The sequence below is a fragment of the Dyella psychrodurans genome (assembly GCF_003363265.1).
Lineage (GTDB): Bacteria > Pseudomonadota > Gammaproteobacteria > Xanthomonadales > Rhodanobacteraceae > Dyella_B > Dyella_B psychrodurans.
Genome location: NZ_QRBF01000002.1, coordinates 566,508 through 623,115, shown reverse-complemented (window position 1 = coordinate 623,115; position 56,608 = coordinate 566,508). Strand labels below are relative to the sequence as shown.

The following is a 56,608-nucleotide window of genomic DNA, read 5'->3' as shown; positions in this document are numbered from 1 at the left end:
TGAAGGGCCGCATCCTGCCCACGTCCAGCGCGTGCACATCCGGCAGCCAGGCCATTGGTTTCGGCTACGAGACGATCCAGCAAGGCAAGCAGAAACTGATGCTGTGCGGTGGTGCGGAAGAACTCTCCGGTCCCGGCGTGGCGGTGTTTGATACGTTGTTTGCGACGAGCACGCGCAACGACGAAGCCCATCTCACGCCTCGCCCCTTCGATCGCAGCCGTGACGGCCTGGTTGTCGGCGAAGGCGCCGCGACGCTGGTGCTGGAGGAATACGAGCATGCCCGCGCACGCGGTGCGCGCATCTATGCGGAAATCGTCGGCTTCGGTTGCAATTCCGATGGCAATCACATCACGCAACCGACGAGCGAAACCATGGCGACGGCGATGCAGCTCGCGTTGCAGGACGCGCGGATTTCGCCAGGCGTCATCGACTACGTAAGCGCGCACGGCACGGCGACCGATCGTGGCGATATCGCCGAAAGCCACGCCACCGCGAACGTGCTCGGCTCGCGTGTGCCGATCAGCTCCATGAAAAGCTACGTCGGCCATACGCTGGGCGCATGCGGCGCATTGGAAGCGTGGTGGGCGGTGCAGATGATGCGCGACGGCTGGTTCGCGCCTACCGTCAATCTCACTGATCCCGATCCGGCGTGCGCGGAACTGGATTACATCATCGGGCCCGGCCGGACCCTCCGTGCCGGCCATGTGATGAACAACAACTTCGCGTTCGGCGGCATCAACACGTCGCTGATCTTCAAGGCGTGCGATTGATGCGCAAATACCAACCCCATGCTGCATCCGGCCCGCTCCCCTGCTTGCAGGGGAGGGTTGGGGTGGGGTCACGCACGCTTGCGGAAGAGCTTTACCCCCTCCCAGCCTCCCCCTGCTTGCAGGGGGAGGAGCACGGTGCGCGGGGTGTCGCGTGATGGAATTTCGCATCGAGCAGTGGCGCGCGTGGGCCCCGGGCCTCGATAGCGATGAAGCCTGGCAAGCATGGGCACGCGAACCCGTGAGCGTAGAGGACGGCGATGCGCAACCATCCTGCGATTTCCTGCCTGCAATGCAACGCCGCCGGCTCAGTCGGCTTGCCCGTATGACCATGCACGTGGCCTGGCCGCTTTGCGGCGACGACGAACAGCTGCCACTGGTGTTCGCATCGCGCCACGGCGAAACACCCCGCACCTTCGCGCTGCTCAGCGACGTGGCGGACGAGCAGCCCCTTTCGCCCACGCAGTTCGGCTTGTCCGTACACAACGCGATCGCGGGCCAATGGTCGATCCTGCGCGGCCAGCGCGGCGAGTCGACGTCGATTGCCGGCGAAGCCGATACGTTCGAGCACGCCATGGTGGAAGCGGCGACGCTGCTCGCGGACGGTGCGCGGTCCGTGCTTGTCGTGATGGCGGAAGAGCGTCCGCCCGCCGCCTACGACGAGTGGATCGACGACGTGCCGTTTTCGTATGCTCTGGCACTGAGGGTGGGGGGAATCGATACGGGCAACGATGCGCAGGCCGGCGTGCGCTGGCAGCTGCGCCTGGAATCGGGTCGTGGCGATTCCGCTACCGCCACATGGCCGCACGCACTCGACTGGATCCGCGCACAGCACACCCAAGGCGACACCCTGGTACATACATGGAAGACACGTCGATGGATCTGGCAGCGAATCCCGTAGCGCGCTCCGGCGCGAGCAACTGCGCCTGGCGCTTGTTCGCCACGGGCGCGAGTTTCGTGGTGTTCGGATTGGGCGGCCTGATACTGCGGCTGATCGTGCTGCCCGTGCTCGGCCTGTTGCCGGGCGACGCGGAAACGCGCCGCCGTCGCGCACGCGTCGCGATCAGCCAGGCGTTCTATCTGCACGTGCAGTTCATGTATCGCAGCGGCGTGCTGGAGTATGAATTCGACGGTGCGGAGCGTCTTGGCCGTCCCGGCCAGATGATCATCGCCAACCATCCGTCGTTGATCGACGTGGTGTTTCTGATTGCGCATATCCGCAACGCCAATTGCATCGTCAAGGAAAGCCTGTGGCGCAATCCGTGCACGCGCGGCCCGGTATGCCGCGCGCAGTACATCAGCAACAACGGCAGTCCCGACATGCTGGAAAAGGCGGCCGATGCGCTGCGCGACAACCAGACACTGATCGTCTTTCCCGAAGGCACGCGCACCAAGCCGGGCCAACCGCCCGTGTTTCATCGCGGCGCGGCGGCCATTGCGCTGCGCGGCGCCGGCGTGATCACGCCGGTGTTCATTACCGTAGAACCCACCACGCTGACCAAGGCCGAGCCTTGGTACCGCATTCCGGAACGCCGCGTGCGCGTGACGCTGCGCGTGGGACAGGACATCGCACCGGAATCCTTCAACGCCGATGCGCCGTTGCCGATCGCCTCGCGTCGGCTCAACGAGCATCTGCATCGTCTCTTCCTCAAGGAGCTTGGGTCATCGTGAACGCCTTGCAGCAGGAAATCGCCCAACTGATCATCGACACCCTCAACCTGGAAGACGTGACGGTCGAGGACATTCCGCCGACGTTGCCGCTTTTCGGCGAAGGGCTCGGGCTGGATTCGGTGGATGCGCTGGAACTGGCGCTGGCGCTGCAGAAGCGCTACGACATTCGCATCGCCTCCGATTCCAAGGATGCGCGCCAGCACTTCACCACGGTCGCCAACCTCGCCGCCTTCGTGCAGGCCCAGCGGAACGCATGAGCAAAATAACGGCCATCCTTCTGCCACTGGCGGGGGTGCTCTACCCCTTCGTGGTGTATTTCGGCATGAATCGCGTGCCGCCGCCGATGTTCGCGCTGGTGCTGGGCGCGATATGGCTGATTCGCGCGCCCAGCCTGATGAAGCAGCCCGGCGGCAAGCTGATGCTGGGCGCCGCGCTCGCCTATTGCGCACTGCTCGCGTTCAGTGGCAACGATATGCTGGAACGCTGGTATCCCACGCTGATCAGCGCGCTGTTGCTGTGCGCGTTCGGCCTGAGCCTGATCTACGGGCCGCCGCTGGTGGAACGCATCGCACGCGTGCGCGAACCGGACCTGCCCGATGCCGCGATTCCCTATACGCGCAAGGTCACCTGGGTCTGGGTGTGGTTCTTTGTGTTCAACGGCGTGGTATCCGCCGTGCTGACATTGTGGGCACCACTGGCATGGTGGACGCTTTACAACGGCCTGATCGTCTACTTCATCATGGGCACGCTGTTCGTCGGCGAGTGGTTGCTTCGCCGGCGGTTGAGGGCTGCGGCGTGAACATGGACCTGGCGCACATCGCTACCTGGCTTCGCAACCATCCGTGGGTGGACGATGCACAGTGCGGGTATGCCACCGGTACGCCGGGCGCGTTGCTTGCGTTCACGCCCGAAGGGATCGACGCGCTTTGCCGTCAAGGCCGGCAGCGTGTTGTCGATGCCTTGCAGGAGCATGTCGACACATCAGGTTACGCAGATGCGAGGTTGATCTATCGCCTGTTCGATACGATGCCCATCCTGACCTCGGCACAGCAGATCGATGCGTTGCTGCAGGCGCCGCTTCCGCGCGATGTGTTGCCGGATGAAGAGCACGAACACGACGGCGAGTGGACGCTGTCGCTTCGCATCCCGCTCGATCTGGTTTATTTCCCCGGCCATTTCCCGCAAGCCCCGGTGTTGCCCGGTGCCGTACAGGTGGCATGGGCGTTATCGCTCGCTTCCACGCGCCTCGGTACACCGCTTCGATGCGATGTCATGGAAGCGCTGAAGTTCCAGCAATTATTGCGTCCCGGCGACCGGGTGGATCTGAACCTCCACCACGATCCGGCACGTCACACATTGCATTTCGCCTATCGCTACGGTGAGAAGGCATATTCCTCAGGTCGGTTGGCATGGAGCGCCGCGCCATGAACGAGCACGTGATGCATGAACGCCACTGGTCCACGCACAAGGAGCGCGGCAGTCTTTTCCTGATGCGGCTTACCGCCTTCTGCGTGCGCATCTTCGGACGCCGGCTGCTGGCGCCGGTGCTCTACCTGATCGTGCTGTATTTCTTTGTGTCGGCGCGCAGCGCGCGGCGCAATATCCGGCAATACCAGACGTATCTGGCCGATTGGAGCGGCCGCGATGCATTGCGGCCGACGCTTGGCAGGGTCTTTGGCCAATTCATCGCGTTTGCCGACAATCTGCTGGATCGTCTGGATGTGTGGCGCGGCCGGTTGCGCTTCGAACAGGTGCAGTTGATCGATCCTTCGGGCGTGCGCCCGCGTCTGCTGCGCAGCCAACAGGGCGGACGCGGTGAAATTCTGGTCGTCACGCACCTGGGCAACCCGGATGTCTGTCGCGCAATGGCGGAACTGGGCGAACAAGTGCCGCTCAATGTGCTGGTACACAATCGCCATGTAGCGCAGTTCAACCGTCTGCTGGGCGAAGCGGGCGACCGCAGCATGCGCTTGATCCAGGTCAGCGAGCTGGATACGGCGATGATGATGGATTTGTCGCAACGCCTTGAACGCGGCGAGTGGCTGGCGATCGCCGGCGATCGCGTGCCGCTGCACGATGGCCGGCGCGTCACCGTGGATTTTCTCGGTCACCCCGCCGCGTTCCCGCAAGGCCCGTGGCTGCTGGCAGGTCTGTTGCGCTGCCCGGTGAACCTGTTGTGCTGCCTGAAGGTGGAAGGCCGCTATCGCATTTATCTCGATCACTTTCTCGACGCGGCACACTGGGAACGAGGCCAGCGCGATGCCACGATCCATGCCTGGGTGCAACGCTATGCCGATCATCTCGCACGGCAGTGCCTGATCGCACCGCAGCAGTGGTTCAATTTCTACGCTTACTGGCAACCCGCCCCATTGGAGGAGGTCCGCGATGCGAACTAGCGGCGTTCTTCATACGACCGTGGATATCGTCGTACCGTTTTTCGATGTCGACTCGATGGACGTCGTATGGCACGGTCACTACGTGAAGTATCTGGAAGTGGCGCGCTGCGCCTTGCTCGACGATATCGGCCATAACTACACGCAGATGAAAGCCTCCGGCTATGCATGGCCGGTCATCGATTTGCAGCTGCGCTATGTGCAGGCCGCGCGTTTCGGTCAACGCCTGACGGTGCGTGCGGATCTGATCGAATGGCAGAACCGGTTGCTTATCCACTACTTGATCCAGGACGCCGAATCCGGCCAGCGCATCACCCGCGCCAGCACGGTGCAGGTGGCTGTGAAACTCGCCAACGGTGACATGCAGCTGGTATCTCCCGACGTGTTCACCGATGCGGTCGAACGCAGACTCCGCGATGTTCCACCCCACTCTTCTTCCGCCGCGCCATGACCTACGCCAGCCCCACTTACGTCGAAGAAACCCGTATCGGTTTCCGCTTCCTGGCCACCCACACCTGGCAGCACCATGTGTTGCGCGTGGCGATCAACGACCTCAAGCGGCTGATCGGCGAACCGCTGCCGCAAGGGGGCAGCCTGCTCGATGTAGGTTGCGGGCAAGGCAAGTCGTTCCGGCTGCTGCGCGATGCGTTCCAGCCGACGCGTCTGCTGGGGCTGGATGCCGATCCGCATAGCGTTACCCTCTCCGAGGCGGAGGCCGATCGCGAAGGCATGCCGGTGGAGTTGTTGACCGCCGACTGCGCAAACATTCCCTTGCCCGATGCCAGCCTCGACATCGTGTTCTGCCACCAGACCTTTCATCATCTGGTGGAACAGGAGCGCGCACTGACGGAGTTCTGGCGTGTGCTGAAACCGGGAGGCCTGCTGTTGTTTGCCGAGTCCACCAAGGCGTATATCGACACGTGGGTAATCCGCTGGTTCTTCCGGCATCCGATGGAAGTGCAGAAAAGCGCGGAGGAATACCTCCAGATGCTGCGCAAGCAGGGCTTCGTATTCGACGCGAAAAATGTCTCCTTCCCTTATTTGTGGTGGAGCCGCTCGAAAGACTTCGGCCTGATGGAACGCTGGGGCTTGCGTGCGCCGCCACCGCCCGGACAGCGCGATGAAACGCTGGTAAACGCCGCCGTGCGCAAGCCGCGGATCGCATGAACGCCTATTTGAACTCCCTGGGCGTGGTGTGCAGCCTTGGCGCGGGCAAGGCCGCCGTGGCGGAAGCGTTGTTCGCCGGCAACCGCGACGGTATTCGCGCGCAGCAAGGCTGGATACCTCGTCATGCGCCGCCATTGGGTGGTGTGGACGTCGCGTTGCCGCCCATTCCCGCGACGCTGGCCGGTTCGCGCGACAACCGCAACAATCGATTGCTGCTTGCCGCCGCGCAGGAAATCGAATCGGACATTCGCGCCGCGATCGAACGTTTCGGCCATGCACGCATAGGCGCCGTGCTTGGCACCAGCACCACGGGCATCGAAGAAGCGACCACAGGCATCGGCACTTATCGTCGCGATGGCGCCTGGCCTGCGGACTATCGTTATTCGCACCAGGAATTGGGCGCACCCGCCGCGTTTCTCGCCGAGTGGCTGGCGCTGGGCGGCCCGTGCTACAGCATTTCCACCGCATGCACCTCGGGCGCGCGTGCGTTGCTCAGCGCACAACGCCTGCTGAAGCTTGGCCTCTGCGACGCCGTGCTGTGCGGCGGCGTGGACACGCTGTGCCGTCTGGCCATCAACGGCTTCTACGCGCTCGAAGCGGTCGACATGCAGCCTTGCGATCCGTTTTCCAGGCATCGCCGCGGCATCAATATCGGCGAAGCGGCCGCGCTGTTTTTGATGACACGCGACGCAGGGCCGGTGCAGTTATTGGGTGGCGGCGCGAGTTCCGATGCGTACCACATGTCCTCGCCCGATCCGCAAGGAACCGGCGCACAAAAAGCCATGCAGGATGCGCTGCGCAACGCCGGCCTCGATGCCTCGCAGATCGACTACATCAACCTGCACGGCACGGCGACCGAACACAACGACAGCATGGAAAGCCTGGCCGTCACGTCGATATTCGACACCGATGTGCCCTGCTCTTCCACCAAATCGCTGACGGGCCACACGCTTGCGGCGGCCGGCGCGTTGGAAGCAGCCTTCTGCTGGTTGAGCCTTGTCGACGACCGCGCCGAGCGCCGGCTTCCTCCGCATGTATGGGATGGCGAGGCCGATACCGCACTGCCCTCGCTCGCCTTCGTGCAGATCGGCGGTCATCTCCCGGCCGGCGGCAGACGTTGCCTGATGAGCAACTCGTTTGCCTTCGGCGGCAACAACAGCAGCCTGATCCTTGGAGATCCTGCATGAAACCGTGGCCCATCGCCGAGGTGGTGCCGCATGCCGGCGAGATGGTTCTGCTCGACGGCATCGAGGAGGTGGAAGCCGAACGCATCGTCTGCACGCGAACGGTGCAGCCAGGTGCCTTGTTCGTCGATGCCGACGGCAGCATGCCGGCATGGGTTGGCGTGGAACTGATGGCCCAGAGCATCGCCGCGTGGGCGGGCTGCCGTGCACGCGCCGATCAGCAACCGGTGCAACTGGGTTTTCTGCTCGGCACACGACACTACGCCTGCAACGTCGACGCGTTTCCTTCAGGCTGCCGCCTGCGCGTGGAGGCGGTTCGTACGTTTCATGACGAACACGGCATGGGTGTGTTTACTTGCCGCATCGATGCCCCCGATATTCATGCCGAAGCACGCCTGACCGTCTATCGGCCGCGTGATGCGGATGCTTTTTTCGAACAGCTTGCCGGAGAGCCGAAGCATGTCTGAAACGATCCTGGTGACCGGTTCCAGCCGCGGCATCGGCCGCGCCATCGCCTTGCGTCTGGCACACGCGGGCTACGACCTCGTCCTGCATTGCCGCAGCCGGCGCGACGAAGCCGAACAAGTACGTGCCTCGATTCAAGCACTCGGGCGTGCGGCGCGCATTCTGCAATTCGATATTTCCGATCGCGCCGCCTGCCTCGCCGCGCTGGAAGCGGATGTGGCCGCGCATGGCGCTTATTACGGTGTCGTTTGCAACGCCGGCCTTACACGCGATGGCGCCTTTCCTGCGCTCACCGACGAGGATTGGGATCAGGTACTGCGCACCAATCTCGACGGTTTCTACAACGTGCTGCATCCCTTGATCATGCCGATGATCCGCCGCCGCAGTGCGGGACGCATTGTCTGTATCACGTCGGTATCGGGCCTGATCGGCAATCGCGGCCAGGTGAACTACAGCGCGTCCAAGGCCGGCGTGATCGGCGCGGCGAAGGCTCTTGCCGTCGAACTGGCCAAGCGCAAGATCACCGTCAATTGTGTCGCGCCCGGTTTGATCGATACCGACATGACCAGCGAAGACGTGCCGCTGGAGGAAATCATCAAGGCGATACCCATGCAACGCGTCGGCACCGCCGACGATGTTGCGGCTGCCGTGCAGTTTTTGCTCAGCCCGGAAGCCGCCTACATTACGCGCCAGGTTTTGGCCGTGAATGGCGGCCTGTGCTGAGCGCGACACACGCAAGTCAGTTGTCCGTCCACGCTCACCGAGGAGACCGATCTGCATGAAAGCGAAGACCCTGGCTCTCTCTGCATTCCTGTTCGCGGTTCCCGGCCTTGTGCTGGCCGCGGACAAGATCGTGCATTATCCCTTTGCCAACGGCGTAACAGCCGCCACGCAAAGCGGCAAGCTGGATGGCACCGTCAAGTTCTATCTCGCCGGCAATCAACCGAACGGACAAGTCACCATCGTCAACGACGATATCGAGATCACGCGCCGGACCAACGCTTTCTGGAAAGCCGATCAGAAAACCTGCGACTGGGCGCTGCAGTCGGTGTTGATCAGTCTGCAGGACGAGGCCAAGAAAGCCGGGGCGAATGCGGTGGTCGATATCGTGAGCAACTTCGGCAACGAATATAGCGACCCCCAGAACTACGAATGCCACGTCGGCTTCCTGATGTCCGGCGTGGTTTTGAAGGCCAAGCTAGCCAAAGTGCAGTAACCCGGGCGCCAGGTATCGGCGCAAAGCTGAATCGCCAGCGAATACGCCCCCTGATGCGCTGCGTCAGGGGGCGAATCGGCGTCTGCGCTACAATCTACCGGCTGTCATTCCTCATCCCCGGAGTTTGCAATGCGCCCGTTCCCCCTCGGTGAAGAGATCGACCTGCTGCGCGAAAGCGTGCACGCCTTCGCGGAAAAGGAGATCGCGCCACGCGCCGATCACATCGATCGCGAGAACCAGTTTCCGCACGATCTGTGGCGCAAGATGGGCGACCTGGGACTGCTCGGCATGACCATTCCCGAGGAGTACGGCGGCACCGGCATGGGTTTTCTCGCGCACATGGTGGCGATGGAGGAAATCTCGCGCGCGTCGGGTTCGGTAGGCCTTTCCTACGGCGCACACTCCAACCTTTGCGTGCAGAACATTTTCCATAACGGCAACGAAGCGCAACGTCGCAAGTACATTCCCAAGTTGTGCTCCGGCGAATACGTCGGTGCCTTGGCGATGAGCGAACCGGGCGCGGGTTCGGACGTGGTCGGTTCGATGCAGTGCAAGGCCGAGCAACACGGCGACGTGTGGGTCGCCAACGGTTCGAAGATGTGGATCACCAACGGCCCCGACGCCGATGTGCTGCTGGTCTACATGCGCACCGCACCGCGCGTGGCGGGCAGCCGCTGCATGACCGCCTTCATCGTCGAAAAAGGCATGAAGGGTTTCAGCACCGCGCAGAAACTCGACAAGCTCGGCATGCGCGGCTCCAACACCTGCGAACTGGTGTTCGACAATTGCGAAATTCCTGCCGAGAACATCGTCGGCGAAGTGAACGAAGGCGTGCGCGTGCTGATGAGCGGCCTGGACACGGAACGCCTGGTGCTTTCCGGCGGCCCGATCGGCCTGATGCAGGCGGCGCTGGATCTCGCCCTGCCCTATGTGCGCGAACGCAAGCAGTTCAATGCGCCCATCGGCACGTTCGGCGTGATGCAGGCGAAGATCGCGGACATGTATACCGCGCTGCAAGGTTCGCGCGGCTTTGCGTACATGGTCGCGCGCGGGTTCGACGCCGGCGTGAAGTCGCGCATCGATCCGGCCGCATGCCTGCTCAACGCGTCGGAGAACGCCGTGAAGGTGGCGCTGGAGGCGATCCAGACGCTGGGCGGCAACGGCTACATCAACGAATTCCCGGCAGGACGCCTGTTGCGCGATGCCAAGCTTTACGAGATTGGCGCCGGCACTAACGAAATTCGCCGCATGCTGATCGGTCGCGAGCTGTTCCACGGCAAGTATTGACGCGAAGCTTCGTGCGTTGACGAAAAAAGGCCCGCCAATCGCGGGCCTTTTCTTTTGGCGACGCAACAAGATTAGAAACGCAGGCTGTAATCGAACGTCCCCATCGTCGCGTGTTCGCGCTGCGCATCGTATTCGTTGAGCCCGAAGGACAGGTTGGAACGCTTCGAGAATTCCCAATTCAGCGAAAGACCGGCGACGCTGCCGTAGCGCGACAAGCCGATACCGTCGACGGGTGTAAATTGCTGCAAGGCCGTGAAGCTGGCATTGGGCACCACACCGTGCATGGCGAGCGCGTCCTGCCAAAGCAGCCTGGCCTGCAAGCTCAACTTGCCGCCGTTCGCCATGAGCCACTCGCGCGAACCGCGCACACCCAGACCGGCCTGCCAGCGTTGAATGGATTGCGTGCCGGACATCAGGCCAAATCCATCACCGCCCAGCTCATTGAAGCCGTTGCGTTCGATGGAGGCATATTCAAGGCTGCTATACGGCGTGAGCTTCCAGTTGCCTACGTTGAAGCGAAAACCGCTTTCGCCGTACACCACGTCGTAACTGCCGTTGCTGAAACTCGAAACGCCCGCGGTCTGGCTACCGAGTATCAATTCGCGACGGGTGTCCTGCCAATCGCTGCCCACACCGAAGCGGCCCATCGCATACCAGTTACCCTGCACGACACCGCCGTAGACCATGCCTTCCAGTGCACGACTGAAGCCCTGGTCCGCCGTCTGCGCGAGATTGCCCAATCCACGACTCTGGCTGATCGCGTAACCGACGATGCCGCCGTTACCAAGGCTGCGATCGCCGCCGATCATGCTGCCGTTGAGCTGGAAGCCGAGGCTGTCGTAACCGCTGCGCGAAAAGCTTCCCTGGTATCCGAGATTCTGGGTCCAGCTTTGGAACTTGCCGGAAGCCATCAGCTGCGGATGATCGAGCAAGGCATCAAAACGATCGGAGAGCGCCTGCGTATCGGCATCGATCGCTTCGAACGTCATCGCGGCGCTGGCCGCATACATCTGGCCGGAAAGACTGTTCAACGACTGCTGCATGGCGGCGACATTCGGCGTCTGCTGAATGCTTCCCGCGCCGCTGACAAAGCTGCTGGGCAGCGCCTGCGCCGTAGCACCGCTTTGCATCGTGCTGTTGATGGTGTTGAAAGCGCTTTGCACGCGCGCGGCGGCGGCATAGGTGGCGGCCGAGTAAGATAAGCCCTGGATCTGCGTGAGATTGACAGAGACGACGTTGAGATAGGCGTCGTTCGCGCCGTAACCGAGCGATGCCTGCAATACCACGCTCGACGGCGAAGTGAGGCTCGAGAACGTTCCCGTCAGTCCGCCAGTCGCGGTGAGCACTTCGGTGTGCGAGTTGGTCTGGTAGCCGCTGTCGGCACCGTACACATACAGCCCGGCGCTGTTGGACAGCGTGGCTGCGCCTGTGACCGCCAAAGCGGAACCCAAGGGCACTGCCAGCCTGCCGCCCGATTGTGAGTATTGGCCTGTCATGGTGAGGTTGGTACTGCCAACCACCAAAGCACCCTGATTATTTGTCACCGAGCCGTTGATCAAGGGCTTCGAAGATCCCGTGGAACTTCCGGTGATCGCCAACGTTGCACCGGAAGCAATGTTGGCGCTCGAGTTAAGCGATACCGCATTCAAGGTACCGCCATTGACCGCGGTACCACCGGTATAGCTGGATGGTTGACTCAAGGTGAGCGTGCCCGGGCCATCCAGAATCAGGCCGCCCGCACCGGAAATCGTATTGTTCCAACTCGACGAGCCGCTGAAACCCACCTCGACATTGCCCCAGTTGAACTGCTCGGGACCATTCACGGCAGCGCCGACATTGAGCACCCCGTAACCAAACGTCGGATTGGGTTGCGACCCGCCCAGCGGCGTCGCCGTACCCAGCAAGGTCTGCTGCACCAGGTAATTGGAGAAATAGGGATACGCCTGCCAGACCAGCGCCGCGGCGCCCGATACCTGCGGCGCTGCGAACGACGTGCCTTCCACGATGTAGTACGTGGGATTGGTGGTGCTCGCGAGTGTGTCCTTGTCCAGCACGATGACGTCGCCCGGTGCCGCAAGGCAGTAATTCATCGCGATGCCGCACTTGTTCGAATAACTGTCGAGCTGCGTGGGATTGTTGCTGTTCAATGCCACGGCAACCAGCCAGCCTTTCTGCAAGTTCGCATCGCTTGCAACCGTGGGCAGCGAAGCAATGGTGCTTGGATTGGCGGCCGAATCGTTGCCCGCCGCAAAGACCACCATCCCGCCGTTGGTTTCGACGAAAGGCGCATAAGCCTGATCGAACGCCGCCGTCGTTGCGGTATCGGTGGAACTCCACGAGATACCGCCCCACGAATTGTTCATGACCCTCACGCCGGCGCTGATCAATTGCTGATTGACCTGCCCCAGCGGCACGGCATCGGAACCGGTTACCGGCGTCGGAGGGCTCGAACCGTTATCGTCCGGCGCGTTGTCGGCGATGATGCGGGCGGATACCAAGTTGGCACCCGGCGCGATGCCACCGGCAAACTGCGAGAAGGACGTACCCGCGGCGATCTCGGACACCCATGTGCCGTGCCCGACGACATCGGGAATGCTGGTGTTGTTGGTCGACGGATCGACGTCGATGAATTCCTGCAACACACGCCCGGCGACGGCAGGGTTATTCGGCATGATGCCGCTGTCGACCACGCCGATCGTGACGCCCGCACCGGTGTAACCCTGATTATGCGCAGCGTACGTATTGGTCAACGCCAACTGCGCATTGATGGGCGGCGTCGGAACCGGCGCGCTGGACGACGGCGACGGCGATGGTGTCGGCGTTGATGAAGGCGAGCCCGACTTGACGTTGCTGTTGCCCCCTCCGCCACCGCATGCACTCAGCCCTAAAGCCAACCCGATGAGTAAGGCGATATCTCGGCGTCGCCACGCCTGCATTCCCGCTGACATAAGAAGCTCACCCCAGCCCGCTATGTTTGTCCCCGGCACTCGCCGAATGAAACCAGGCGTATGGCGGCATTCGACGGTGCCCTTCCGGCCCAGTTTGTCACAACCGGAGTGCGCTGGAGTGCGGTGATTTCTCACAAAATTTTACGTTTGCTGCTTTGCATCGAGGCCTGCGATAATTCGCAAGTTATTTCCCCTGGCGCCAAGCGCCTCAAAGCTCCTTCGGAGACCCTTATGTCGGACGTTAGCGTTGTCATCGCAGGTGCCAAGCGCACTGCCATCGGCTCTTTCCTCGGCCAGTTCACCGGCGTGCCCTCCCCCAAGCTCGGCGCCACCGCCATTCGCGCGGCACTTGAACAAGCGGGCGTGGCAGCCGGCGATGTCAACGAGGTGATCATGGGCTGCGTGCTGCCCGCCAACCTTGGCCAGGCCCCCGCGCGCCAGGCCGCCCTGCATGCCGGACTCCCCCCGGCGACCGGCTGCACCACGATCAACAAGGTGTGCGGCTCGGGCATGAAGGCCATCATGTTTGGTCATGATTTGATCAAGGCCGGCTCGGCGGCCGTGGTCGTTGCCGGCGGCATGGAATCGATGACCAATGCGCCGCACATGGTCAACGCGCGCACGGGCATTCGTTATGGCGACGGCCAGCTGGTCGACCACATGGCATGGGACGGCCTGACCAACCCCTACGACGGCAAGGCGATGGGCGTGTTCGGCGAGCTGTGCGCCGACAAGTACCACTTCAGCCGCGAAGAACAGGACGCTTTCGCCATCGAATCGGTCAAGCGTTCCCTGGCAGCCCAGACGTCGGGCGCGTTCAAGGACGAGATCGTTCCGGTCACGGTGTCCGGCCGCAAGGGCGACGTGCAAGTCGATACCGACGAGCAGCCGGGCCGCTCCGACATCGGCAAGGTTCCGTCGCTCAAGCCCGCGTTCCGCAAGGAAAACGGCACGATTACCGCTGCCAGCTCGTCGAGCATTTCCGACGGTGCCGCCGCGGTCGTGCTGCTGTCGGCGGACGACGCAAAGGCCCGTGGGGTAAAACCGCTGGGCCGCATCGTCGCCCATGCCACGCACTCGCAAGAGCCGGAATGGTTTACGACCGCGCCGGTGTCGGCCATCAGCAAAGTGCTTGAAAAGGCTGGCTGGAAGGTCGCCGATGTCGACCTGTTCGAAGTCAACGAAGCCTTTGCCGTGGTCGCCATGGCGCCCATGCGCGAGCTGGGCATTGCGCATGACAAGCTCAACGTCAACGGCGGTGCCTGCGCGCTTGGCCATCCGATCGGCGCCAGCGGTGCGCGTCTGGTCGTTACGCTTCTCAACGCATTGAAAACCCGCGGCCTGCGTCGCGGTGTGGCATCCTTGTGCATCGGTGGCGGCGAAGCCACGGCGATTGCAGTAGAACGTCTGGACTAAGGCTTTACCGGTAGCAACCGGCCAGGGTTATCCGACCCTGGCCGGCGCTTTAATGCGGCATGAAGTTGTTCGTTGAAACATGTAGCGTTGTTAACACGAAAGCGCTATTAATAATCCGCCAATTGGCATTCCACGGCTAAGGAGATCCATCATGAAGTTCACGCGTACCCTTCTCGCCTCTGCGCTCGTCGCGCTGCTGGCGGCTTGCAGCAACGGCGCGCAGGATTCCGCGCAGGACGCGCAGAAGTCGGCTGACCAGGCCCAGCAGGCAGCTTCGCAGGCTGCTGACCAGGCTCAGAAGGCCGCTGCTGCTTCCACCGCTGCAACCCCGGCTGCCGCTCCGGCTTCGACCGCTGCCGCTCCGGCTGCTGCTCCGGCTTCGACCGCTGCTGCTCCGGCCGCCGCTCCGGCTTCGACCGCTCCCGCTGCTGCAAATGCGATGAAGGCCGCCGCCAGCGACGCTGCCAAGGACGCCAAGAAGGGTAACTAATCCTTCGCTACAGGCTTCCATGAAACCGGCCGCCTTGTGCGGCCGGTTTTTTTATGCCTGTCGAAAGCCCGTTTTTAGCGATGATCCGCGTACACCGTTATCATCCACGGTTTGCCAGACGGTCGCCGTACGAAGCCATGAGCATCCTCACCTCGCAGATCGATCCCCGGTCCCCGGAATTCCAGGCCAGCAGCACCCAGCTGCGTTCCCTTGTCGACGATCTGCATCGAGAGATGACGCGCAGCGCCGAAGGCGGTGGCGCCAAGGCGCGCGAAAAACACACCTCACGCGGCAAATTGCTGCCGCGCGAGCGCATCCGAGCCCTGCTCGATCCGGGCTCGCCCTTCCTCGAGCTTTCGCCGCTCGCCGCGTATGGCATGTACGACGATGCCGCGCCGGCCGCGGGCATCATCGCCGGCATTGGTCGCGTGTGCGGCCAGGAAGTGGTGGTGGTTGCCAACGATGCGACCGTCAAGGGCGGCACGTATTTCCCGATGACGGTCAAGAAGCATCTGCGTGCGCAGGAAGTCGCTCTGGAAAATCGCCTGCCATGCATCTACCTCGTCGACTCCGGCGGCGCGTTCCTGCCGATGCAGGACGAGGTTTTTCCGGACAAGGAACATTTCGGACGCATTTTCTACAACCAGGCGCGCATGTCGGGCTTAGGGATTCCGCAGATCGCCGTGGTGATGGGTTCGTGCACGGCCGGCGGCGCCTACGTACCGGCGATGAGCGATGAGACCATCATCGTGCGCGAACAGGGCACGATCTTCCTCGGCGGTCCGCCGCTGGTGAAAGCCGCCACGGGCGAAGTGGTGGATGCCGAAGCGCTGGGCGGTGCGGATGTGCACACGTCCATCTCCGGCGTGGCCGATCACTTCGCCGAAAACGACGCGCACGCGCTGTCGATTGCGCGCGATATCGTGGCAAGCCTCAATCGCAAGAAAGACATGCCGCTGGCGCTGCGCGCCTCCGTCGAACCGCGTTATGCCGCGGAAGAACTGTATGGCGTGATTCCGCAGGATACGCGCCGGCCGTTCGACATCCGCGAAGTGATCGCGCGCATCGTCGACGACTCCGAGCTCCACGAATTCAAGGCGCGCTACGGCAAGACGCTGGTCTGCGGCTTCGCGCACATCCACGGTTATCCGGTGGGCATCATTGCCAACAACGGCATCTTGTTCTCCGAATCCGCGCTCAAGGGCGCGCACTTCATCGAGCTGTGCAACCAGCGCAACGTGCCGCTGGTGTTCTTGCAAAACATCACCGGCTTCATGGTCGGCAAGAAGTACGAGAACGCGGGCATCGCCAAAGACGGCGCCAAGATGGTCACCGCGGTAGCGTGTTCGCATGTACCGAAATTCACCGTCGTCATCGGCGGCAGTTTCGGTGCCGGCAACTACGCCATGTGTGGCCGCGCCTACGGCGCACGCTTCCTGTGGATGTGGCCTAACGCGCGCATCAGCGTGATGGGTGGCGAACAAGCGGCCAGCGTGTTGGCCACCGTGAAACGCGACGGCATCGAAGCCTCCGGCAAAAGCTGGGCTGCTGACGAAGAAGAAGCATTCAAGGCGCCCATTCGCGAACAGTACGAACGGCAAGGCCATCCCTACTACGCAAGTGCGCGCTTGTGGGACGACGGCATCATCGATCCGGCCGATACACGACGCGTGCTTGGCCTGGCCATTTCCGCGTCGCTTAATGCGCCGATCGAACCGCAACGCTACGGCGTATTCCGCATGTAATGCGTCGGACGCGCGAGCGATGGTTTGAACAATAAGCCTTCGTTGGATATGAACAAGGCGCATGGGTGCAACACCCATGCGCCTTGTTTTTAGCCACATGAAGCAACGACGAATCAGTAGTCGTACGTCATGCCGAAACGAACATAGCGCGGCTGCTGAAGCAACATCGGCGTTGCATACAGCGGATTCGGCGCAGCCGGAACGGTACCGGTGTTGTATTCCGAATATTCGTTGAGCGGCGTCTGTCCGTTGAAGAGATTGACCACGTCCAGGCTGAAGCCCAGTTTGTGCTCTGCGAACGCCGGGCGATAGCGGATGCCGATGTCGACCTGCTTCATCCACGGCAGACGGCCCGCTGCACCCGGCGGTGCCGGCTGGCCATTACACCAGTTGTAGAGCGAGCCGTAGCCGTCTGGATCCGTCTGGTTCGGGCCGTACAGACCCAGACAGTTCTTGGGACCACCCGAGACCAGCGTGAGGTTTGCCGAAACCTGCCACTCGGGCGTCAGCTGATAGTAGCCGTAGGCCTTGATCTGGTGAGTGTGATCCTGGCCAAGCGGACCGCGGGCATATTCCATCAGTTGCGGGAAATTCCAGTACGTGTCCAAGTTGGCTGCAAGCGCCTGGATGTCTGTTTCGCCCAAGCTCTCGGTATTGCCATAGCTGCGCGAGAACAAGTAGTCGATCTTGCCGTACCAGTGCCCGTCGAACGGATGTTCCAGGAATGTTTCGAGACTGTAGTACTTGAGCGACAAGCCTGGCAGACCCAACTCTGAATTGGTCAGCGTCACGTTGTGGTAGGCGCCGCTGGGATCCTGCACGGCAAAGGTATTGGCCTGGCCCGGATTGAAGTAGTAGCAGGTGGCATTGCTGACGTCGTCAATGCCCATCGAGGCCGCTTTGTTGATAATGACCTGATTGTCGCAGTATTGCTCGACATCATGCCGCAGGCTGCGCTGCATGGCTTTGGCACCATAGATCCAGGATGAGCCAAGCGTCTTGGTAAAGCCCAGGATGAATTCGTCCTGATCCTCGGACTTCAGGTTTTGCGCCGTGACCGTATTCGGCGAAGGCGTCTGACCATAGAAGTTGTTCGCTGACACAGGGGCGGATACCTGAGTCAGCCCCGTCGGTGTGCCATTCGCAGCAATGCCACTGTAGGTGTAGTACTGCTGCGTTATCAGTACCGGATTGGCCTCCAGGCCGGTGACCAGCAATCCGCCGAGATAATAGCGACCGGCATTGCCGTACACCTTGAAGCTGCCATCGCCATTGACGTCCCAACTGAAGCCTACGCGCGGCGACCACTGCGGCTTGGTCTGCCGCATGTATGGCTGGCTCGATGCGTTGTAGTTGGTGAAACCATCGTCCCGCAAGCCCAACGACAACAGCCAGCGATCAGTGACCTGCCACTGGTCTTCGATGTACTCGGCATGCTGCACCGCGGTCAGATTGCCGCCTTGGGTGGAGATGTTCTGGCTTACGTAGTAACCCGACGCCCCATTCGGATAGTTGGCAATCGGCCCCACGCCCAAGGCCGGCACCAGCGCCTGCGTTGGATTTGGCGTATCGCCGTAGTTCCAGTAATAACCGGGACCGGAAACTTCCGTCAGCTGATCCAGGGCACGGGTTCGCAAGTTATCGATACCGGCCGTAATCGTGTGGTCGCCGAGCACATAACTCAGGCTGAGCCGCAGGTTGCTGGTGGTGTAGTACGGGTTGGTTATCGAGCTGACGATCTGACTGCCGTTGTTCGGCACCCCGTTATTGAGCGCGGGATTTTGGAAAGTGGCACCCGAAATGTATGTCTCGTCGGGGTTGTAGCCGACCGGGGTGCTGTAATTGAAAGTCTTCATCTGGCCGTACAAGGCCGTGAAGGTCAGGTCGTCAGTGACGTAGCTGGTGAACTTGGCCGACCAGAAATTGCCGCCGCTCTTGGTGTTGTTGGCATATCCCGCCAACGTGGTTTCCTGCAGGTTTTTGTAATCGTAGTCGTAGACCGTGCCGGACGTCTCTTGCTTGCTGGAGGCGGCCGTCAATTCGAGCAGGTTCTTGTCCGTGATGTTCCAATTGACCTTGGCATACCACTTCGGCAGGTGCTGCTTGTAATTCTCGGCAGTACCCGGTGCTGACGCGATACCGCCTGCGTTGATCGGACTGCCTTCGCTGGAGGCCACCGGACCGACCGCATGACCACCCACATTGCTCATTTCAGCGGAAAGGAAGAAGAACAGCTTGTCCTTGATGATCGGGCCGCCAACATAAGCGTCGTAGACAGAAGTCCACTGGCTGTTCTTGCTGTTGGGATCGAACAGGTTTCCTGCCACCGGCGAAGGAGGCAAACCGTTCGCGTAGTAAGTATTGGCCTGCGTACCAACGAGTCCGGACGGTGTGTACTCCAATTGCCCGCCAAAGTGCCATTCGTTGGTTCCGCTCTTGCCGATCAGGTTGAGCACACCGCCATCGGAACGGCCGTACTGGGCGCTATAGCCACCTGTGTAGACTTCTTCCTGCGAAATCGAACCGTAGGGCAGCGTGATGCCGCCTTGTCCAAGCCACGGATCGGTCGTGTTGAATCCATTGATGTAATACGCGTTCGTTTCGACCGACGAGCCGCCGAAGCTGGGCAACGCTGCACCGGTTGTACTTGAAAAGCCGCCGCCATCGAGTACGGCACCCGGGGCAAGCAACGCGGCCGCCTCGGCCGACCGTCCCAGCGGGAGTGCGGCCAACTGCTGCGCTGTAATCACCGTGCGCGAGTCCACCGAACTGACATCGATCGGCGGCGTGGTGTTGGCGGATACCGACACGCCTGACAATTCCTTAGCCTTTACCGGTTGCTCGGTAAACGACACGTTCACGCCAACGCCCACGTTCAACACGACATGCTCATGCGTCTGCACGGCAGTGCCGTTGTTCATCAGCGTGACGGTGTAGTTTCCGACTGGCAATTGCGCGGCGTTGTAACGACCGTTGCCGTCGACCTGAATCTCGCGCCTCAGCCCCGTATCACTGCGAATGACAACGCTCGCCCCCTTCTCAGGAGGCACCTGGCCATAGATGTTGCTGGTCGTCGACTGGCCATGCACGCCCGCCGACATCAACAAGGAACCGATCGCGACTCCCAGGCATTTCTGTTTCAACGAATATGTTCTTTTCATGTAGGCCATACCCTCCCGATTTCGAATGAAGACTTTCAACCACCCTGCAAAAAGTGCCTTGCCGTTCTCCCGCTCCGTGGCATGCAGAACACTTCCGCGACGTTGTCGCCAACGTCACGAGCGTCTTTCACGCGAATCCCTCGCCGCTCCCCTGCCACTTCCTGCCACCTGTCCAATCGTTGTCTCCACGCATCGTTCTGCATGCATGGATTGCGTCGGAAGCTAGGCCGTGGGTATTCCTGTGGCGATGCGTCGAACGCACCGCCATGCGTACATCGTTGCCATCGCCGCGCATCGCGTCGTCATGCGTGTCGCACTCCGCCATGGATCGCGAAGGTCTCCACCACGCGCGTCAACACGCCCTGCGCGGGCGCATCGGGCAGCTGGCCGAGCGCGAGACAGCGCGCCAACGCCAGCAACTGCCCCACTGTCACTTGCAACATCGCTTGCTGCGCTTCGTCCAGCCCCGACAGACCGGGAAGATCGATGGCCAGATCGTTGGTGCCGATCAGATCCGCCGGTATGCGTTCGCCCACCACGATGCGCATGCCGCCGAGCTGTTTTTGCGCCAGCTCGCGCAACAGATCCGTTTCGTAAGCGCGTATGTGCGGTTCGCAGGAAAGGAAGGCCACGACCGGCGACGGGCGCTTCAACCAGGACATCGGGCCGTGGCGCAATCCGAGATAGGTTTCGCACATGGCGGTGACGGCACCGCCGGACATTTCCAGCATCTTCAGCGCCGACTCGCGTGCCGCGCCGAACGATGCGCCGCTGCCCAGATACATCACGGCATCGACATCGGTGCTTCCCGCTTCGAGCAGGGCGTCGCCATAACGCTCGAACATCTGTGTTGCGATGTCCGCGGCCAGATCCGCCAATCCGGTGGAGGTGTCGTCCGTCGTCGCATGCAGCAGGCCGGTGCCCGCCAGCAGCAGATTGGTGAAGCTGCTGGTCATGACCAGACTGCGGTCATTGGTGCGCTCGTCCAGTTGCAGCACGCTCACGCGCGGTTCGTTGCGGTAGCCAGTGGCGAGCCGCCCCTGCGGATTGCAGGTGATGACCAGATGCCGGTAGTACGGCTCCGCCTGCAGAACCTGGTCCACCACGCTGGCGCTTTCCGGGCTGTCGCCGGAACGTGCGATGGACACCAGCAAACCCGATCCGCGCGGCAACGTGCCGCGCGGGTGGGTGAGCAAGGTGCCCGCCGGAATGGCCTGACTCGGCACGCCAAGGCCCGCCTGCAGCGCAGGCGCGAGGCACTCGCCGACGTACACGGAACTGCCCGAGCCGGTCAGCACGATATGCCCGGGCTGCCGCGCCACCAGGCTGCGCAACTGTCCGCTGACCTCAGCCCCGACGAGCCTTGCCGCCGTATCGCGCCAGCTCGCCGGCTGCTGCAGGATTTCCCGCAACGTGTCGGCGTAGCCCAGGCGAACCTGCTCGGCAGGCGACGCTGAGCTCAACGATTCGATGGTCGGGGTGACCCGGACGAGCTTGGCTGGCATAAGCTTCCGATAAAATTTGACGCAAATCGAAATATTGCGAAACGACAAACGCACGGTATTCGAAACCAAACACAACTTGCAAGTCCTGTCATATCCTTTCGTAATAGGAAAATGACAGCCGGCAGCCCTCAGCCTCGTCAGGGCCGGCTCTTCAGGCGCAGTGATCCGCCACGCGGAGGCATGGAATGGGTCTTGGCAGAAAGCCCAGGCGGCGTAAACGCAAGGATCCGCAAGTCGCGGCGATCCCGACTGCTCGGGGGCACGACCTACGGGGAGAAGGGATTGGAGGTGGACCTAGGGCCGGTCAGGCAACAGGGCGCAGCCCTGCCGGGGACTTACTTGGAGCGCGGACGAAATTCCAGAGGCCGCACATCGGAATGGGCCGCGGCGGGCGGCTTGGGACCGCAGGCACCACACGTGCTGCAGCCGTCGCTGCAGTTGCCGGTGGCCTGTTTGGGTTGCAGGCGACGCCCGACGCCGCGCAGCCATGCCGCATGTCCTGGCTGGCTGAAATGAATCGACGCCGCGGCCAGCCATCGATTGGTCAGCTGCGGCGCGAGCTTGCGGAACGCAACCAGCGCACTGGCGAACACCACCAGACCGATCACCACATACTGCACAAGCAGGTTCGTACTCACAGGAACAGCCTCGTCACCTGATAAGTGATCAGCGACGCCGCATAAGCGACCACAAACATGTAGCTGAAAGAGATGGCCACATTGCGCCACGAATTGGTTTCGCGGCGAATCACGGCCAGCGTGGACATGCACTGCGGCGCAAACGCAAACCACACCAGCAGCGACAGCGCGGACGCCAGCGAGAAATTCGCGGTCAGCGCGTGCGCCAGTCCGGCGGTCTGCGCATCGCCGCCCACCGCGTACACGGTCGCCAACGCGGCGACGGCGGTTTCGCGCGCCGCAAAGGCGGGAATCAACGACAGGCTGATCTGCCAATTGAAACCCAGTGGCGCAAAGACATACTGCAACCCGCGGCCGAGATAGCCGGCAATGCTGTAGTTGATCGCCGGACCGGCTGCGCCTGCCGGCGGCGACGGGAAGGTGGAAATGAACCACATCAGTACCGTCAGCGCGAGAATCACGCCGGTCAAACGCTTGAGAAAGATCGCGCCGCGCTCATACAAGCCAATCGCCACGTCGCGCGGCTGCGGCATGCGGTACGACGGCAGCTCCATCAGCAAGGCATGTTCGCTGCGGTCGCGACGTATGTGCTTGATCACCCAACCCACCAGCATGGCGCCGCAGATGCCCGCGACGTACAGCGCAAACAACACCAGGCCTTGCAGGTTGAAAATGCCGAACACGCGGTGCATCGGAATGAACGCGCCGATCAGCAGCGCATAGACCGGCAATCGCGCCGAGCACGTCATGAGCGGCGCCACCAGAATGGTAGCGAGACGATCGCGCGGGTCCTGGATGCTGCGCGTACCCATGATGCCGGGAATGGCGCAGGCAAAACTCGACAGCAGCGGAATGAAGGAGCGTCCTGTCAGTCCCACCGACAGCATCAAGCGATCCAGCAGGAACGCCGCGCGCGGCAGATAGCCGGACTCCTCCAGCGTGAGGATGAAGAAGAACAGCACGAGGATTTCCGGCAGGAAGCCAAGCACCGTGCCGAGACCCGTGCAGATACCGTCCTTCAGCAATCCGCGCAGCGGACCTTCCGGCAACCAGACGGCGAGATGCGCACCCAGCCAGTCGAAGCCGTCGCCGATCAGATCGCTCATCGGCTTGCCGAAGGAATACACCGCCTGGAACACCAGGAACATCACCACGGCGAGAATCATCAGGCCGAACACCGGATGCAGCGCCCAGCGGTCGAGCGCATCGTCCAGCACGTCCGTGGCGCGCGGCATGTGAACGGTCGCATCGAGCAATTCGCGCACCTGCGCATGCAGACCCGCGCGGCTGGCGGCATCGTCGGCTTGCGCGGGCGCGGCTTCCGGCACTTCGCCATCCACGCGTTCGATCAGCGCACGCGCACCACCGCGCTTCACCGCAATGGTTTCGACCACCGGCAAGCCGAGACGGCGCTGCAATTCGGGAACATCGATCTGGATGCCGCGACGACGCGCGGTGTCCATCATGTTCAACGCCATGACTACCGGACGGCCGAGTCGCTTCACTTCGAGCACGAAACGCAGATGCAGCCGCAGGTTGGTGGCGTCGGCCACGCAGACGATAAGATCCGGCGCCGCCTCGCCAGGGTAATTGCCTTCCAGCACATCGCGGGTGATCTGTTCGTCAGGACTGGCGGCATCGAAGCTGTACGTGCCGGGCAGATCCAGTATCTGCAACACGCGACCGGAAGGCGCGGTAAAGCGCCCTTCCTTGCGCTCCACCGTCACACCTGCGTAATTGGCCACCTTTTGGCGGCCGCCGGTGAGCTGGTTGAACAACGCGGTCTTTCCGCAGTTGGGATTGCCGACCAGGGCAATGCGCAGCGTATTGGCGCTCATGCAACCTCCTCCTGCGCCCGCACACTGACCCGCGCCGCTTCCGCGCGCCGAAGCGCGAAACGCGTCGAGCCGATCTGGATCAACAAGGGATCCGCTCCGATCGGTCCGCGCGCCACCAGCCGCACCCGCTCGCCTTCGACGAAACCCAGATCGCGCAGACGCTGCGCAATAGGGTCGTCGGGATGGGCATCTTCAACTCGTTCAACCACAGCAGAAGCACCTTTCGGCAGGTCGGACAGGCGCACGGTTGGCAGCTTTCTAAATAAGAATGGTTCGCATTGTAACCACTTTTCGCATTAAGTGCAGTGGAACGGTCATTCTTAACAACCTGTGGTTAAGATGCCCCCGTTTGATTCCAGGATTCTCCCCATGACCAGCGCCGTCCAAATCGCCGACCACAACGGCATCCGCGAGCTCCGCCTGAACCGCCCGGAAGTCCACAACGCCTTCGACGACCGCCTGATCGCCGATCTCACCGAAGCGCTGAAATCGGCGGGTAGCGACCCGGCCGTGCGCGCGGTGGTGGTCACCGGCGTGGGCGCGAGTTTTTCCGCCGGCGCGGATCTCAACTGGATGCGCGGCATGGCCAAGGCCAGCGAGGCCGAAAACCGCGACGACTCCCTGCGGCTGGCCGAACTGATGCGTACCCTGCAATTCCTGCCCAAGCCCACCATCGCCCGCGTCAACGGCGCGGCGTACGGCGGCGGCGTCGGCCTGGTGGCCTGCTGCGATATCGCCATCGGCGTGGATACCGCGAAATTCGGTTTGACCGAAGTGAAGCTCGGCTTGGTGCCTGCGGTGATTTCGCCTTACGTGATCGCCGCGATCGGTTTGCGCAACGCGCGCCGCCTGTTCCTTACGGGCGAAATCTTCGATGCCGACACGGCCGCGCAGATCGGGCTGTTGCATCAATCCGTGCCGGCCGAATATCTCGACGACACCGTGCACAACGTGCTCAAGCTGCTCGCCAAGGCCGGCCCGGTGGCGCAGCACGAAGCGAAACAGCTGGCGTTCGGCATGCACGGATTGACCGAAGAAGCGGCCGAACGTATGGACCGCGACAATGCCGCTCTAATCGCGCGGCTACGCATATCCGAAGAGGGGCAGGAAGGACTGGGCGCCTTTCTCGACAAACGCGCGCCCGCGTGGAGCGCCCATACCTGAGCGTCAGGAGTCGCCATGACCAAGCCCGTCCTCAACCTCGACGAAGTCGTCATCGAAACGCCTTCCGCCGATCACGCCCCCAAAGGCACGAACGCGCAGCAGTACGACATCCGCTGGGGCGAAATCGCCAGCCGGATCGGCGCGCGCAAGCTCGGCTACAACCTCACTGTGGTAGCACCCGGCAAACGCAACTGCCCGTTTCACAGCCATCGCGTCGAGGAGGAAATGTTCTTCATTCTCGAAGGTACGGGCGAACTGCGTTACGGCGATGCACGTCATCCGCTCCGCGCGGGCGACATCATCGCCTGTCCGACCGGCGGCCACGAGACAGCGCACCAGATCATCAACACCGGCGACGTCGAACTTCGCTACCTTGCCGTGAGCAATCAATCCGAAGCAGAAATTTGCGAATACCCCGATTCGGGCAAGTACCTCGCCTTCGCACCCGGCGATGCGTCCGGCAAGCCGCTTCCCCGGCAAGTGCGCGTGATCGGCCGCCCCGAGGATTCGCTGGACTATTGGGACGGCGAATAACTGCCAATACGTGCCGCATGCTGCGCCGCGCATCGGCTAATACATGCAAATCTGATAGTTTTGGCAGGTTTGCAGCCCCCGTATTCCCCGCAAGGATCTCGCATGTTTGAGCGCGTATTGATTGCCAACCGCGGCGAGATCGCCTGCCGCGTCATCCGCACCTGCCGGCGCTTGGGCATCCACACCATCGCGGTGTACTCGGAAGCGGACAAGGACGCGCAGCACGTGCGCCTGGCCGACGAAGCATGGCCGATCGGCGGCCCGCGGCCAGCCGATTCGTATCTGCGCGGCGATGCGATCCTGGACGTCGCCAAAAAATCCGGCGCGCAGGCGATTCACCCCGGCTACGGTTTTCTGTCGGAAAACACCGGCTTTGCGCGCGCCTGCACCGAAGCGGGCATCGCTTTCATCGGCCCACGGCCCGAAAGCATCGACGCCATGGGTTCGAAGGCGGCGGCGAAAGCGCTGATGGAGAAGCATCAGGTGCCGCTGGTGCCGGGCTATCACGGCGACAACCAGGATGCGGCGTTCCTCGCCGAACAAGCAGGCAAGACCAGCTTTCCCCTGATGATCAAGGCGGCGGCAGGCGGCGGCGGCAAAGGCATGCGGATTGTTCGCAGCGAAAAAGAGTTCGCTGACGCACTGGCGTCGGCGCAACGCGAAGCCGCCAGTTCGTTCGGCGATACGCGCGTGATCCTGGAACGCTACGTCGAACATCCGCGCCACATCGAATTCCAGGTGTTCGGTGACACGCACGGCAACATCATTCACCTCAACGAGCGCGAATGCTCCGCGCAACGCCGCTATCAGAAGGTGCTGGAAGAAACGCCCTCGCCTTTTCTTACGCCGGAGCGCCGCAAGGCGATGGGCGAAGCGGCCGTCGCCGCCGCCAAAGCGGTGAATTACGTCGGCGCGGGCACGGTGGAATTCATCGTCGGACAGGACGGCACGTTCTTCTTCATGGAGATGAACACACGTTTGCAGGTGGAGCATCCGGTCACGGAAGAAACGCTTGGCCTCGATCTCGTCGAATGGCAGCTTCGCGTTGCCGCGGGAGAAGCACTGCCGTTGCGGCAGGAGCAGGTCGAGGCGCACGGTCACGCGATCGAAGTGCGCCTGTATGCCGAAGATCCGGACCAGAACTTCCTGCCCGGCTCCGGCAAGCTGCGTGTGCTCAAGCTGCCGGCGCCGTCGCGGCATGTGCGCCTGGACGGCGGCGTGATCGAAGGCGACACCGTCACCATTTTCTACGATCCGATGATCGCCAAGCTTATCGTTTACGACGCCGATCGCACGCAAGCGTTGCAGCGTCTGCGCGAAGCGCTCGCCGAGTGCGAGATCGTCGGGCCGAAATCCAACATCGCATTTCTCGAACGTCTGTCGCGTCACCCGGTCGTGGTCGAAGGCCGGATCGACACGGGCTATCTGGATCGTCATCTTGACGAATTCCTAACCGGCGACGCCGTGGTACCCGATCAGGTGCTGTTCGCCGCCACGATCGCCGCGCTGCTTCACGACGAACGCGCGGTGGTCGCCGACGCCCTGTCCACCCATGACCCCTATTCGCCCTGGTCGCGCGCGGATGCATGGCGCATCGGCCACGCCGGCAAGCGCATCGTGGCGCTGTCGTTGCGCGATCAGCGTTACGAAATCGAAGCGCACGGCCACGACGGCAACTACCAGTTGCAGCACGGCGAAGCCCGCTGCGACGCGCTAGGTGCACGACTGAACGGCGGCGTGCTGAGCGCAAGATTCAACGGTGAAAGCATTCGGCTACCGGTTTACGCCGACGCACAGCGCGTATCGCTTCACGACACAAACGGTCAACGCTACGCACTCGCGCGTGCTGCCGCCTTCGCATGGGAATCGAAGGAAGGCAGCGGCGGCAACCAGATCATTGCACCCATGCCCGGCCGCATCGTTTTAGTAAAGGCCAAGGCGGGCGATAAGGTGGAAGAAGGCCAGGAAGTGCTGGTCATGGAGGCCATGAAAATGGAGCTTGCCTTGAAGGCGCCGCGCTCCGGCACCATTGAAAGTGTAAGCGCGACACAAGGCGAATTTGTCGAGGCAGACGCGGTTCTGGTGCGTTTTACAAATTAATTACCCGATAAATAGAAGACTTCGTCATCGGCTTCCTGGCGTGGGCGTGTATGTATGGCAATGCAAACGTGGATGTGCTGTGCAGTATTCATCGCGATGGCCATGTGCGCGATCGCGAGACGCATTCGCGACGAGCGCCTGACATCCACGTGTCCGTTCATCCGAACCGGCACCGATTCCGCGCCCTTGCAGCACTCCCGCTCAATCTCCCAGTCGTAACCGGACGCCCATGGACACTTCGAATTTCGTACGCATCGTCGAAGTCGGCGCCCGCGACGGGTTGCAGAACGAGAAAACGCTGCTGCCACCGGATGTGAAGATCGCGTTGATCGATCGTCTGTCGTCGACCGGACTCAAAACCATCGAAGCGACCAGCTTCGTCAGCGCTCGCTGGGTGCCTCAGCTGGCCGATGCGGAGGAAGTGTTTCGCAACATCCGCAAGGTTCCGGGCGTGAGCTATCCGGTACTGGTGCCCAACGAACAGGGCTATCGCGCCGCACGTGCGGCGGGTGCGGAGGAAGTGTCGGTGTTCACGGCGGCTTCCGAAGCCTTCAATCGCGCGAACATCAACGCGACGATTGCCGATTCGCTGGTCCGCTTCCAGCCGGTACTGGACAGCGCCAAGGCCGACGGCGTGAAGGTGCGCGGTTATGTGTCCACCGTGCTGGGCTGTCCGTATCAGGGCGACGTACCGGTGGCCGACGTGGTCAGTGTCGCGAAGCGGCTGCACGAGATGGGTTGCTACGAAATCTCCCTCGGCGACACCATCGGCGTCGGCACGCCGGCCAAGGCGCGCGCGATGCTGCATGCGGTCTCGCAGGAAGTCCCCATGCACGCCATTTCCGTGCACTTCCACGACACCTACGGCCAGGCGCTGGCCAATATCCTCGCCTGCCTGGAAGAAGGGGTGCGCGTGGTCGACAGCGCCGTCTCCGGCACGGGCGGATGCCCCTACGCGAAGGGTGCCACGGGCAACGTCGCCAGCGAGGACGTGGTCTACATGCTGCACGGCATGGGCATGCAGACCGGCGTGAACCTGGATCTCCTGGTGGCCACCGGCGCCTGGCTGGCCGCACAGCTCAACAAACCCACGGCAAGCCGCGTGACCAAAGCACGCACCGCGTCGGCCTGACCATCGGCACCTTGCACTGGCTCGCGGGGTCGTTACGCTGGTGACTCCCTCAGGGATGCTCTGATTCATTCTTCGCAGACGGCATGATGTCCAGAAGGCTCGCAGGCTGTGGTGCGTGGCGCCGGGAAGACTGGCCGTCTTGCCAAGCCGCGCGGCGCAGCCTGCGGGCCTTCTGGACATCACCCCATCATTCAATTTCAAATCGCGGGGCCAGCCCTGTCTGTCCGCATGCCTTCGGCCCGCCGTCTCGACAGACAGCCAGTCTGCCTTCGCCGACGGCCCTGTGGCCTGCGAACAGACAGGGCTGGTGACGCCTGCGAAGAATGAACCAGAGCATCCCTAGAGTCAGTGTCCATGTCCGATTTCATCATTCGCCCCATCGAGCCGCGCGACAACTCAGCCGTTGCCAACATCATCCGAACCGTCATGCCCGAATTCGGCGCCGACGGTCCGGGCTTCGCCATTCACGATACCGAGGTCGACGATATGCAGGCCTCGTATGCGCGGTCGCGCAGCGCGTATTTCGTGGTGGAACGCCATGGCGTGGTGCTCGGCGGCGGCGGCGTGGCGCAACTGGAAGGCGCTACCGACGATGTATGCGAGCTGCGCAAGATGTACTTTCTGCCTGAAGCGCGCGGCATCGGCGCCGGTGCGAGCATGATTCAGCGGTGCCTGGACGCGGCGCGCGGCTTCGGCTTCAAACGCTGCTATCTTGAAACGCTGACGGGCATGGACGCGGCGCAGTCGCTGTACCGGAAACACGGGTTCACGCCGCTGGATACACCGATGGGTGGCACCGGTCACTTCAGCTGCGATCGTTTCTTTATCCGCGATCTTTAGCGAGGGTGCGATGGCCAGCCACGATCCGCGTGTCGATGCCTACATCAGGAAATCCGCCGACTTCGCGCAGCCTATCCTCGAACACATCCGCACCGTCGTGCACGCCGCCTGTCCCGAGGTGGAGGAAACCATCAAGTGGGGCTTTCCGCACTTCGACTACAAAGGCTCGATGATGTGTTCGATGGCGGCGTTCAAGCAGCACTGCAGCTTCGGTTTCTGGCAGCGCAAGGACGTGGTGGGCGCACAAGCCGAGCAAGGCATGGGCCAGTTCGGCAAGATCACCACCCTCAAGGACCTTCCGGGCAAGCGCGAACTCACCGGCTACATTCGCAAGGCCATGGCACTCAACGATGCCGGCATCAAGAAACAACGACCGGTGGCAGCACACAAACCGCCGCCGAAGTTGCCGGACGATTTCGCCGCGCTCTTGAAGAAACATGCGGCCGCGCGCAAAACCTACGAAGACTTCAGCCCCAGCGCGCAACGCGAATACGTTGACTGGATCACCGAAGCTAAAACCGGCACCACCCGTCAAAAGCGCATGGATACGGCACTGGAATGGCTCGCCGAAGGCAAGCAACGCAACTGGAAATACATGAAATGATTCGTATCGCCCGTGCCGAGGACGCTGCCGCCGTCCACGCCATTTATGCGCCAGCCGTCACCGACAGTGCGATTACCTTCGAGACCGAACTTCCCGGCGCGGAAGCGATGCGCCAGCGCATCCTCACGCGATTGCATCACTATCCGTGGCTGGTGTGGGAAGAAGACGGCCAGGTGCTTGCGTATGCCTACGCCACGCGCTTTCGCGAACGCGCCGCTTACGACTGGATCGCGGAAACGTCGATTTACGTGCATGCCGATGCGCGGCGCCGTGGCATTGCCCGCCGCCTTTATGGCGTGCTGCTGGATGTGATGGCCTTGCAGGGCATCAACCAGGCCGTAGGCGTCATCACGATGCCCGGCGAAGTGAGCGTTGCGTTGCATGAGTCGATGGGCTTTACGCCGGCAGGCATCTGGCGCAAGGCTGGCTACAAGAGTGGTCGGTGGTGGGACGTGGGCGTGTGGCAGAAGGAGCTGCAAGCTCCGGAGAATCCGCCCGCACCGCTGGCTGCTTTTTCATCGCTGATCGAATCGCGCGAGCTGCGCGAATGTCTGCAGCGATCATTCGATCCATAAAGTGGTCCGGCCAGGTACGCGCCTGGGCGTACCTGGCCACTTCAATATTCCCTAAGCTCGACCGTCAGTGATTGGCGGCGATGATGCTGAGAATCGCGCCGGTGGTGATCGCTGCCAGCAGAAAATCGCCGTTGTCGCTGCGGATGTACTGGTAGCCGCGCGGCGGCGGCCTCAGGCGGTAGCGACGCCAGTCGTTGACCACGTAACGACCGCCGCGATAACTGGGCGGTATATGTCCGCCCCTGCGATACCAGCCCTCATGGCGCCCTTGGTCGTACATGCCGTGGTAACGCGACGGCGGGGATTGCGGCGGCGGCGGGCCCTGCCGGTAACCCTGAGCCAGCGCCATCTGCGACGACGCCAGCATCACGCCGCAAAGGGCGATCATTCCCAATTGTTTCTTCATGACTCACTCCTCGTCCGGGCGGCGGGCACGGGAATCGCATGGGGTCTACGTTCCTTGTGACCGACGCCGTAATCCATTGATTTACATGGCACCCGCCGCGAACCCATCGCGGTGGTGCGAGTGGCAAGTTTGCGTCAGCCTCCCGAATGTTTCGTGAATATTCCGTGCTACCAGTGTTTTGCGTTCAGGGACCGGAGGCCCAGGAGCGGCCCGGAAAGCCTCTGCGCTACCATTACGGTTTTTACATTCCACCGAGGCATCTCATGCAGCTCAATCAGGTCAAGGCAATCATCACCGGCGGTGCTTCCGGTCTCGGCTACGCGGTGGCGCAGCACCTGGTGGCGAACGGCGGTCACGTCGCCCTGTTCGACGTCAACGAAGAGAAGGGTCAGGAAGCGGCCAAGGCGCTTGGCGGCAACGCGCGCTTCTTCCGCACGGATGTCACCTCCGAAGACGGCGTGTCCGGCAATGTCGCCGCCGCCCGCGATGCACTCGGCGGCCTGAACGTGGTCGTCAACTGCGCCGGCATCCTCGGCGCCGGACGCATGCTGGGCAAGGAAGGCCCGATGCCGCTCGGCACCTTCGCATCGACCGTGATGGTGAACCTGGTCGGCAGCTTCAACGTGGCCAAGGCGGGCGCCTCGCTGATGCAACACAACGACGCGGGCGAAGACGGCGAGCGCGGCGTGATCATCAACACCGCCAGCGTGGCCGCGTTCGAAGGCCAGGTCGGCCAGGCCGCTTACTCGGCATCGAAAGGCGGCGTGGTCGGCATGACGCTGCCGATGGCCCGCGAACTGTCGCGCTTTGGCATTCGCGTGGCGACGATCGCACCAGGCATATTCTGGACGCCGATGGTGGACGGCATGCCGCCGCAAGTGCAGGAATCGCTGTCGGCATCCATTCCCTTCCCGTCGCGCCTGGGCAAGCCGGACGAATTCGCCTCGACCGTGGCGTTCATCCTCGGCAACCGCTACATCAATGGCGAGACGATTCGCCTGGATGGCGCGGTGCGACTGCAGCCGAAGTAAGGCCGTTATCCGACCCCCCTCGATCAGCCTCGACGTCATTCCGGCCTGCGTCGGAATGACGGAACCGAAACCATCACTTAATCCGGCTCACATTCATGAAAGCTTCCGACGTCAAGAAAGGCAACGTGGTCGAACACGAAGGCACCGTCTACCAGGTGCGCGACATCGAGCGCAGCTCGCCCACCGCGCGTGGCGGCAACGTCACCTTTCGCTTCACGCTGTATTCGATTCCCGGCGGTCGCAAATTCGATCTCAGCTTGCGCGCCGACGACGATCTCAAGGAAATGGACCTGGTTCGCCGCGCCGCCAACTTTTCGTACATGGATGGCGACGCCTACGTCTTCATGGACGCCGAGGACTACACCCAGTACATCCTGGATGCCGTGCTGATCGGCGACAACGCGGGTTACATCGTCGAAAGTGTCGAGGGTTATTACGTGCAAGTGATCGACGATGCACCCGTCGGCCTGCAAGTGCCTACCAGCGTGATGCTCACCGTGGTCGACACGGCGCCGGAATTGAAAGGCGCCAGCGCCACCAAGCGCACCAAGCCGGCCAAGCTCAACACCGGCATCGAGATCCAGGTGCCTGAATACATCACCAACGACGAGAAGGTGTGGGTGAACACGCTGACGGGCGAATTCGCCGGCCGCGCTTAAGCCGTTTCCGTCGCTTTGCACGAGCGGCGTCGCCATCCGGCGACGCCGTTTTCGTTTGCGGGCATAGGGACAGCAGCCACACCGATGATGCAGAATCGGCGCATCGTCGGCATCGTCCCCTGCCATGTCCACACGCGCTTACTCGCTACGCGCCAGCGTGCTGCAAAGTTTGACCTCGACCAAACGGCCGGACGTGCCGGTGTGGGTGGTCGTGCGCAACACCGCCGCTGTCGTGCTGCCGTTGGCGATCGGCATGCTGACGGGTCATCCGCAAGCGGGACTCGCCATCAGCGCAGGTGCGCTGGATACGATGTTCTCCGATCAGCCTGGCCCCTATCGCCAGCGACTGTGGCAGCTCGTACTCGCATCGTTGGCTGCCGGGCTTGCCTCGCTATGCGGATTCCTGATCGGCGGCGATCTCGTGCCGATCCTGCTGGCAACGACGGCGTTTGGTTTTCTCGGCGGCTTGCTGGTCGTATTCGGTGCCGACATCGCGCGCGTAGGCATGACCAGCATGATCCTGCTGGTGATCACGGCGGCCACGCCCACCACCATCGATCACGCATGGGCCGGTGCCGCCTTGATCTTTGCCGGCGGCCTGCTGCTTGCGCTGTTTTCCGTCGCTGCATGGCCGTTGAACCGATACCTGCCGGAGCGCCATGCGTTGGCGACGGTGTATCGCGGGCTCGCCTCGCTCGCCAAGGAGCACACGCAGGACCAGGAGGATGCGCCCGCGCTCACCGAGGCGATGACCACGCTGCAGCAAACGCTGCTTGGCCGCCACCATGCACGCGGACGCGCCATGGAAGCGTTCGCCGCCCTGCTGGAACTGGCCGAACGCATCCGTCTCGAACTGGTTGCGATGGCGGAGATGCACGGCGCTGCGGCCATCCATGCCATGTTCCGCAACGATGCCGAGCGCGTGCTGAGCGCGATCGCCGATGCGCTCGACAGCGGCGACTCCCCCGATCAGGCCGCCCGCGCACTGCAAACGCTGCAAGCCAGCGAGCGCGCCTTGCTTGACGACAGTGCGCGCATCGATGCGGCGGCATCGCATATTCACGCACTTTCCGGCCAGTTGGCCGCGGCCGTGCGCAATGCGAACTGGGCGGGCTCTCGCGGCGAGCAACGCGCGGCGGCCGCGGAAATGAGCCTGCCGAGGGCGCTGCGCGGCGGTTCGGCGCTGGCCACGCTGCGCGCGTCGCTCACCGTGCATTCCGTCGCTTTTCGCCATGCATTGCGTTGTGCCGTGTGCCTCAGCGCCGCCCTGCTCGTCTCGCGTATCTGGCAGATGCCGCACGGCTATTGGCTGCCGATGACAGCGGCGATCGTGTTGCGTCCCGATTTCGCCGCCACCTTCAACTTCGGCCTGCTGCGCGTCGTGGGGACGATTCTCGGATTGGTGCTGACCACGGCGCTGCTATACGTCACACCGCACGATCCCTGGGCGCACCTGGCGCTGATGGCGGTGCTGTGCATGACATTCCGTTACCTGGCCACCGCGCACTACGGCATCGCCGTCGCCGCGCTGACCGGCACGGTGGTGATCTTTCTTTCGTTCGAAGGCGTGAACTCCGGTACGGCGGTGATGGATCGCGTCATCAATACCGCGCTGGGTAGCGGCATGGCGCTGCTGGCTTACGTGTTGTGGCCGACCTGGGAGCGCGGACGCGCACGCGCTGCTTTCTCCGACATGCTCGATGCGTACGCGAATTACCTGCATGCGCTGGCCAGACCGGAGCGGCGCGACACGCACCGGGAAACGCGCACCGCCGTGCGCACCGCGCGCACCAATGCGCAGGCATCGCTGGACCGCATGCAAGCCGAACCCGCGACGCCGCTGCCACTGCTGGACCTGGCCAGCGCGCTGTTTCTCAACAGCAATCGCCTCGCGCGCACCGCCATGACGCTGGAAGCCCTGCTCCACAGCGGCGACGGCCTGCCGGAACAGGCCGAAGTGACGAACTTCATCGACCGCTCGGCGTCCCAGCTGCATACACTGGCGATCGCACTCCGCGGCAACCAGGTACCCGCGACGATCCCCGAGCTACGCCAGCTGCAACGCAGCCTGGCCACCCTGCTGGCCATGGCCGACGACCGCACACGCGCCGAACAGATCGTGCGCGTCAGCGACCGACTGGTCGACAACATCAATACCCTGACGCACGTGGTGAGCCGCGGCCCGGAGGAGTCGACGGCGGCGCACGGAGAAAGGCGGGTTCATCCCTGATTGGCGCTGATTCAGCGTCCCGATAGCCCCGCTTCGACCCGTCACGGTAGGTCGCACCCATACGCGATACACTGTGGAAATGCTGAAGATCGACACCCACGCGCACATTCTGCCCCGCGACTGGCCCAACCTTGCCGCCAAGTACGGCAACGAAGCCTTTCCGGTCATGATTCATAACGACGGACGGCATCGCATCTACAAGGACGGCAAGTTTTTCCGCGAGGTGTGGGAGTCGTCGTTCGATCCGCAGCACCGCATCGACGACTACGCCCGCTTCGGCGTGAACGTGCAGGTCATCTCCACCGTGCCGGTGCTTTTTTCCTACTGGGCACCGGGTTATCAGGCGCTGGATCTGCATCGACACCTCAACGATCACATGGGCGAGGTGTGTCGCGATTTCCCCAAGCACTACGCCGGCATCGGCACGGTGCCGCTGCAATCGCCGGAGCTTGCGATCCGCGAATTGGAACGCTGCATCGACGAACTGGGTCTGTGCGGCGTCCAGATCGGTTCGCACTGCAACGAGTGGAACCTGGACGCACCCGAACTGTTCCCGTTCTTCGAAGCCGCGGCGGATCTCGGTGCGGCCGTGATGGTGCATCCCTGGGACATGATGGGCGCCGCGACCATGCCCAAGTACTGGATGCCGTGGCTGGTGGGCATGCCGGCCGAGCAATCGCGCGCGGCATGCTGCCTGGCGTTCGGCGGCGTGCTGGAGCGCCTGCCGAAATTGCGCGTGATGCTGGCGCACGGCGGAGGAAGCTTCCCGTGGACGATCGGGCGCATCGAGCATGGTTTCCGCATGCGTCCGGACCTGGTCGCCACGGACAATCCGCGCAACCCGCGCGAATACCTCAAGCGCCTGTATTTCGACTCCTGCGTGCACGATCCCCAGGCCCTGCGCTACCTCCTGGATGTGACGGGCGTCGACCGCGTGATGCTGGGTACCGACTATCCTTTCCCGCTGGGGGAGCAGGAGCCAGGCAGCGGCATCGAATCGCTGAAACTGGATGAACCAGACCGCGCCCGCCTGTTCCACGGCACGGCGCTGGAATGGTTGGGACTGCCGCGCCGTCGTTTCATTTCCGATAGATCGACTCAGGAGCACGCATGAATTTTTGGCGCTACATGGTGGTGACTATCGTGCTGGGCGTAGCCGGCATTGCGGTGGCCCAGGCCGACGATGTGAGCATGGCGTCGGGCACCGTGCATTTCAGCACGCCGTCCACCTGGGTCGGCATCATGCAGATCGATGGCGATCCTGAAGTACGCGTGTTCCAGGTGCCCGATCCCTCGCCGAGCGCCGCCGATACGCTGGCGCGCATCACCGTCACCGTGAAGCAGATCGCCAACCTGCAGGACTTCAACGACTACGTCAGCAGCGCGGTCATGAAGGCGAAGGGCATGAAGAACTACCAGCCGGGCAGCAACGCTGCGGGCGACCAGAACAGCTTCGTCTATACCGCGAGCGAAAGCGGCACGCCCTACAGCTATGTCGAGCGATACTGGTTCCGCAACGGCCACGGCATCCAGTTGCGCTGCGTACGCCCCACGTCGAGCCAGGCGGGAGCGTCATGGGCAGCAGCGTTCGATAAAGGTTGCAGCTCGCTGGCCAGCACACTAAGCATCTGATCGGTAGCGCACCCGGGTTGCTCCGGGCGCGCAGTCACCCTGCCCTGGCTGAGCGGGCAGCGCACGAACCAAGCCGGAATACCCTCGATGTCCTCATCCTACGAAGCCACCGCCGCCTGGGCCCAAGCCCGCGACGCCGCCGACCCGCTGCGCGCGTTTCGCGACGAATTCCTGATCCCGCCGCACGAAAACGGCGAGAGCCACTATTTCTGCGGCAACTCGCTGGGTCTGCAACCGCGCGCGGTGCGCGATGCCGTGAATGCGGAACTGGACTACTGGGGCGAACTAGGCGTGGAAGGCCACTTCAAGGGCCGCCTGCCGTGGATGGATTACCACGAGTTCGTGCGCGATCACCTTGCCGAAGTGGTGGGCGCGCAGCCTGAAGAAGTCGTGGCCATGAACACGCTGGGCGTAAATCTTCACCTGATGATGGTGAGCTTCTATCGCCCAACGCCGGATCGCCATGCCATCCTGATCGAGGCGGGTTCCTTCCCCACCGACCGTTACGCCGTCGAATCGCAGATTCGCTATCACGGTTTCAGTCCCAAGCTGTCGCTGATCGAGCTGGAAGGCGACGAACCGAATGGCACGATTTCCATGGCCGCCATTGAACGCGTGCTGGCCGAACACGGTTCGCGCATCGCGCTGGTGATGCTGCCCGGCGTGCAATATCGCACCGGCCAGGCTTTCGATCTGAAAGCGATCGCCGAGCTTGCTCACAAGCATGGCTGCATGGTCGGTTTCGATCTGGCTCATGCCGTGGGCAACTTGCCGCTGCGATTGCACGACACCGGCGCCGACTTCGCCATCTGGTGCAGTTACAAATACCTCAACGGAGGCCCTGGTGCCGTGGGCGGCGCTTTCGTGCATGCGCGTCACGCACATTCGGCGCTGCCGCGTTTCGCCGGATGGTGGGGACACGACAAGAACACGCGCTTCCAGATGGGACCGGAATTCGTGCCCACGCCAGGTGCGGATGGATGGCAACTTTCCAATCCGCCGATTCTGGCCCTGGTGCCTTTGCGCATATCGCTGGAAATCTTCCATCGTGCGGGCATGGCGCGCCTGCGCGAAAAGTCGCTGCAACTTACCGGTTATCTCGAATGGCTGGTGCGCAGCCAGTTGCCGGATGTGCTGGAGATCGTCACGCCGGCAGAGACCGAACGACGCGGTTCGCAACTTTCCATTCGCGTGCTGGGCGGTCGTGCGCAAGGGCGCGCGCTGTTCGATTACCTCATCGAACACGGCATCATCGGCGACTGGCGTGAACCGGATGTGATCCGCATTTCTCCCGCGCCGCTCTACAACCGCTTTGCGGATTGCCTGGCGTTTGCCAACGCGACCCGGGCGTGGCGCAATAAATGACCTCAGGCAGTTGCTCTCTGCTTGGCTGACTGCCCTGCTCGCTCCGCAGCAGCTACTCGATTATCGAAATAGCGCTTTAGCCTGAGCGCCGGCCCCTCGACCAGGTGCCACGACAACACGGCGCAAAACAGCGTGCATACCACTGTAACCAGCAAGGTTGTGAGATAGGAGTGATGGATGCCCATGACCGACACCACCATCTGCTGAACCAGAAACGCATAAATATAGATGCCGTAGGAGAAGTCGCCGAAGCGACCCGCGTTCCTCACCATCGGGGTGGAATACTCTCCAAACCAGACCACCAAGAAGGGCAGCCATACGTACACGGCGGCATAGGCGTGCTTCATGGCCACGAACAGACCCGCAAGGATCAACAACACACCGGCCATCAACGGCAGATTTGCGCGCCACTCCCGTCGCATACAGTGAAGTAGCGCCCCATAGCAGAAGAACGAACCGTATTCACAGCCAAACTTCGGCGAAAGAAACTGGCTGAGAGGATTATGTTGCACATCAAATACAAAATAGATGTACCCGGCATAAAGCAAAACCAAAACCAACAGGATGTAGCGCAAACGCGGATTCAACAGCCCGCATATTCCGGCAACCAGCAAGACCCCATACCACTCGACTTCGACAGGAATGGTCCATAGCGAACCATTCACTACATGAAGGGGATTGGCCTGAAAAACACCAGGCAAATCAAGCTTTATGCGCAAGTAAAGCTGCGAGAAGTATGCCCATGTCGTACCGGAGCGGAAATAACTGGAAAACGAGTCATGGCTAAAGATTGGCCCCACACATAACGTTGCAATCGCTGTCACAACGGCAAGACCAGGCCAGATTCGCAAGAAACGTCTGACGGCAAAACGCCATGCATGCGGATCGCGCTCCCAGCTTTGCACGACAAGATAACCGCTAGTCGCAAAAAAGATCAGGACACCCAGGGTCCCCAATTTGAACAACCCAAACGGCATGGGCTCAGGTTGATCCATGACCGCATATTGATGCGAACACAGAACCATGGCGGCAGCCAAAAGCCGAATAAAATCAAAATTGTTTGACTCGTGCCGATACTGCATCCGCTCTATCTTCCCCAGCGTGTCAACATGGCCACTCGTCGTTTATGCAGAACTGACGACCAGCTAGTGTGTTTCAAACGTCTCGCGTACTACCAGGCTTGAGGGATGACGCACCTGTCCTTGCCCTTTAACCACGAAACGCTCCACCGTCAACGCTTCAGCCCCCATCGGGCCGTAGGCATGCAGGCGAGTGGTGGATATGCCGATTTCCGCGCCCAGACCAAGCTCCCCGCCATCGGAGAAGCGGGAGGAAGCGTTGACCATCACCACGGCGGAACGGATCGCCTGCACGAAGCGCCCTGCCGCAGCATCGTCGCGAGTAACGATCACCTCGGTGTGGTCGGACCCGAAACGCTGGATATGCCCGATCGCCGCGCCGAGATCGTCGACGACGCGCACAGCGAGAATAAGATCGAGAAATTCGGCAGCATAGTCGTCGTCGGTAGCGGCACGTATGCCCGGCACCAGCGCACGCGAGCGCTCGCATCCACGCAATTCGACACCTCTTTCCTCAAGCACCTGCGCCGCTTGCGGCAGAAATGATCCGGCGACATCCCGATGCACCAGTAGCGTCTCCAGTGCATTGCAGACGCCCGGCCGCGATGTCTTGCCATCGACCAGCAAATTCAGCGCGTGCGATGTATCAGCCGACGCGTCCACGTAGAGATGGCACACGCCTTTGTAATGCTTGATCACCGGCACACGTGCATGCTCGGCCACGAAACGAATCAAGCCTTCGCCGCCGCGCGGAATGGCGAGATCGACGAGATCGCTCAATTGCAGAAGCTCCACCATGGTCTCACGGCTCAGATCTTCCACCAGCGTCAACGCCGCGACCGGAATATCGTGTTTCTCCAGAACGCTGCGCAAAACGCCTGCAATGGCGACGTTCGAATGCAGGGCTTCGGAGCCGCCGCGCAGGATCACGGCATTCCCCGCCATAAGGCACAACGCCGCCGCGTCGGCCGTCACGTTGGGGCGTGCTTCGTAGATCATGGCGATGACGCCAAGCGGAATACGTATGCGTTCCACTTCGAGTCCGTTCGGACGTGTTTCCCTGCGCGTGATCAAGCCGACCGGATCGGGCAGCGCGGCAATGTCGCGCACTGCATTGGCGACGCCGGCCACGCGTGTCTCGTCGAGACGCAGACGATCCAGCATCGCTCCCTGGATGCCCTTGGCCGTCGCCTGCTGCACGTCGCGGGCATTGGCGGCGAGGATGGCGTCGCGTTCCGCCTCCAGCGCGTTGGCCATATCGCGCAGCAATCGCCGCTTGGCTTCGCTGTCCAGCGCGAACATGGCTTGCGCGGCGTCGCGGCACGCCAAAGCCAGGGTGCGGATCTCGCTCATGCTTCCATTCCTCCATGTGTCGTCTCGGGGTTGGCGAGCGTGGCCAAGTCGTCGCGGTGCACGATCTCGGCACCGTAGCTGTAACCCAGCACCGACGCGATGTCGCGGCTGTGTCGACCGACCAGACGGCGTACTTCCGATGCGCCGTATTGGCAAAGTCCGCGTGCGATCGCGTGCTCGTCCGCATCGACGATTTCGACCAGGTCGCCTCGATGAAACTCGCCAGCCACGTCTAGGATACCTCCAGGCAAGAGCGAAGCGCGGCCACCGAGGAGCGCTCGCGCCGCGCCGGCATCCACGCGGATATGCCCGCTCCCGCCGGGCGCATGACGCAACCAATATTTTCTCGCTTGCATGCGGTTGCCAGCGACATCGAGGAGCGTGCCGCGCAACCGGCCTTGTTCCAGCGCCTTCACTGTCTCCGCGTCGCGACCGCCAAACAGCGCCGTGGGAATACCTGCGGCGGCAGCTTTGGAGGCCGCTTCCAGCTTTGTACGCATGCCGCCGGTGCCCACGCCGGTGCCGCTGCCGCCGGCCATCGCCAGCACCTCGGGCGTCAGCTGCGGCACGTGGCCAATCGGCTCGGCGCCCGGGTCGCGACGCGGGTCGGCGCTATAAAGCGCATCCACATCGGAAGCGATCAGGAGAAGGTCCGCATCCACCAAGGCGGCGACAATGGCGGCGAGATTGTCGTTGTCGCCGAGCTTCAGTTCATCGACGGCAACCGTGTCGTTCTCATTCACAACAGGTAGCACGCCTAGCGTCAGCAGCTCGCGCAGCGTCGCGCGTGCATTGAGGTAGCGACGGCGATTGCGCAGGTCATCGTGAGTGAGCAGCACCTGCGCCACGGGACGTTCCGACAATCCCTGCCACAACGCAATCATTGGCGCTTGTCCAAGCGCTGCAAGCGCCTGCCGCGCCGCCAGATCGCCACCCATAGTGGCGCGCTCTCGCATCAGTGCACGACCGGCCGCCACCGCACCGGAAGACACCAATACGACTTCTCGCCCTACTGCGTGGCTGGCGGCCATGAATGTCGACAGCGCGTGGGCATAGCGCGTCGTCAATCCGCCGCCATCCGCGGCGAGCAGGTTGCTGCCCACTTTGAGCACCGCGCGGCGCCACGATGGCAATGCCCGCTCGGGCAATTCGCGCTTTGCGGCCGTCATGACTGCAAGACCTCCAGCGGTGCTGGAATCCGATCGCCATGGCTTTTCGGCGCGGAGACAACGACGAACCGAACGTCCACCAAACCTTCGTTGCGCATCTGGTGGGCACTACCCGGCGGTACGTGCAGACCTTCGCCTTGGTGCAGATGATGAGCGATGCCTTCCAGCTCGAGCACTGCCTCGCCTTCCAGCACATAGAAGAACTGCCTCGCACATGCATGGCGATGACGCTGCTCGAAACTGCCTGGTGGCATGCGCTCCTCGATGACGCTCAGGTCATCCGTGGCAAGCAGATGCCAACCGTCGCACGACTGGCCCCAGCAATAATGTTCCGCGTTGGCAGTGCTGACTGTGGCCATGTCCAATCCGTTACGACCGTGACAGTTCTGCGAGGCGTTGCTTGAGCACATCCAGCAACAATTCGCTGCCGGCCCCAGGCGAGGTGCGCGCGGCTAGACTGACCTCAGGCGTGCGCCCCTGCCCCGCCGCAGTCGCCGCCTGCGCGGCAGCGCGATAGGCATCGCGGAACGGCACGCCCGCAGCGGCCTGCTCGATCGCGACATCGGTCGCGTACATCGCCGGCTCGATCGCCGCGCGCATGGCGGACTCGTTCCATTGCATGCGGGCGAGCAGATCCGGCATCAGTTCGAGCGCGGCAAGCCCATGTGTCACGCCGTGGAACAACGATCCCTTGGAAAATTGCAGATCGCGCTGATAGCCGGACGGCAACGACAAAAGCTGCTCGATTTCGCAACGCGAAGCCGCTACCGTGGCATACGAAGCGCGCAGCAGTTCCACCACGTCGGGGTTGCGCTTGTTCGGCATGATCGAACTGCCCGTGGTGTACTCGGCAGGCAGCGATACGAAATTGAATTCCGCGGTAGTGAAAAGCGAGAGATCCCAGGCGAGGCGGCGTGCATCGAGCATCGCGCTGCTCAGCGCCTCCATCACCGCCATTTCGAATTTGCCGCGCGACAGCTGGGCGTAGATCGGCGAAATCTGCATGCGCGAAAAACCCAGCACCTGTGTCGTATGCGCACGGTCGAGAGGCAGATTTACGCCATACCCAGCCGCCGTACCAAGCGGATTGGCATCGATCCACGCCGCCGTCTGCCGTGCGCGCCAAGCGTTATCGATGAAGCCCTCCGCAAAGCCGGCAAACCACATAGCCGTGGACGACACCACCGCACGTTGCAGATGCGTGTAGCCCGGCAGGGGAATGGCCGGCTGCGAAGCGCGTTGCAAACACACTTCCGCTATCGCGCGGCAATGCGTTTCGAGTACGGCAAGCTTGTCCTTCAGCCACAGACGCGTGGCGACAAGAATCTGATCGTTGCGGCTGCGCCCCGTGTGCACGCGACGCCCTGCATCGCCGAGTCGGTCGGTGAGCCGCGCTTCAATGGCCGAGTGGCCGTCTTCGTAACGCTCGTCCAGAACAAATCTGCCCGCACGAAAATCCTCTGCCAGCGCGTCGAGTTCGCGCTTTAGGTCCTGCATCTCCCCCGCGCTCACCACACCGATATTAGCCAATCCCTCCACATGCGCCTTGCTGGCTGCAATGTCGTTCAGGAAAAACTCGCGATCCAGCAGCACGTCGTCGCCAGCCAGGAATTTCATGATTTTGGCGTTGGTTTCGACGCCGGCTTTTTGCCAAAGGAGATCGCTCATGATTTATGTCTCTTGTCGCAGCGATGAATTGCTTTGTTACAGCGGGATCGATGTGTATTCATTCGTGCCGATGGCGCGATTGATGTTCTGCATGGCCTGGGTCGCGGCGCCCTTGAGCAGGTTGTCCAGCGTGGCGACGACGACCACACGCTTGCCATCGTCGGACATCGCGAAGCCACCGACCTCGGCGTGATGCTTGCCGGCGACCTGGCTGACCCATGGCGCTTCGTCGAGCACACGGACCAGCTTTTCAGCACCGTAAGCATGCTGGAAGCGCGCCTGCACATCCTCGCGCTTTAGCGGACGCGACAAGTACAGATTGGTGGTCACCGTCAGACCGCGAAAGTGCGGCGCCACATGCGGCATGAATTCCACCGGGATACCGAGGTGTCGGCTGGCCTCCTTTTCGTGCGTGTGACCTGTCAGCGAATACGGCATCAGGTTGTCGCGCAGCTTCTCGGGATTGTTCTTGTCCGAGGGCGTCGTGCCTGCACCCGAATAACCCGATACGCCGAAGCACACCGGTGGCGCGGCGAGCAAATCTTTCAACGGCGCGATGGAAAGTTGGATCGCCGTGGCGTAACAACCCGGATTGCTGATCCGTTTCTCGCCACGCCACTTGTCGCGTGTCAGCTCCGGCAGGCCGTAATACCACTTGCTGTCGAAGCGATAATCGGCGGACAGGTCGACGATCACCGGATCCTTGCCAGCCGCATCGAATGCCTCGACGCATACCGACGCCTTGCCATTGGGCAAGGCAAGCACGACGACATCGGCATCCAGACCTGGCAGATCCTCATGCGCCGGTGAGCTGTAACGCAGATCGCCCCGGTACTCGGAAACATGCGCGTCCACACGCTGGCCGTCCAGTTCGCGTGACGAAACGTAGGCCAGTTCCAGATCGGGATGCGCGACAACAAGGCGAATCAGCTCGGCGCCCGTGTGGCCGCGTGCGCCGACAATACCGATGCGTTTTCTCGATGTGCCCATGACTGCTCAATCCACCAATGTAGGTTGTCGCACGGCGCAATGTTCGACGCAACGAGCGATCGTGTCGAAATCGTCCAGGCCGTACCAGAACACCTTCCAGCGTTCCTGCTTGTAGCAACCGTCGGATTCCGAGTAATAGAAATGATTGATCTGGTTGCCGTGGCGCGAACGCCAGAACAGGCGTGGATTTTCCTCGCGCATTACCAGCCACACCGCACGACCAAGACCTTCGCCCTGTGCATCGTCCAGCACCGCGAATTTGTCGAGATAGACCAGGCCATCCACGTTGGTGAGGATCATCGCGGCGCGATAGTTTTCACTCACGTAGATGCGATAAGGCTCCGTGCGCTCGAAATAATCGTCGACCACCTTGCGGCCGAAGCTGGACTCGATAAGCGTACGCATGCGCGCACGATCCACGCCTTCCCAACTCTCGAAGCGGAACACTCTCTCGCCACGACGCACCAGCGTGCCCGAACCCTTGTGCGTGAACAGCTCCTTGGCGAGCTCCGACGGACGTGTGATCGACACGGAAGACGTCAGCGGCAGGCTCTGCAGCAAGTCCGCAATCTGTTCGATCTTCACGCGCATGCCGCCGTTGATCCACGGCTGCGCCATCAGATGCTCGAACTCGGTGCTCAGGTTGATGGAGTCGATCACCTGCCCTTTGTCGTCGAGCAGCCCACCCGTGCCGGTGAGGAACACGATCTTGTACGGCTGCAGCACGCGCACCAGTTCGTTGGCGGCGAAGTCGGCGTTGATGTTGAGAAACTGGCCTTCATCGGTTTCACCAAGGCTTGCGATCACGGGAATCGACCCGGCGCGCAAACTCGCCTCGATCGGCGCGAGGTTGATGCTATCGACCTTGCCGACCATCCCGTAGACATCCTTGTCCAGAAAGCTGGACATGAAAACGCCGGATGGAACGGACGTGGCGCGCGTATCCATGGCCTGCAACGCTTCAACCAACCGCAGGTTCTGCTGCTGGAAAACGCGGCGCACGATGCCCAAGGCCTTGGGTGACGTGACGCGCAAGCCGTTGACGGTCTGTTTGGTGATCCCCGCGGCCTGCAGCTCTTCATCCAGCTGCGGGCCTGCGCCGTGCAGCACGATGGGCGTAAGACCCACTTGCTGCAGGAAGGTGAGCGAAGAAGTCAGGTCGTTCAATTCATCGCGCAGCACCGCACCACCGACTTTCACGACGGCGAAGCGCTTGGCATCCAGCTGCGAGAAGCGCTTGAGGTACTGCTGGATTTCCTTGGCGCTGCCCATCGCGGAGAGCAGACGCACAATGGTCTGGCGGGTGTTCTTATGCGATTCCACGGTTCACGATCTCGTAGATGGTGTCGACATAGGTTTGCAGTTGGTCGAGCGCGACCCATTCGTCGGCGGTATGCGCCTGGGCAATGTCTCCCGGGCCATAGACGAACGAGATGTAGCCACCCGCCGAAAACAAGGCGGCCTCGGTCCAGAAATTCACCGCGTTTCCAACAGGGATGCCCAGTTCGTCGGCGATATCGCGCGCGGCAAGACGACGCGCTTCGGCCGTCGCGGTATCGCCGGCGGGAAGCGACATGCCGCGAAACAGCTCGGTATACGTCGCGGGCTTCGGCTCGACCAGACTGCGGAAGGTGTCGAGCAAATGATCCGGATCCATGCTCGGCAACGGGCGGAATCCGAAGCGCACATCCGCGGTTGGCGCGATCATGTTGGCCTTGATGCCACCTTCGACACGACCGATGTTGAAGCGCAATCCAGTGAGCCCGCCAAAACGCTCATGCGATTGACGATCCACGTAATCGAGCGCCGCCGCACCCCAACGGATCGCCTGATGCAACGCGCTGTCGCTGGGTCGCTGCTCGCCTGACGCATGACCCGCCTGCCCTGCGAAACTCATCTGCACGGAATGAATGCCGCGATGCGCAAGCACCGCCTCGCACCTCGTCGGCTCGGCAACGATGACAGCATCGTAGTTGTGTCCTTCGCTCAGGAAAGCCGCAATGCAACGCGGGTCGTTGGCTTCCTCGTCGGTGGAGAACAACAGTGCCAGATCGCCCTGGCTGGCGTTCGCCACGGCAACCAGCGCTGCCGCCGCGCCTTTGATATCGCACGCCCCGAGGCCGATGGCACGATCGCCGTCGACCTGCAGCACATGCGGGTCACTCTTCCAGTGCGGCGAATCGGGCACGGTATCCAGGTGTACGTTGAACAGATATTTCGGCTTGCCGCGCACGGCATACATCGTCACCGCACCGGCGCCATGATCGCTAACCGTCACCGTGAAACCCGGCAAGTGTTCGCGCAGGTAATCGAAGATGTCGCCCGTGCCAATGTTGCGCGGCGGGTTGCGCGTGTCGTAGCCGACCAGCGCCTTCAGATGCGTCAAGGTGGCCTGCAGCAGTGCACTCATCCTCGGTTGACCTCGGCCCACAAGGTGCTGCTCATGCCGAAGAGCTTGATGAAGCCTTCCGCTTCCGCCACGCCCCAGTCGGCGGCCTGCGCGTAGGTGGCGCCCTTGGCATTGAGGATGTGCTTCGATTCCACGGCAACCGCATTGATGATGCCGCCGGATGTTTCCAGCGTCACATCGCCGTTGACCTGCGACTGGCTCGATGCGAGGAAAGCCTCAAGGTCGGTTTTGAGAGGATCGTGGAAGAAACCTTCGTAAACCAATTCCACCCACTTACGTGCGACGTCGGGTTTGAAACGGTTCTGGTGCTTGGTGAGCACGGCTTCTTCCAAGGCACGGTGGGCAACCAGCAGTGCAGTCAGACCGGGCGCTTCGAAAATGATGCGGCCTTTCAAGCCGATGGTGGTATCGCCCGTGTAAATACCGCGGCCCACACCGTATTGCGCCAGCAGGCCATTGAGCTTGGCGAGCATCTTGTGACCGGCGATCTTTTCGCCGTCGAGCGCCACCGCTTCACCGTTCACGAAGGTGATCTTCAGGCGTAGCGGTTTGGACGGCCATTCGGCGCGCGGTTTGCACCAGCCGATGGCACCTTCGCCTGGGGTCTGCCAGCGGTCGATTTCGCCGCCGGACATCGTCACGCCCAACAGGTTTTCGTTGATGGTGTAGGCCTTCTGCTTCGCGCGCACGCCGAAGCCAAGCTTTTCCAGGTACTTCTGTTCGTAAGCGCGTACTTCGGTGTGCTCTTTCTGGATTTCGCGGATCGGGGCCACGATCTCGTAATCGCCCTGCGCCTTGACGGCAAGATCGAAGCGAACCTGATCGTTGCCCATGCCCGTGCAGCCATGCGCAATCGCCTTGGTGCCGAGCTCTGCGCAACGCTTGAGTGCAGCGTCGACGATCAGGTAGCGGTCGGAAACCAGCAACGGATACTGTCCCTGATAGCCTTCGCCAGCCCATACGAACGGCTTGACGAAACCGCTCCAGATCGCCGGACCGCCATCGACGGTGACATGGCTGGCTGCCTTGAGCTCCTTGGCGCGCGCCTCGATATAGGCGCGCTCTTCATCGTCGACACCGCCGGTATCGGCGAACACCGTGTGTACGGCCCAGCCGCGCTCCTGCAGGTACGGGATGCAGAAGCTCGTGTCGAGGCCACCGGAAAAAGCGAGAACGATGTCTTTGCTCATGATGCGAAGTCCAGAAGATCTATCGGTAAAAGGAAAGGGTTTACACAGATTCGATGACAATGCGAGGCTCGCAGCGCACCGGGAAATTGACGGAGTTGGCAATAAAACAGGCGTGATGGGCGTCTTCGTGCACGCTTGCGGCGCGCTCGGGATCGCTGTCGGCGGTGATCGTGACGAGCGGTTTCAATACGACTTCGGTAAAGCGCCCGTCTTTGCCGTGCTCCGCCAGCGTTCCTACGGCGGAATCGACATATCCTGTGACGACGACCCCCGCCTCCGCAGCCAGATGCAAATACCACAGCATGTGGCAGCTGGAGAGCGCTGCCACCAGCAATTCTTCCGGATTGTGCTTCGTGCCATCGCCACGAAAGACAGGGTCCGACGAGCCTGCTATCGCCGGCTTGCCGGCAACGCGAACCTCGTGCTCACGACCGTAGCCTTGATAAGTCTTGGTACCGTTGCCGCGATTGCCGGTCCACACCACTTCGACCGGATACAGATGCTGGTTATCCCCCATGACGGCGCCCCTCGGCTTGTTGCATCAGTTCCAATAATTCGCTGTCGCGCCGGCTGTTGCGCTCGCTCAGGCCCTTCAGAACACCCGCACGATTCGCGTCAGGATGGTTCTGGCTCAATTTGAACTTGCCCTCGATGCGGTCGATCGAGATTTCGATGCCCACGATGTGGCGCAACATGCTCTCGATGTGATCTTCCGGCGCATCGCTGACATGCCAGGGGGTTGGCTGATTTGCTTCGTGCCGATCCGTCAGTTTCTCGAGCAGCTGACGCAGCCATGCCTTGTCGTCGGTTACGCGCAAACGGCCATGCACGTGGACGACGGCGTAGTTCCATGTTGGCACTTCGCGCCCTGTTTCATGCTTGCTCGGATACCAATTTGGGCTGATATAGCCATCCGCGGCCTGAAAGATCACCAGTACAGACGCGCCATCGGCATTCGCCAGTTCGTTGCCTCGCGCGACATGACCATGAAGCATCGTGTCGCTCGCCAGTTCGAAAGGCAGATGGTTGGCGGCCAGTCCGCCATCGCCGTGCATCACCACCGTGCCGAACGGATAGGCACGGATCAGCGCATGCAAAACGTCGAGGCGCGTTTCATGAAAGGACTTGGGCAGATACATGCGTGTCCTTGCGCGTCAACGGTGCGCGATCAGCGACGACATCACCGCCTTCTGCACGTGCAGGCGGTTTTCGGCTTCGTCGATGGCGATGCAGGCGGGCGAATCCATCACCGCATCGGTCGCCTTGATATTTCTGCGCAGCGGCAGGCAATGACTGAAGACGCCGTTGTTGGTCAGCGCCATCTTCGCTTCGTCGACGATGAAATGCTTGTGCGCGTCGCGGATAGGCTTCTCGCCTTCCCAACGACCAAAGAACGGCAACGCGCCCCAGCTCTTGGCGTAGACCACATCGGCGCCGCGATAAGCCTCTTCGATGTTGTGACTGACCTTGAGCGAACCACCGTTTTCCTTGGCGTTTTGTTCGCCGAACGCCATGTAGCGCTCGTCGAGCACGTAGTCCGGCGTCGGACAAAGCAGCGTGACGTCCATGCCCATTTTCGTGGCGATCAGCAGCGCCGAATTCGCCACCGCCGTATTCAGCGGCTTGGGGTGATAGGTCCAGGTGAGCACGTACTTGCGACCAGTGAGATCGCCAAAGCGTTCTTTCAGCGCCAGCGCATGCGCGAGTTCCTGGCAGGGATGCGTGATCGTCTCCATGTTGATCACCGGCACCGTGGCGTATTGCGCGAAAGCCTTGATCACCGAATCTTCGCGATCGATCGACCAATCCTGGAATTTCGGGAAGGCGCGCACCGCGATCAGATCCACATAGCGGCTGAGCACGCGCGCCACTTCGGCGATGTGCTCTTCCGCTTCGCCATCCATCACGACGTTCGGCCGGAATTCGATCGGCCATGCATCCTTGCCGGGCGACAGCACGATGGCGTGGCCGCCGAGATGGAAAGCGCCAAGTTCGAAACTCGTGCGCGTGCGCATCGACGGATTGAAGAACAACAGCGCCACGGATTTGCCGGCGAGCTGCTGACCGCGCGGCGAACGCTTGAACGCGGCGGCCTGCTCGAGCAGCGCGTCGATCTCGGCACGGCTGTAATCCTGGGTAGTGAGGAAATGGCGAAGCGTCATCGTTGACTCCAGTCCGAAAAAGCAAAAAACCCGGCGCAAAGGCCGGGTTTTGTCGTCGTATTACACATGCAACGTGGCGACAGCCTACCCGGCCGAATGTCGGTCCAGCGGTCGGCGCGCACGCGACGTCATGCCAGCAGCCATGCGGGCGCTGGTAAGAACGGTGGCGGTATAGACGGCTGCGGACATGGGTGTTCCGGGTGGTTGAACTTTAATCATGACCGGATTTTCGCTGCCACGCAACAAAAAATTAAAGGCGACCGTGCCGGAGCGACGGTCGCCTTCAAGAGGCCGAGGAAAACGTTTGTTCGTCAGTCGGCCGGGGCCACGCTCACCCGCACGCGCAGGCGTTCGCCCGGGTCGTAACTCAGACGCGACATATAGACATCGCCGTGATAGCGGTATTCGACGTCGTAGCCGATGATCTGGCGCTGCTCGCTCACCTGGGTGCCCGGCTGGCAGACGGTCTGGTTGGAGACCGTGGTGCTGCCGCCGCTGGCCACCGAGTTACCGACCGCGCCACCCACGACCGCGCCACCCACCGTGGCAGCGGTGTTGCCGCGGCCGTGACCGATGGTGCTGCCGAGCACGCCGCCGACAACGGCGCCGAGCACCGTACCGATGCCCTTGTTGCTAGGCGTCTGCTGCACGACTTGCTGGTCGTAGCACTGCTGCGTGGGCGTAGCCGTGCGCGAAACGCCATACACCGGATCCACGCGCAGCACATCCGCCCAGGCATAGTGAGCGTTGTCGCCACCGGCACCCGGCGGAGGACCGCCAGCACCCTGCGGCGGCGGTGGCGGCGGATAACCGCCGTCCTGCGCAAACACGCCGGTGGAAACCACGGCCAGCGCCAGCAGGGGAACCAACAGCATCGTTTTATTCACAAACATCCTCCGAATGGGGGGCATGAAAAGCGCCATTTGCGCATAGTGTGATTCCAGCAAATTCACGCTGAATCCACGCTTAGAACAAGCGTTGCGAAATGTATCTCTCAAAATGTTCTCCGGAATGTCCTGACGCCCCGCCTGCGGCGGTGCCGCAAGACCTTGTTAAGATGGCCGGCCAGCCCGCGCCACCACCCGACGGACCCAAGCCCCATGCCGATCTCGCTCTACAACAGCCTCAGCCGCCGCATCGAGCCCTTTGCCCCGCTCGATCCGAACCGGGTGACGGTGTATCTGTGCGGGCCGACGGTCTACAACTACGTGCACATCGGCAACGCACGCGGGCCGGTGGTCTTCGACGTGCTGATCAAGCTCTTGCGCCGGCATTACCCGCACGTAGTCTATGCCCGCAACATCACCGACGTGGACGACAAGATCAATGCCGCCGCGCTGGAACAAGGCGTGCCGATCGGCAACATTACCGGCATCTTCAGCGAGGCGTACAAGCAAGACATGGCGGGGCTCGGCATCGCGCCTCCCGACATCGAGCCGTATGCCACCGCGCACATCGGCCAGATCATCACGATGATCGAAACGCTGATCGCCACCGGGCACGCCTATGCGGCGGAAGGGCACGTGCTGTTCGACGTCGGTTCCTACCCGGCCTACGGCGAGTTGTCCGGACGTGATACCGACGAACTGATCGCAGGCGCCCGCGTCGAAGTGGCGCCGTACAAGAAAAACCCCACTGACTTCGTGCTGTGGAAACCTTCCACGCCGGAGTTGCCCGGCTGGGAGAGCCCGTGGGGCCGCGGTCGGCCCGGCTGGCATATCGAATGCTCCGCGATGACCGCCGCGCATCTTGGGGAAACCATCGACATCCATGCCGGCGGCGTGGACTTGCAGTTTCCGCATCACGAGAACGAAATCGCGCAGTCCACCTGCGCGCACGGTGGCAAGGTGTTCGCGCGCTGGTGGCTGCACAACGGCATGCTGACCTTCGACGGGCGCAAGATGTCCAAGTCGCTGGGCAACGTGCTGCATGTGCATGACTTGCTCAGGAAGCACCCGCCGGAAGCGCTGCGCCTTCTGCTGCTGCGCGGCCATTATCGCCAGCCGCTGGATTGGTCGGACGCAGCGATCGCGCAAGCCATCAGCACCCTGGATGGCTGGTATCGGGTACTGCGTGACCTGAGCGACGTCGCGCTCGACCCCGATCAGCCGCTGCCCGTGCCCGAGCGCCTGGAAGCAGCGCTCTGCGACGATCTCAATACGCCGCAGGCATTGGCCGAGCTGTCTCTGCTCGCCGATGCCGCGCGCCAGGCGCCCTCCGCCGCCACGAAGACAGCCCTGCTGGGTGGCGGCGCCGTGCTCGGTCTGTTGCAGGACGATCCCGAGGCCTGGTTCAAGCATGCCGGCGGCAGCGCCGTGGATGCCGATCGCGTCGAGGCATTGCTGGAGGAGCGTCGCACGGCCCGCGCAACTCGCGATTTCGCGCGCGCCGACGCCATTCGCAACGAATTGAGCGACATGGGCGTGGTCATCGAGGACGGTGCCCAGGGCACGCGCTGGAGCGTCGTAAAGCGCTGATTAGCCGAGGTTCGGCCAAACCGCGCGATAATAGGCGCCATGAATACGATTGCCCCAGCCAGCGCCGCGCAAGCCCAGCAGGATATCGCCGAGGAGTTCGCCTTCTTCGGCGACTGGACGGAGCGGTATCAATACCTGATCGACCTCGGCAAGCAGTTGCCGCCTTTCCGCGACGAGTGGAAAACCGAAGAGCACCGCGTGCACGGTTGCCAGTCCATGGTGTGGCTGGTACCCAGTGGCGATGCGTCTCGCATGCATTTCGAAGCCACCAGCGACTCGGCCATTGTCTCGGGCCTGATCGCACTGGTGCTGCGCGTGTATTCCGGTCGCTCCGCGGCGGAGATCGTGGCGACCGAACCGGCCTTCATCCAGGAGATCGGCCTCGCCAAGCACCTGTCGCCGACACGCTCGAACGGCCTGGCCGCGATGCTGGTAAAACTGAAAGCTTACGCCGCAGAGAAGCTGAGCTGAAACGACAAAGCCCCGCTCGCCGGCGGGGCTTTGCTCTCAACCAGCGCGTATCAGGACGCGAGGACGTTCAGTCGCCCATCTGCTTCTGCAGGTGTTCGCGGCGCTCCTGCGCGTCGAGCGACAATGTGGCGATCGGACGAGCGTCCAGGCGCTCCAGGCCGATTTCCTCGTCGGTCTCCTCGCAATAACCGTAGCGACCTTCCTCGATGCGGCGCAGTGCCTTGTCGATCTTGGAGATCAGCTTGCGGTAACGATCGCGAGTACGCAGTTCGAGCGAGTTTTCGGTCTCGCGCGTCGCACGTTCGGCTTCATCGCCCACGTCGCGCACTTCGTCGCGCAGGTTCTCCATGGTCTGGCGCGACTCTTCCACCAGCTGTTCGCGCCATTCGCGAAGCTTGTTGCGGAAGTACGCCAGGTGACGGGGATTCATGTACTCCTCGTCATTGGAAGGGCGATATCCCTTGGGCAGGTCGATGTTGACCGTCGTAGGCAGCGCGTAACGGCCGTCTTCGCGGGTCACGCCATTGTCGAGAGTTGTAGCGGAACTATTCATTGAGGACTGCGTGGTCTTCTGTTTCTTGGTGGGGGTGTGGGTGGCGCTTGCTACACGTGCCGTCGGTCCGACGGCGCTGGCTACCTTGCCGGCAATGGGCGGACGACTGGCCGGGGTTGCCGGCGCGTGCGGCGCAACCGGTGCGGATACTTTCGGTGCAGGCTGGGACTTGGCCGGCGCAGGAGCGGGTTTGGGAGCGGGTTTGGCAGCAGGCTTCACAACGGTCTTTTCAACGATTTTCTTGGCGGGTGCCGGTTTGGCGGGGGCGGCGTGCCTGGCTTGCGGCTTGGCCACGACTTTCTTCACCGGCGCGGCTTTCTTCGGTTCCGGCTTGGCGACTTTCTTGGCGACAACCTTGGCAGGCGCCTTCTTGGCCGGAGCCTTGGCGGGCGCTTTCTTCACCGCAGCCTTCTTCTCGGGCGCGGATTTCTTCGCGGACTTGGCAACGGCGACCTTGGCCTTGCTGACCTTGGCGTCGTGGCCCTTACCCGCAGCCTTCCCATTGTGAGCTTTCTTGGCGGCGGTCGTGTTACGCGTGGTTTTCGCCATTTACCTTCACCATTTTGGCCGTGGCGGCCGGGTGTTATAGCCCAATATCCTTAACACCGGCAACCTTCCTTCTGGAATACTTGTGGCCCTGGGTCGGATGCCACAAGCAGTTTCGGCAACGTGAATGCCGTGAGTCGATTTATCCTTTTACTACTTCGCTTCTACAAGCGCTTCATGAGCCCCCTGCTCGGACAGCGTTGTCGCTTTTACCCCAGTTGCTCCGATTATGCACGGGTAGCAGTCTCCCGTTTCGGTCCCTGGCGTGGAAGCCTCCTGGCCGGATGGCGCATATTACGCTGTCAGCCCCTCTGTGCAGGAGGCAATGATCCCGTGCCCGAGCATTTCCACCTTCCCCGCTGCCGCAACCATGGAGAACCGCATGTCCACTGACTGGCTGATCAAGAACGCCGAACTGGTCAACGAGGGACGTCGTTTCTACGCCGACGTGCGCGTCAGGCACGGCCACATCGAAACCATCGGCGGCGGCCTGAATGCGCGTCCGGGCGAAGAAGTGATCGATGCCACGGGATTGTGGCTGCTGCCCGGCATGATCGACGACCAGGTGCACTTTCGCGAACCTGGCCTGACGCACAAGGCCGATATCGCGCACGAATCGCGCGCCTGCGCGGCGGGCGGCATCACCAGTTTCATGGAAATGCCCAACACCAGGCCGCCCGCGCTCGACCGCGAGTCGCTGGAGGCCAAGTACAGTCGCGCGGCCGAAACCTCGGCCGTCAACTATGCCTTCTATCTGGGTGCCAGCAACGACAACCTGGAGGCGATCCGCAAGCTCGATCCCAAGGCGGCTCCGGGCATCAAGGTATTCATGGGCGCCTCGACCGGCAACATGCTGGTGGACAACCCCGAAACCCTGGACGGTATCTTCCGCGAAGCGCCGACGCCGATCATCACGCACTGCGAAGACACGCCGATGATCGACGCGCTGCACGCCAAGGCACGCGAGAAATACGGCGACGACATTCCAGCGTGGGAACATCCGCTGATTCGGTCGCGCGAGGCCTGCATCAAATCGACCAGGCTCGCCATTTCGCTGGCCCGGAAGCACGGCACACGTCTGCATGTGCTGCACATCTCCACCGCCGACGAACTGGCGTTGTTCCAGCCCGGCCCGATCAAGGGCAAGAAGATCACCGCCGAAACCTGCGTGCATTTCCTGCATTTCGACGACACCGATTACGAACGGCTGGGCTTCCTGATCAAATGCAATCCCGCGATCAAAACCGCGGCGGATCGCGAAGCCATCACCAAGGCCGTGGCCGAAAGCCGCATCGACGTGCTCGCCACCGACCACGCGCCACATCTGCTGGAAGAAAAAGCGCTGCAGTACGACAAGGCGCCGTCCGGGCTACCCCTGGTGCAATTCGCGCTGCAGGCCGCGCTGCAGCGCGTGCATGAAGGCAAGTTGACGCTGGAGCGTGTCGTCGAAGCGGTCTGCCACGCACCGGCCATGCTGTTCGACGTGCACGAGCGTGGCTTCCTGCGCGAAGGTTATGCGGCGGATCTTGTGCTGGTGGATCCGCGCAAGCCGCATACGGTGCGACGCGAGGAAGTGCTGTCCAAGTGCGGCTGGTCGCCGTTCGAAGGCTACACGTTCAACAGTTCGATCGCCGCCACCTTCGTCAACGGAAAGCGTGTATGGGACGGCACGCGCATCGATGACAGCGTGCGCGGCGAACGCCTGGCATTCGATCGATAAACGACGCTTCTTGTGCCGGCCTTCGAACGAGGCCGGCGCAGCACTCAGTGTGCGGCAGCCAGCACGATATGTACCGGACCATCGTTGCCGGAACGACCCAGCACACTGATGCGTGTGTCGTTGAAGGCCAGCAGCTGGCCGCCCTGCATGATGTGCGCGGAAACGGCGAAATCCGTCCCGTCGCCAAGATCCTTAGGCTCGTAGCTCAACACAAAGGTCACGGGCGACGCGCCCACCGGCGAGATACGATCCTTGGCGATCACGCGCGGCAGCGCGTCCTGCCGGCTGACATCGGAAAGCACGACTTCCAGGTGCGCATCAGGCGGCAGCGGTTGTGCAAGGCTGTACTCGACCTCGCCGATCAACGATTTCATCAATACCTGTTGCTGCGGCGGTGCTTTTTCCTTGCCGAAGTGCGGCATCCAGCCACACGCGGCAAGCGCGAGCACACCGATCAGCAATAAGGCACGTCGCATGTTCATGGGAATCCTCAAGACCATGGCTCAGCCGGCTTTGGGGCGTTCCGCGCCGTAGCCGCCGGGCACACCCTTGCTTGCATACGCTACGGCGTCGTGCGGATGCAGGCTTTCCTGATGCTCCAAACGCACATGGAAATCGGCGATGCCGCTGTCGGCGTCGAGCGCACGCTGGATGCGG

The 56,608-nt window shown here is 62.3% G+C and carries 57 protein-coding genes (1 of these 57 running past the window's edge); 34 read left to right on the top strand and 23 right to left on the bottom strand.

The features are described from left to right. The 14 genes from DWU99_RS09060 to DWU99_RS08995 all read left to right on the top strand — a co-directional run. A protein-coding gene (locus DWU99_RS09060; protein WP_115477671.1) for a beta-ketoacyl-ACP synthase crosses the window boundary here: on the top strand, positions 1–770 show its 3' portion. Its footprint begins 454 nt before the window's first position; the window shows 770 of its 1,224 coding nt (coding positions 455–1,224); its start codon lies off the left edge, out of view; it ends in the stop codon at positions 768–770. A 154-nt stretch (positions 771–924) separates the two neighbouring features. After that, complete coding sequence (locus DWU99_RS09050) at positions 925–1,668, top strand: beta-ketoacyl synthase chain length factor (protein WP_115477669.1); 744 nt, start codon at positions 925–927, stop codon at positions 1,666–1,668. Further along, a complete protein-coding gene (locus DWU99_RS21105) occupies positions 1,629–2,438 on the top strand; it encodes a lysophospholipid acyltransferase family protein (protein WP_233510995.1) in 810 nt (269 codons plus the stop codon). Before DWU99_RS09050 ends, DWU99_RS21105 begins: the two co-directional genes overlap by 40 nt. Continuing rightward, positions 2,435–2,695 carry a phosphopantetheine-binding protein gene (locus tag DWU99_RS21100; RefSeq protein WP_199535740.1) on the top strand — a complete coding sequence of 87 codons (261 nt, stop codon included), beginning with the start codon at positions 2,435–2,437 and terminating at the stop codon, positions 2,693–2,695. Before DWU99_RS21105 ends, DWU99_RS21100 begins: the two co-directional genes overlap by 4 nt. Next, complete coding sequence (locus tag DWU99_RS09040; protein ID WP_115477668.1) at positions 2,692–3,237, top strand: COG4648 family protein; 546 nt, start codon at positions 2,692–2,694, stop codon at positions 3,235–3,237. Before DWU99_RS21100 ends, DWU99_RS09040 begins: the two co-directional genes overlap by 4 nt. Positions 3,238–3,239: 2 nt before the next feature. Further along, positions 3,240–3,866, top strand: coding sequence for an ApeI family dehydratase (locus tag DWU99_RS21195; RefSeq protein ID WP_115477667.1), 627 nt, complete (start codon positions 3,240–3,242; stop codon positions 3,864–3,866). Next, a complete protein-coding gene (locus DWU99_RS09030) occupies positions 3,863–4,834 on the top strand; it encodes a lysophospholipid acyltransferase family protein (RefSeq protein ID WP_115477738.1) in 972 nt (323 codons plus the stop codon). The genes DWU99_RS21195 and DWU99_RS09030 overlap by 4 nt, the downstream gene beginning before the upstream one ends. Then, positions 4,824–5,282 (top strand): acyl-CoA thioesterase, encoded by a 459-nt coding sequence (locus DWU99_RS09025; RefSeq protein ID WP_115477666.1) that lies wholly within the window; start codon positions 4,824–4,826, stop codon positions 5,280–5,282. Before DWU99_RS09030 ends, DWU99_RS09025 begins: the two co-directional genes overlap by 11 nt. Then, positions 5,279–5,998 carry a class I SAM-dependent methyltransferase gene (locus DWU99_RS09020; protein ID WP_115477665.1) on the top strand — a complete coding sequence of 240 codons (720 nt, stop codon included), beginning with the start codon at positions 5,279–5,281 and terminating at the stop codon, positions 5,996–5,998. Before DWU99_RS09025 ends, DWU99_RS09020 begins: the two co-directional genes overlap by 4 nt. Then, complete coding sequence (locus DWU99_RS09015) at positions 5,995–7,185, top strand: beta-ketoacyl-[acyl-carrier-protein] synthase family protein (RefSeq protein ID WP_115477664.1); 1,191 nt, start codon at positions 5,995–5,997, stop codon at positions 7,183–7,185. Before DWU99_RS09020 ends, DWU99_RS09015 begins: the two co-directional genes overlap by 4 nt. After that, positions 7,182–7,649 carry a hotdog family protein gene (locus DWU99_RS09010; protein WP_115477663.1) on the top strand — a complete coding sequence of 156 codons (468 nt, stop codon included), beginning with the start codon at positions 7,182–7,184 and terminating at the stop codon, positions 7,647–7,649. The genes DWU99_RS09015 and DWU99_RS09010 overlap by 4 nt, the downstream gene beginning before the upstream one ends. Further along, positions 7,642–8,370, top strand: a complete 729-nt coding sequence (gene fabG / locus DWU99_RS09005) for a 3-oxoacyl-ACP reductase FabG (RefSeq protein ID WP_115477662.1) — start codon at positions 7,642–7,644, stop codon at positions 8,368–8,370. Before DWU99_RS09010 ends, fabG begins: the two co-directional genes overlap by 8 nt. A gap of 55 nt (positions 8,371–8,425) precedes the next feature. Then, entirely contained in the window at positions 8,426–8,863 is a 438-nt protein-coding gene (locus tag DWU99_RS09000) for an excinuclease (protein ID WP_115477661.1), read from the top strand. Positions 8,864–8,992: 129 nt separating this feature from the next. Then, on the top strand, positions 8,993–10,150 hold the full coding sequence (locus DWU99_RS08995) for an isovaleryl-CoA dehydrogenase (RefSeq protein WP_115477660.1): 1,158 nt from the start codon (positions 8,993–8,995) through the stop codon (positions 10,148–10,150). 71 nt (positions 10,151–10,221) lie between these two features. On the opposite strand, the gene DWU99_RS08990 is transcribed toward DWU99_RS08995, so the two are convergent. Then, a complete protein-coding gene (locus tag DWU99_RS08990; protein ID WP_115477659.1) occupies positions 10,222–13,098 on the bottom strand; it encodes an autotransporter serine protease in 2,877 nt (958 codons plus the stop codon). Between the two features lie 231 nt (positions 13,099–13,329). Here DWU99_RS08990 and DWU99_RS08985 point away from each other — a divergent pair, with 231 nt between their 5' ends. The 3 genes from DWU99_RS08985 (at position 13,330) to DWU99_RS08975 (ending at position 16,749) form a co-directional block, all read left to right on the top strand. Beyond that, positions 13,330–14,514, top strand: coding sequence for a thiolase family protein (locus tag DWU99_RS08985; protein ID WP_115477658.1), 1,185 nt, complete (start codon positions 13,330–13,332; stop codon positions 14,512–14,514). A gap of 151 nt (positions 14,515–14,665) precedes the next feature. Beyond that, positions 14,666–15,004: a hypothetical protein gene (locus tag DWU99_RS08980; RefSeq protein WP_115477657.1), complete on the top strand. Its 339-nt coding sequence runs from the start codon at positions 14,666–14,668 to the stop codon at positions 15,002–15,004. Positions 15,005–15,141: 137 nt separating this feature from the next. Further along, positions 15,142–16,749 (top strand): carboxyl transferase domain-containing protein, encoded by a 1,608-nt coding sequence (locus DWU99_RS08975; RefSeq protein WP_115477656.1) that lies wholly within the window; start codon positions 15,142–15,144, stop codon positions 16,747–16,749. Positions 16,750–16,862: 113 nt separating this feature from the next. On the opposite strand, the gene DWU99_RS08970 is transcribed toward DWU99_RS08975, so the two are convergent. The 5 genes from DWU99_RS08970 to DWU99_RS08950 all read right to left on the bottom strand — a co-directional run bounded on the left by DWU99_RS08970 (position 16,863) and on the right by DWU99_RS08950 (position 24,136). Then, positions 16,863–19,910, bottom strand: coding sequence for a TonB-dependent receptor (locus DWU99_RS08970; protein ID WP_115477737.1), 3,048 nt, complete (start codon positions 19,908–19,910; stop codon positions 16,863–16,865). A gap of 302 nt (positions 19,911–20,212) precedes the next feature. Further along, on the bottom strand, positions 20,213–21,415 hold the full coding sequence (locus DWU99_RS08965) for an SIS domain-containing protein (protein WP_115477655.1): 1,203 nt from the start codon (positions 21,413–21,415) through the stop codon (positions 20,213–20,215). 335 nt (positions 21,416–21,750) lie between these two features. Continuing rightward, positions 21,751–22,053 (bottom strand): DUF6587 family protein, encoded by a 303-nt coding sequence (locus DWU99_RS08960; RefSeq protein ID WP_115477654.1) that lies wholly within the window; start codon positions 22,051–22,053, stop codon positions 21,751–21,753. Beyond that, complete coding sequence (gene feoB / locus DWU99_RS08955) at positions 22,050–23,891, bottom strand: ferrous iron transporter B (RefSeq protein ID WP_115477653.1); 1,842 nt, start codon at positions 23,889–23,891, stop codon at positions 22,050–22,052. The genes DWU99_RS08960 and feoB overlap by 4 nt, the downstream gene beginning before the upstream one ends. Beyond that, entirely contained in the window at positions 23,888–24,136 is a 249-nt protein-coding gene (locus DWU99_RS08950; RefSeq protein WP_115477652.1) for a FeoA family protein, read from the bottom strand. The genes feoB and DWU99_RS08950 overlap by 4 nt, the downstream gene beginning before the upstream one ends. Positions 24,137–24,260: 124 nt before the next feature. On the opposite strand from DWU99_RS08950, the gene DWU99_RS08945 reads away from it, so the two are divergent. The 7 genes from DWU99_RS08945 to DWU99_RS08915 all read left to right on the top strand — a co-directional run bounded on the left by DWU99_RS08945 (position 24,261) and on the right by DWU99_RS08915 (position 30,840). After that, positions 24,261–25,055 carry an enoyl-CoA hydratase-related protein gene (locus DWU99_RS08945; RefSeq protein WP_115477651.1) on the top strand — a complete coding sequence of 265 codons (795 nt, stop codon included), beginning with the start codon at positions 24,261–24,263 and terminating at the stop codon, positions 25,053–25,055. Positions 25,056–25,070: 15 nt separating this feature from the next. Then, complete coding sequence (locus tag DWU99_RS08940; protein ID WP_115477650.1) at positions 25,071–25,589, top strand: cupin domain-containing protein; 519 nt, start codon at positions 25,071–25,073, stop codon at positions 25,587–25,589. Between the two features lie 102 nt (positions 25,590–25,691). After that, positions 25,692–27,689, top strand: coding sequence for an acetyl/propionyl/methylcrotonyl-CoA carboxylase subunit alpha (locus tag DWU99_RS08935; protein ID WP_115477649.1), 1,998 nt, complete (start codon positions 25,692–25,694; stop codon positions 27,687–27,689). Positions 27,690–27,918: 229 nt separating this feature from the next. Continuing rightward, complete coding sequence (locus DWU99_RS08930; RefSeq protein WP_115477648.1) at positions 27,919–28,821, top strand: hydroxymethylglutaryl-CoA lyase; 903 nt, start codon at positions 27,919–27,921, stop codon at positions 28,819–28,821. Between the two features lie 354 nt (positions 28,822–29,175). Next, positions 29,176–29,661, top strand: coding sequence for a GNAT family N-acetyltransferase (locus DWU99_RS08925; RefSeq protein WP_115477647.1), 486 nt, complete (start codon positions 29,176–29,178; stop codon positions 29,659–29,661). 10 nt (positions 29,662–29,671) lie between these two features. Further along, positions 29,672–30,265 carry a YdeI/OmpD-associated family protein gene (locus tag DWU99_RS08920; protein WP_115477646.1) on the top strand — a complete coding sequence of 198 codons (594 nt, stop codon included), beginning with the start codon at positions 29,672–29,674 and terminating at the stop codon, positions 30,263–30,265. Further along, entirely contained in the window at positions 30,262–30,840 is a 579-nt protein-coding gene (locus tag DWU99_RS08915; protein WP_115477645.1) for a GNAT family N-acetyltransferase, read from the top strand. The genes DWU99_RS08920 and DWU99_RS08915 overlap by 4 nt, the downstream gene beginning before the upstream one ends. Positions 30,841–30,904: 64 nt before the next feature. Here DWU99_RS08915 and DWU99_RS08910 read toward each other — a convergent pair whose 3' ends face one another. Continuing rightward, a complete protein-coding gene (locus DWU99_RS08910) occupies positions 30,905–31,246 on the bottom strand; it encodes an RcnB family protein (RefSeq protein WP_233510993.1) in 342 nt (113 codons plus the stop codon). A gap of 263 nt (positions 31,247–31,509) precedes the next feature. Here DWU99_RS08910 and DWU99_RS08905 point away from each other — a divergent pair, with 263 nt between their 5' ends. The 6 genes from DWU99_RS08905 (at position 31,510) to kynU (ending at position 38,163) form a co-directional block, all read left to right on the top strand. Next, positions 31,510–32,277, top strand: a complete 768-nt coding sequence (locus DWU99_RS08905) for an SDR family NAD(P)-dependent oxidoreductase (RefSeq protein WP_115477644.1) — start codon at positions 31,510–31,512, stop codon at positions 32,275–32,277. 95 nt (positions 32,278–32,372) lie between these two features. Then, complete coding sequence (efpL, locus tag DWU99_RS08900) at positions 32,373–32,936, top strand: elongation factor P-like protein EfpL (RefSeq protein ID WP_115477643.1); 564 nt, start codon at positions 32,373–32,375, stop codon at positions 32,934–32,936. 124 nt (positions 32,937–33,060) lie between these two features. Further along, positions 33,061–35,166: an FUSC family protein gene (locus tag DWU99_RS08895; RefSeq protein WP_115477642.1), complete on the top strand. Its 2,106-nt coding sequence runs from the start codon at positions 33,061–33,063 to the stop codon at positions 35,164–35,166. 79 nt (positions 35,167–35,245) lie between these two features. Continuing rightward, entirely contained in the window at positions 35,246–36,280 is a 1,035-nt protein-coding gene (locus tag DWU99_RS08890; RefSeq protein WP_115477641.1) for an amidohydrolase family protein, read from the top strand. Then, positions 36,277–36,798, top strand: coding sequence for a hypothetical protein (locus tag DWU99_RS08885; protein WP_115477640.1), 522 nt, complete (start codon positions 36,277–36,279; stop codon positions 36,796–36,798). The genes DWU99_RS08890 and DWU99_RS08885 overlap by 4 nt, the downstream gene beginning before the upstream one ends. Positions 36,799–36,885: 87 nt before the next feature. After that, entirely contained in the window at positions 36,886–38,163 is a 1,278-nt protein-coding gene (kynU, locus tag DWU99_RS08880; protein ID WP_115477639.1) for a kynureninase, read from the top strand. A 2-nt stretch (positions 38,164–38,165) separates the two neighbouring features. On the opposite strand, the gene DWU99_RS08875 is transcribed toward kynU, so the two are convergent. The 13 genes from DWU99_RS08875 to DWU99_RS08815 all read right to left on the bottom strand — a co-directional run bounded on the left by DWU99_RS08875 (position 38,166) and on the right by DWU99_RS08815 (position 51,077). Then, entirely contained in the window at positions 38,166–39,245 is a 1,080-nt protein-coding gene (locus tag DWU99_RS08875; RefSeq protein WP_115477638.1) for an acyltransferase family protein, read from the bottom strand. 63 nt (positions 39,246–39,308) lie between these two features. Then, positions 39,309–40,595, bottom strand: coding sequence for a glutamate-5-semialdehyde dehydrogenase (locus DWU99_RS08870; protein ID WP_115477637.1), 1,287 nt, complete (start codon positions 40,593–40,595; stop codon positions 39,309–39,311). Further along, positions 40,592–41,764, bottom strand: a complete 1,173-nt coding sequence (gene proB, locus DWU99_RS08865) for a glutamate 5-kinase (RefSeq protein ID WP_115477636.1) — start codon at positions 41,762–41,764, stop codon at positions 40,592–40,594. The genes DWU99_RS08870 and proB overlap by 4 nt, the downstream gene beginning before the upstream one ends. Next, positions 41,761–42,123, bottom strand: a complete 363-nt coding sequence (locus DWU99_RS08860) for a cupin domain-containing protein (RefSeq protein ID WP_115477635.1) — start codon at positions 42,121–42,123, stop codon at positions 41,761–41,763. Before DWU99_RS08860 ends, proB begins: the two co-directional genes overlap by 4 nt. Before the next feature lie 10 nt (positions 42,124–42,133). Further along, a complete protein-coding gene (gene argH / locus DWU99_RS08855) occupies positions 42,134–43,432 on the bottom strand; it encodes an argininosuccinate lyase (RefSeq protein ID WP_115477634.1) in 1,299 nt (432 codons plus the stop codon). A 36-nt stretch (positions 43,433–43,468) separates the two neighbouring features. Further along, positions 43,469–44,422 (bottom strand): N-acetyl-gamma-glutamyl-phosphate reductase, encoded by a 954-nt coding sequence (gene argC, locus DWU99_RS08850; protein WP_115477633.1) that lies wholly within the window; start codon positions 44,420–44,422, stop codon positions 43,469–43,471. 6 nt (positions 44,423–44,428) lie between these two features. Then, positions 44,429–45,694 carry an acetylglutamate kinase gene (locus DWU99_RS08845; protein WP_425476811.1) on the bottom strand — a complete coding sequence of 422 codons (1,266 nt, stop codon included), beginning with the start codon at positions 45,692–45,694 and terminating at the stop codon, positions 44,429–44,431. Between the two features lie 37 nt (positions 45,695–45,731). After that, the gene (locus tag DWU99_RS08840) at positions 45,732–46,832 is read right to left on the bottom strand and encodes an acetylornithine deacetylase (protein WP_115477631.1); all 1,101 of its coding nucleotides are present in this window, start codon (positions 46,830–46,832) and stop codon (positions 45,732–45,734) included. Continuing rightward, positions 46,829–48,025 (bottom strand): argininosuccinate synthase, encoded by a 1,197-nt coding sequence (locus DWU99_RS08835; RefSeq protein WP_115477735.1) that lies wholly within the window; start codon positions 48,023–48,025, stop codon positions 46,829–46,831. The genes DWU99_RS08840 and DWU99_RS08835 overlap by 4 nt, the downstream gene beginning before the upstream one ends. Positions 48,026–48,062: 37 nt before the next feature. Beyond that, complete coding sequence (locus tag DWU99_RS08830) at positions 48,063–48,539, bottom strand: OsmC family protein (RefSeq protein WP_115477630.1); 477 nt, start codon at positions 48,537–48,539, stop codon at positions 48,063–48,065. Then, on the bottom strand, positions 48,529–49,161 hold the full coding sequence (locus tag DWU99_RS08825) for an FMN-binding negative transcriptional regulator (protein WP_115477629.1): 633 nt from the start codon (positions 49,159–49,161) through the stop codon (positions 48,529–48,531). The genes DWU99_RS08830 and DWU99_RS08825 overlap by 11 nt, the downstream gene beginning before the upstream one ends. A 15-nt stretch (positions 49,162–49,176) precedes the next feature. Continuing rightward, positions 49,177–50,184: an N-acetylornithine carbamoyltransferase gene (locus DWU99_RS08820; protein WP_115477628.1), complete on the bottom strand. Its 1,008-nt coding sequence runs from the start codon at positions 50,182–50,184 to the stop codon at positions 49,177–49,179. A gap of 311 nt (positions 50,185–50,495) precedes the next feature. Further along, complete coding sequence (locus tag DWU99_RS08815; protein WP_233510991.1) at positions 50,496–51,077, bottom strand: glycine zipper 2TM domain-containing protein; 582 nt, start codon at positions 51,075–51,077, stop codon at positions 50,496–50,498. A 207-nt stretch (positions 51,078–51,284) separates the two neighbouring features. On the opposite strand from DWU99_RS08815, the gene cysS reads away from it, so the two are divergent. Together cysS and DWU99_RS08805 are read left to right on the top strand one after the other, a co-directional pair. Further along, positions 51,285–52,661 carry a cysteine--tRNA ligase gene (gene cysS / locus DWU99_RS08810; protein WP_115477626.1) on the top strand — a complete coding sequence of 459 codons (1,377 nt, stop codon included), beginning with the start codon at positions 51,285–51,287 and terminating at the stop codon, positions 52,659–52,661. Positions 52,662–52,700: 39 nt separating this feature from the next. Next, positions 52,701–53,132 carry a SufE family protein gene (locus tag DWU99_RS08805; protein WP_115477625.1) on the top strand — a complete coding sequence of 144 codons (432 nt, stop codon included), beginning with the start codon at positions 52,701–52,703 and terminating at the stop codon, positions 53,130–53,132. A gap of 67 nt (positions 53,133–53,199) precedes the next feature. Here DWU99_RS08805 and dksA read toward each other — a convergent pair whose 3' ends face one another. Further along, a complete protein-coding gene (dksA, locus tag DWU99_RS21190) occupies positions 53,200–54,234 on the bottom strand; it encodes an RNA polymerase-binding protein DksA (protein ID WP_233510990.1) in 1,035 nt (344 codons plus the stop codon). A 174-nt stretch (positions 54,235–54,408) separates the two neighbouring features. Here dksA and yidD point away from each other — a divergent pair, with 174 nt between their 5' ends. Both yidD and DWU99_RS08790 read left to right on the top strand, forming a co-directional pair. Beyond that, on the top strand, positions 54,409–54,624 hold the full coding sequence (gene yidD, locus DWU99_RS08795; protein ID WP_233511008.1) for a membrane protein insertion efficiency factor YidD: 216 nt from the start codon (positions 54,409–54,411) through the stop codon (positions 54,622–54,624). After that, a complete protein-coding gene (locus DWU99_RS08790; protein ID WP_115477624.1) occupies positions 54,614–55,951 on the top strand; it encodes a dihydroorotase in 1,338 nt (445 codons plus the stop codon). The genes yidD and DWU99_RS08790 overlap by 11 nt, the downstream gene beginning before the upstream one ends. Before the next feature lie 44 nt (positions 55,952–55,995). Here DWU99_RS08790 and DWU99_RS08785 read toward each other — a convergent pair whose 3' ends face one another. Beyond that, positions 55,996–56,433 (bottom strand): YbaY family lipoprotein, encoded by a 438-nt coding sequence (locus DWU99_RS08785; RefSeq protein ID WP_158543251.1) that lies wholly within the window; start codon positions 56,431–56,433, stop codon positions 55,996–55,998. Positions 56,434–56,454: 21 nt separating this feature from the next. Further along, positions 56,455–56,608: GTP cyclohydrolase, FolE2/MptA family (locus DWU99_RS08780; RefSeq protein ID WP_199535739.1), on the bottom strand; the 154-nt coding region annotated here is incomplete at its 5' end.

Bases quoted from the DNA above. Each gene is read 5' to 3' on its own strand.
- DWU99_RS08830 (WP_115477630.1), bottom strand. From the start codon at position 48,539: ATGGGGGATAACCAGCATCTGTATCCGGTCGAAGTGGTGTGGACCGGC.
- DWU99_RS08785 (WP_158543251.1), bottom strand. From the start codon at position 56,433: ATGAACATGCGACGTGCCTTATTGCTGATCGGTGTGCTCGCGCTTGCC.
- DWU99_RS08935 (WP_115477649.1), top strand. From the start codon at position 25,692: ATGTTTGAGCGCGTATTGATTGCCAACCGCGGCGAGATCGCCTGCCGC.
- feoB (WP_115477653.1), bottom strand. From the start codon at position 23,891: ATGAGCGCCAATACGCTGCGCATTGCCCTGGTCGGCAATCCCAACTGC.
- DWU99_RS08970 (WP_115477737.1), bottom strand. From the start codon at position 19,910: ATGAAAAGAACATATTCGTTGAAACAGAAATGCCTGGGAGTCGCGATC.
- fabG (WP_115477662.1), top strand. From the start codon at position 7,642: ATGTCTGAAACGATCCTGGTGACCGGTTCCAGCCGCGGCATCGGCCGC.
- DWU99_RS08895 (WP_115477642.1), top strand. From the start codon at position 33,061: ATGTCCACACGCGCTTACTCGCTACGCGCCAGCGTGCTGCAAAGTTTG.
- DWU99_RS08860 (WP_115477635.1), bottom strand. From the start codon at position 42,123: ATGGCCACAGTCAGCACTGCCAACGCGGAACATTATTGCTGGGGCCAG.
- argH (WP_115477634.1), bottom strand. From the start codon at position 43,432: ATGAGCGATCTCCTTTGGCAAAAAGCCGGCGTCGAAACCAACGCCAAA.
- DWU99_RS08980 (WP_115477657.1), top strand. From the start codon at position 14,666: ATGAAGTTCACGCGTACCCTTCTCGCCTCTGCGCTCGTCGCGCTGCTG.
- DWU99_RS08905 (WP_115477644.1), top strand. From the start codon at position 31,510: ATGCAGCTCAATCAGGTCAAGGCAATCATCACCGGCGGTGCTTCCGGT.
- DWU99_RS08985 (WP_115477658.1), top strand. From the start codon at position 13,330: ATGTCGGACGTTAGCGTTGTCATCGCAGGTGCCAAGCGCACTGCCATC.
- DWU99_RS08945 (WP_115477651.1), top strand. From the start codon at position 24,261: ATGACCAGCGCCGTCCAAATCGCCGACCACAACGGCATCCGCGAGCTC.
- dksA (WP_233510990.1), bottom strand. From the start codon at position 54,234: ATGGCGAAAACCACGCGTAACACGACCGCCGCCAAGAAAGCTCACAAT.
- DWU99_RS09000 (WP_115477661.1), top strand. From the start codon at position 8,426: ATGAAAGCGAAGACCCTGGCTCTCTCTGCATTCCTGTTCGCGGTTCCC.
- DWU99_RS08845 (WP_425476811.1), bottom strand. From the start codon at position 45,694: ATGGGCAGCGCCAAGGAAATCCAGCAGTACCTCAAGCGCTTCTCGCAG.
- DWU99_RS09025 (WP_115477666.1), top strand. From the start codon at position 4,824: ATGCGAACTAGCGGCGTTCTTCATACGACCGTGGATATCGTCGTACCG.
- kynU (WP_115477639.1), top strand. From the start codon at position 36,886: ATGTCCTCATCCTACGAAGCCACCGCCGCCTGGGCCCAAGCCCGCGAC.
- DWU99_RS08870 (WP_115477637.1), bottom strand. From the start codon at position 40,595: ATGAGCGAGATCCGCACCCTGGCTTTGGCGTGCCGCGACGCCGCGCAA.
- DWU99_RS09010 (WP_115477663.1), top strand. From the start codon at position 7,182: ATGAAACCGTGGCCCATCGCCGAGGTGGTGCCGCATGCCGGCGAGATG.
- DWU99_RS08790 (WP_115477624.1), top strand. From the start codon at position 54,614: ATGTCCACTGACTGGCTGATCAAGAACGCCGAACTGGTCAACGAGGGA.
- DWU99_RS09050 (WP_115477669.1), top strand. From the start codon at position 925: ATGGAATTTCGCATCGAGCAGTGGCGCGCGTGGGCCCCGGGCCTCGAT.
- DWU99_RS08885 (WP_115477640.1), top strand. From the start codon at position 36,277: ATGAATTTTTGGCGCTACATGGTGGTGACTATCGTGCTGGGCGTAGCC.
- DWU99_RS09015 (WP_115477664.1), top strand. From the start codon at position 5,995: ATGAACGCCTATTTGAACTCCCTGGGCGTGGTGTGCAGCCTTGGCGCG.
- DWU99_RS09020 (WP_115477665.1), top strand. From the start codon at position 5,279: ATGACCTACGCCAGCCCCACTTACGTCGAAGAAACCCGTATCGGTTTC.
- DWU99_RS08965 (WP_115477655.1), bottom strand. From the start codon at position 21,415: ATGCCAGCCAAGCTCGTCCGGGTCACCCCGACCATCGAATCGTTGAGC.
- DWU99_RS08975 (WP_115477656.1), top strand. From the start codon at position 15,142: ATGAGCATCCTCACCTCGCAGATCGATCCCCGGTCCCCGGAATTCCAG.
- DWU99_RS08825 (WP_115477629.1), bottom strand. From the start codon at position 49,161: ATGTATCTGCCCAAGTCCTTTCATGAAACGCGCCTCGACGTTTTGCAT.
- efpL (WP_115477643.1), top strand. From the start codon at position 32,373: ATGAAAGCTTCCGACGTCAAGAAAGGCAACGTGGTCGAACACGAAGGC.
- DWU99_RS08840 (WP_115477631.1), bottom strand. From the start codon at position 46,832: ATGAGTGCACTGCTGCAGGCCACCTTGACGCATCTGAAGGCGCTGGTC.
- DWU99_RS21105 (WP_233510995.1), top strand. From the start codon at position 1,629: ATGGAAGACACGTCGATGGATCTGGCAGCGAATCCCGTAGCGCGCTCC.
- DWU99_RS08995 (WP_115477660.1), top strand. From the start codon at position 8,993: ATGCGCCCGTTCCCCCTCGGTGAAGAGATCGACCTGCTGCGCGAAAGC.
- DWU99_RS09030 (WP_115477738.1), top strand. From the start codon at position 3,863: ATGAACGAGCACGTGATGCATGAACGCCACTGGTCCACGCACAAGGAG.
- yidD (WP_233511008.1), top strand. From the start codon at position 54,409: ATGAGCCCCCTGCTCGGACAGCGTTGTCGCTTTTACCCCAGTTGCTCC.
- argC (WP_115477633.1), bottom strand. From the start codon at position 44,422: ATGGGCACATCGAGAAAACGCATCGGTATTGTCGGCGCACGCGGCCAC.
- DWU99_RS08940 (WP_115477650.1), top strand. From the start codon at position 25,071: ATGACCAAGCCCGTCCTCAACCTCGACGAAGTCGTCATCGAAACGCCT.
- proB (WP_115477636.1), bottom strand. From the start codon at position 41,764: ATGACGGCCGCAAAGCGCGAATTGCCCGAGCGGGCATTGCCATCGTGG.
- DWU99_RS08910 (WP_233510993.1), bottom strand. From the start codon at position 31,246: ATGAAGAAACAATTGGGAATGATCGCCCTTTGCGGCGTGATGCTGGCG.
- DWU99_RS08815 (WP_233510991.1), bottom strand. From the start codon at position 51,077: ATGTTTGTGAATAAAACGATGCTGTTGGTTCCCCTGCTGGCGCTGGCC.
- DWU99_RS08805 (WP_115477625.1), top strand. From the start codon at position 52,701: ATGAATACGATTGCCCCAGCCAGCGCCGCGCAAGCCCAGCAGGATATC.
- DWU99_RS08990 (WP_115477659.1), bottom strand. From the start codon at position 13,098: ATGTCAGCGGGAATGCAGGCGTGGCGACGCCGAGATATCGCCTTACTC.
- DWU99_RS09040 (WP_115477668.1), top strand. From the start codon at position 2,692: ATGAGCAAAATAACGGCCATCCTTCTGCCACTGGCGGGGGTGCTCTAC.
- DWU99_RS08920 (WP_115477646.1), top strand. From the start codon at position 29,672: ATGGCCAGCCACGATCCGCGTGTCGATGCCTACATCAGGAAATCCGCC.
- DWU99_RS21195 (WP_115477667.1), top strand. From the start codon at position 3,240: ATGGACCTGGCGCACATCGCTACCTGGCTTCGCAACCATCCGTGGGTG.
- DWU99_RS08925 (WP_115477647.1), top strand. From the start codon at position 29,176: ATGTCCGATTTCATCATTCGCCCCATCGAGCCGCGCGACAACTCAGCC.
- cysS (WP_115477626.1), top strand. From the start codon at position 51,285: ATGCCGATCTCGCTCTACAACAGCCTCAGCCGCCGCATCGAGCCCTTT.
- DWU99_RS08820 (WP_115477628.1), bottom strand. From the start codon at position 50,184: ATGACGCTTCGCCATTTCCTCACTACCCAGGATTACAGCCGTGCCGAG.
- DWU99_RS08915 (WP_115477645.1), top strand. From the start codon at position 30,262: ATGATTCGTATCGCCCGTGCCGAGGACGCTGCCGCCGTCCACGCCATT.
- DWU99_RS08930 (WP_115477648.1), top strand. From the start codon at position 27,919: ATGGACACTTCGAATTTCGTACGCATCGTCGAAGTCGGCGCCCGCGAC.
- DWU99_RS08875 (WP_115477638.1), bottom strand. From the start codon at position 39,245: ATGCAGTATCGGCACGAGTCAAACAATTTTGATTTTATTCGGCTTTTG.
- DWU99_RS08890 (WP_115477641.1), top strand. From the start codon at position 35,246: ATGCTGAAGATCGACACCCACGCGCACATTCTGCCCCGCGACTGGCCC.